The organism is Arthrobacter sp. DNA4 (genome assembly GCF_024362385.1).
Taxonomy (GTDB): domain Bacteria; phylum Actinomycetota; class Actinomycetes; order Actinomycetales; family Micrococcaceae; genus Arthrobacter.
Genome location: NZ_CP101466.1, coordinates 1643609 through 1701279 on the forward strand (window position 1 = coordinate 1643609; position 57671 = coordinate 1701279).

Annotated in this window: 44 protein-coding genes, 3 rRNA genes and 2 pseudogenes (1 of these 49 cut by a window edge); 37 read left to right on the forward strand and 12 right to left on the reverse strand. The window is 66.0% G+C overall.

Annotated features, from left to right (window positions below):
- Positions 1-171: 171 nt before the first annotated feature.
- Positions 172-627 carry a (deoxy)nucleoside triphosphate pyrophosphohydrolase gene (locus tag NMQ03_RS07635; RefSeq protein WP_303695084.1) on the forward strand — a complete coding sequence of 152 codons (456 nt, stop codon included), beginning with the start codon at positions 172-174 and terminating at the stop codon, positions 625-627.
- 43 nt (positions 628-670) lie between these two features.
- Here NMQ03_RS07635 and NMQ03_RS07640 read toward each other — a convergent pair whose 3' ends face one another.
- The 3 genes from NMQ03_RS07640 to NMQ03_RS07650 all read right to left on the reverse strand — a co-directional run bounded on the left by NMQ03_RS07640 (position 671) and on the right by NMQ03_RS07650 (position 3034).
- Positions 671-1819, reverse strand: a complete 1149-nt coding sequence (locus tag NMQ03_RS07640) for an Rv2578c family radical SAM protein (protein WP_255175071.1) — start codon at positions 1817-1819, stop codon at positions 671-673.
- Positions 1820-1925: 106 nt separating this feature from the next.
- Positions 1926-2585 carry an SIMPL domain-containing protein gene (locus NMQ03_RS07645; RefSeq protein ID WP_255175072.1) on the reverse strand — a complete coding sequence of 220 codons (660 nt, stop codon included), beginning with the start codon at positions 2583-2585 and terminating at the stop codon, positions 1926-1928.
- Positions 2582-3034 (reverse strand): hypothetical protein, encoded by a 453-nt coding sequence (locus NMQ03_RS07650; RefSeq protein WP_255175073.1) that lies wholly within the window; start codon positions 3032-3034, stop codon positions 2582-2584. Before NMQ03_RS07650 ends, NMQ03_RS07645 begins: the two co-directional genes overlap by 4 nt.
- Positions 3035-3235: 201 nt before the next feature.
- Here NMQ03_RS07650 and pheS point away from each other — a divergent pair, with 201 nt between their 5' ends.
- Together pheS and pheT are read left to right on the forward strand one after the other, a co-directional pair.
- Positions 3236-4297, forward strand: coding sequence for a phenylalanine--tRNA ligase subunit alpha (gene pheS / locus NMQ03_RS07655; protein WP_255175074.1), 1062 nt, complete (start codon positions 3236-3238; stop codon positions 4295-4297).
- 2 nt (positions 4298-4299) lie between these two features.
- Positions 4300-6843 carry a phenylalanine--tRNA ligase subunit beta gene (pheT, locus tag NMQ03_RS07660; RefSeq protein ID WP_255175075.1) on the forward strand — a complete coding sequence of 848 codons (2544 nt, stop codon included), beginning with the start codon at positions 4300-4302 and terminating at the stop codon, positions 6841-6843.
- A 79-nt stretch (positions 6844-6922) separates the two neighbouring features.
- Here the strand turns inward: pheT and NMQ03_RS07665 are convergent, their stop codons facing one another.
- A complete protein-coding gene (locus NMQ03_RS07665; RefSeq protein ID WP_255175076.1) occupies positions 6923-7888 on the reverse strand; it encodes a quinone oxidoreductase in 966 nt (321 codons plus the stop codon).
- Between the two features lie 155 nt (positions 7889-8043).
- Between NMQ03_RS07665 and argC the strand changes: the two genes are divergently transcribed.
- The 10 genes from argC to NMQ03_RS07715 all read left to right on the forward strand — a co-directional run bounded on the left by argC (position 8044) and on the right by NMQ03_RS07715 (position 18093).
- Positions 8044-9075 carry an N-acetyl-gamma-glutamyl-phosphate reductase gene (gene argC / locus NMQ03_RS07670; RefSeq protein WP_255175077.1) on the forward strand — a complete coding sequence of 344 codons (1032 nt, stop codon included), beginning with the start codon at positions 8044-8046 and terminating at the stop codon, positions 9073-9075.
- Positions 9072-10238 carry a bifunctional glutamate N-acetyltransferase/amino-acid acetyltransferase ArgJ gene (gene argJ / locus NMQ03_RS07675; RefSeq protein ID WP_255175078.1) on the forward strand — a complete coding sequence of 389 codons (1167 nt, stop codon included), beginning with the start codon at positions 9072-9074 and terminating at the stop codon, positions 10236-10238. The genes argC and argJ overlap by 4 nt, the downstream gene beginning before the upstream one ends.
- Positions 10239-10292: 54 nt before the next feature.
- Positions 10293-11252 (forward strand): acetylglutamate kinase, encoded by a 960-nt coding sequence (argB, locus tag NMQ03_RS07680; RefSeq protein WP_255175079.1) that lies wholly within the window; start codon positions 10293-10295, stop codon positions 11250-11252.
- Entirely contained in the window at positions 11249-12502 is a 1254-nt protein-coding gene (locus NMQ03_RS07685; RefSeq protein WP_255175080.1) for an acetylornithine transaminase, read from the forward strand. The genes argB and NMQ03_RS07685 overlap by 4 nt, the downstream gene beginning before the upstream one ends.
- Positions 12499-13500: an ornithine carbamoyltransferase gene (gene argF, locus NMQ03_RS07690; protein WP_255175081.1), complete on the forward strand. Its 1002-nt coding sequence runs from the start codon at positions 12499-12501 to the stop codon at positions 13498-13500. The genes NMQ03_RS07685 and argF overlap by 4 nt, the downstream gene beginning before the upstream one ends.
- Positions 13500-14030: an arginine repressor gene (locus NMQ03_RS07695; protein ID WP_159632296.1), complete on the forward strand. Its 531-nt coding sequence runs from the start codon at positions 13500-13502 to the stop codon at positions 14028-14030. The genes argF and NMQ03_RS07695 overlap by 1 nt, the downstream gene beginning before the upstream one ends.
- A 46-nt stretch (positions 14031-14076) precedes the next feature.
- A complete protein-coding gene (locus tag NMQ03_RS07700; protein ID WP_056338239.1) occupies positions 14077-15282 on the forward strand; it encodes an argininosuccinate synthase in 1206 nt (401 codons plus the stop codon).
- 5 nt (positions 15283-15287) lie between these two features.
- Positions 15288-16715: an argininosuccinate lyase gene (argH, locus tag NMQ03_RS07705; RefSeq protein WP_255175082.1), complete on the forward strand. Its 1428-nt coding sequence runs from the start codon at positions 15288-15290 to the stop codon at positions 16713-16715.
- A gap of 70 nt (positions 16716-16785) precedes the next feature.
- Positions 16786-17334 (forward strand): pyridoxal 5'-phosphate synthase, encoded by a 549-nt coding sequence (locus NMQ03_RS07710; RefSeq protein WP_255175083.1) that lies wholly within the window; start codon positions 16786-16788, stop codon positions 17332-17334.
- Between the two features lie 21 nt (positions 17335-17355).
- Complete coding sequence (locus NMQ03_RS07715) at positions 17356-18093, forward strand: maleylpyruvate isomerase family mycothiol-dependent enzyme (protein WP_255175084.1); 738 nt, start codon at positions 17356-17358, stop codon at positions 18091-18093.
- A gap of 89 nt (positions 18094-18182) precedes the next feature.
- On the opposite strand, the gene NMQ03_RS07720 is transcribed toward NMQ03_RS07715, so the two are convergent.
- Positions 18183-18677 carry a methylated-DNA--[protein]-cysteine S-methyltransferase gene (locus NMQ03_RS07720; RefSeq protein WP_255175085.1) on the reverse strand — a complete coding sequence of 165 codons (495 nt, stop codon included), beginning with the start codon at positions 18675-18677 and terminating at the stop codon, positions 18183-18185.
- Entirely contained in the window at positions 18674-20152 is a 1479-nt protein-coding gene (locus NMQ03_RS07725; RefSeq protein WP_255175086.1) for an AlkA N-terminal domain-containing protein, read from the reverse strand. The genes NMQ03_RS07720 and NMQ03_RS07725 overlap by 4 nt, the downstream gene beginning before the upstream one ends.
- 129 nt (positions 20153-20281) lie before the next feature.
- On the opposite strand from NMQ03_RS07725, the pseudogene NMQ03_RS07730 reads away from it, so the two are divergent.
- The 17 genes and pseudogenes from NMQ03_RS07730 (at position 20282) to NMQ03_RS07810 (ending at position 43279) form a co-directional block, all read left to right on the forward strand.
- A pseudogene (locus NMQ03_RS07730) lies at positions 20282-20970 on the forward strand (DNA-3-methyladenine glycosylase).
- Between the two features lie 51 nt (positions 20971-21021).
- Positions 21022-23247 (forward strand): annotated as a pseudogene (locus NMQ03_RS07735) (AAA family ATPase).
- Between the two features lie 34 nt (positions 23248-23281).
- Positions 23282-24595, forward strand: coding sequence for a tyrosine--tRNA ligase (gene tyrS / locus NMQ03_RS07740; protein WP_255175087.1), 1314 nt, complete (start codon positions 23282-23284; stop codon positions 24593-24595).
- A 503-nt stretch (positions 24596-25098) separates the two neighbouring features.
- Positions 25099-26620 (forward strand): 16S ribosomal RNA (locus tag NMQ03_RS07745).
- A 514-nt stretch (positions 26621-27134) separates the two neighbouring features.
- Positions 27135-30262: ribosomal RNA gene (locus tag NMQ03_RS07750) — 23S ribosomal RNA — on the forward strand.
- 183 nt (positions 30263-30445) lie between these two features.
- Positions 30446-30562, forward strand: a 5S ribosomal RNA gene (gene rrf, locus NMQ03_RS07755).
- Together the 16S, 23S and 5S rRNA genes form the textbook arrangement of a ribosomal RNA operon.
- A 327-nt stretch (positions 30563-30889) precedes the next feature.
- Complete coding sequence (locus NMQ03_RS07760; protein WP_255175088.1) at positions 30890-32827, forward strand: hypothetical protein; 1938 nt, start codon at positions 30890-30892, stop codon at positions 32825-32827.
- A 6-nt stretch (positions 32828-32833) separates the two neighbouring features.
- Entirely contained in the window at positions 32834-33823 is a 990-nt protein-coding gene (locus tag NMQ03_RS07765) for an HAD-IIA family hydrolase (RefSeq protein ID WP_255175089.1), read from the forward strand.
- A 259-nt stretch (positions 33824-34082) separates the two neighbouring features.
- On the forward strand, positions 34083-34898 hold the full coding sequence (locus NMQ03_RS07770) for a TlyA family RNA methyltransferase (RefSeq protein WP_255175090.1): 816 nt from the start codon (positions 34083-34085) through the stop codon (positions 34896-34898).
- A 13-nt stretch (positions 34899-34911) separates the two neighbouring features.
- A complete protein-coding gene (locus NMQ03_RS07775; protein ID WP_255175091.1) occupies positions 34912-35937 on the forward strand; it encodes an NAD kinase in 1026 nt (341 codons plus the stop codon).
- Positions 35938-35941: 4 nt separating this feature from the next.
- A complete protein-coding gene (recN, locus tag NMQ03_RS07780; RefSeq protein ID WP_255175092.1) occupies positions 35942-37681 on the forward strand; it encodes a DNA repair protein RecN in 1740 nt (579 codons plus the stop codon).
- Positions 37682-37815: 134 nt separating this feature from the next.
- A complete protein-coding gene (locus NMQ03_RS07785) occupies positions 37816-39606 on the forward strand; it encodes a CTP synthase (RefSeq protein WP_303695094.1) in 1791 nt (596 codons plus the stop codon).
- A gap of 25 nt (positions 39607-39631) precedes the next feature.
- The gene (locus tag NMQ03_RS07790) at positions 39632-40291 is read left to right on the forward strand and encodes an NUDIX hydrolase (RefSeq protein ID WP_159632281.1); all 660 of its coding nucleotides are present in this window, start codon (positions 39632-39634) and stop codon (positions 40289-40291) included.
- Positions 40291-41343: a site-specific tyrosine recombinase XerD gene (gene xerD / locus NMQ03_RS07795; protein ID WP_255175094.1), complete on the forward strand. Its 1053-nt coding sequence runs from the start codon at positions 40291-40293 to the stop codon at positions 41341-41343. Before NMQ03_RS07790 ends, xerD begins: the two co-directional genes overlap by 1 nt.
- Before the next feature lie 123 nt (positions 41344-41466).
- Positions 41467-41970, forward strand: coding sequence for an RNA polymerase sigma factor (locus NMQ03_RS07800; protein WP_255175095.1), 504 nt, complete (start codon positions 41467-41469; stop codon positions 41968-41970).
- A 2-nt stretch (positions 41971-41972) separates the two neighbouring features.
- Positions 41973-42761 (forward strand): hypothetical protein, encoded by a 789-nt coding sequence (locus tag NMQ03_RS07805; RefSeq protein ID WP_255175096.1) that lies wholly within the window; start codon positions 41973-41975, stop codon positions 42759-42761.
- A gap of 35 nt (positions 42762-42796) precedes the next feature.
- A complete protein-coding gene (locus tag NMQ03_RS07810; protein ID WP_255175097.1) occupies positions 42797-43279 on the forward strand; it encodes an 8-oxo-dGTP diphosphatase in 483 nt (160 codons plus the stop codon).
- A gap of 82 nt (positions 43280-43361) precedes the next feature.
- Here NMQ03_RS07810 and NMQ03_RS07815 read toward each other — a convergent pair whose 3' ends face one another.
- From NMQ03_RS07815 to NMQ03_RS07830, 4 genes are all read right to left on the reverse strand, one after another.
- Positions 43362-44501: a bifunctional 2-methylcitrate synthase/citrate synthase gene (locus NMQ03_RS07815; RefSeq protein ID WP_255175098.1), complete on the reverse strand. Its 1140-nt coding sequence runs from the start codon at positions 44499-44501 to the stop codon at positions 43362-43364.
- Between the two features lie 115 nt (positions 44502-44616).
- On the reverse strand, positions 44617-45519 hold the full coding sequence (gene prpB, locus NMQ03_RS07820; RefSeq protein ID WP_255175099.1) for a methylisocitrate lyase: 903 nt from the start codon (positions 45517-45519) through the stop codon (positions 44617-44619).
- Positions 45519-47039 carry an MmgE/PrpD family protein gene (locus NMQ03_RS07825; RefSeq protein ID WP_255175100.1) on the reverse strand — a complete coding sequence of 507 codons (1521 nt, stop codon included), beginning with the start codon at positions 47037-47039 and terminating at the stop codon, positions 45519-45521. The genes prpB and NMQ03_RS07825 overlap by 1 nt, the downstream gene beginning before the upstream one ends.
- Entirely contained in the window at positions 47032-47688 is a 657-nt protein-coding gene (locus tag NMQ03_RS07830) for a GntR family transcriptional regulator (RefSeq protein ID WP_255175101.1), read from the reverse strand. The genes NMQ03_RS07825 and NMQ03_RS07830 overlap by 8 nt, the downstream gene beginning before the upstream one ends.
- 173 nt (positions 47689-47861) lie before the next feature.
- Between NMQ03_RS07830 and NMQ03_RS07835 the strand changes: the two genes are divergently transcribed.
- Positions 47862-49766: a propionyl-CoA synthetase gene (locus NMQ03_RS07835; RefSeq protein WP_255175560.1), complete on the forward strand. Its 1905-nt coding sequence runs from the start codon at positions 47862-47864 to the stop codon at positions 49764-49766.
- Positions 49767-49827: 61 nt separating this feature from the next.
- Here NMQ03_RS07835 and NMQ03_RS07840 read toward each other — a convergent pair whose 3' ends face one another.
- Both NMQ03_RS07840 and NMQ03_RS07845 read right to left on the reverse strand, forming a co-directional pair.
- Complete coding sequence (locus NMQ03_RS07840; protein WP_255175102.1) at positions 49828-50541, reverse strand: response regulator; 714 nt, start codon at positions 50539-50541, stop codon at positions 49828-49830.
- The gene (locus NMQ03_RS07845) at positions 50538-52172 is read right to left on the reverse strand and encodes a sensor histidine kinase (protein ID WP_255175103.1); all 1635 of its coding nucleotides are present in this window, start codon (positions 52170-52172) and stop codon (positions 50538-50540) included. Before NMQ03_RS07845 ends, NMQ03_RS07840 begins: the two co-directional genes overlap by 4 nt.
- 159 nt (positions 52173-52331) lie before the next feature.
- Here NMQ03_RS07845 and NMQ03_RS07850 point away from each other — a divergent pair, with 159 nt between their 5' ends.
- The 6 genes from NMQ03_RS07850 to NMQ03_RS07875 form a co-directional block, all read left to right on the forward strand.
- Positions 52332-53675: a cation:dicarboxylate symporter family transporter gene (locus NMQ03_RS07850; RefSeq protein ID WP_255175104.1), complete on the forward strand. Its 1344-nt coding sequence runs from the start codon at positions 52332-52334 to the stop codon at positions 53673-53675.
- A gap of 231 nt (positions 53676-53906) precedes the next feature.
- A complete protein-coding gene (locus NMQ03_RS07855; protein WP_255175105.1) occupies positions 53907-54806 on the forward strand; it encodes a ParA family protein in 900 nt (299 codons plus the stop codon).
- A 7-nt stretch (positions 54807-54813) separates the two neighbouring features.
- Positions 54814-55629: a ScpA family protein gene (locus tag NMQ03_RS07860; RefSeq protein ID WP_255175106.1), complete on the forward strand. Its 816-nt coding sequence runs from the start codon at positions 54814-54816 to the stop codon at positions 55627-55629.
- On the forward strand, positions 55626-56312 hold the full coding sequence (locus tag NMQ03_RS07865; protein WP_255175107.1) for an SMC-Scp complex subunit ScpB: 687 nt from the start codon (positions 55626-55628) through the stop codon (positions 56310-56312). The genes NMQ03_RS07860 and NMQ03_RS07865 overlap by 4 nt, the downstream gene beginning before the upstream one ends.
- Before the next feature lie 127 nt (positions 56313-56439).
- A complete protein-coding gene (locus NMQ03_RS07870; protein ID WP_255175108.1) occupies positions 56440-57648 on the forward strand; it encodes a pseudouridine synthase in 1209 nt (402 codons plus the stop codon).
- 3 nt (positions 57649-57651) lie between these two features.
- Positions 57652-57671: the start of a prephenate dehydrogenase gene (locus tag NMQ03_RS07875; RefSeq protein ID WP_255175109.1), read on the forward strand. It continues 1090 nt past the right edge of the window; the window shows 20 of its 1110 coding nt (coding positions 1-20); it begins with the start codon at positions 57652-57654; its stop codon lies beyond the right edge, outside the window.

A 57671-nucleotide genomic window follows, 5' to 3' on the forward strand; every position in this document is an offset into this window, starting at 1 on the left:
CTTCTCGTCAAGTGTGGATCTGGAACGGGGACGGATGCCACGGCAGTGGGGCGGGACGGTCCGGACAGTCTGGCAAACCCCTGGCAGGCAGGAGCTATTCCCGGCGCTTCGGCCGGACGAAGGCAAACTGACGTTCCTGGACCTTCCCATTGTGGCCCATAGAATGGGCCGGTGACTGGACTGATTCAGGTAGTGGGCGGAGCCGTGGTGGACTCGCTGGCCAATCCAACGGCACTGCTGGTGGCGAGGCGGAGCGCTCCGGAGCACCTCGCCGGGCTGTGGGAGTTCCCCGGAGGCAAGGTGGAACACGGCGAGGCTGCCGAAGCGGCGCTGGTACGGGAGCTGGCCGAGGAGTTGGGAATCGGAGTGCGGTTGGGAGCAGAACTGCCGGCGGAAACACCGGCCGTCTGGCCCCTCAACGACCGGGCCAGCATGAGGGTGTGGTTCGCCGAAGTGACCCGTGGCGAACCTGCACCCCTGGAAGACCATGACGAACTGCGCTGGATCCGGCTGCAGGACAGCGAAGCAGTCCTTGGGCTGCCGTGGATTCCGGCCGATTACCCGATTGTCCGTGCCCTCCTGGAGTCAGTGGCGGCACTGGTGCCCGGGTCCCCGGCGCAGGGTTAGACCCGGAGAGAACCACCCAGCGGACGCTTAGACCTGCGAACGGTTAGAAGAGCGATTCCTGCACCGCGGGGCGGGATGCCGAAGAGGACGCTGCCGGGGAGTCGGCTGGGGATGTTCCGGTAACCGCGGTGGGAATGATCCCCGCCGGGTACTCCGCTTCCTCGGCGCGTGGATCATCCACGTCCCGGTTGTCGAGGTCCCTGTTGTTGAGGTCCCGGTGGCTGAAACCGGAGGAATGCGAAAAGCCGTGGCGTGCCTTGAAATAGCGGACCTTGCCCGCAAGCCACGTCCGGTATTCCTTGGACGCGTAGGAGCCGGTCCCGTAGAGCCGCCGGTAGCGGCCGGCCAGTTCGGGATGGTTGGCGGCGATCCACTTCATGAACCATTCCCTGGTGCCCGGCTTCAGGTACAGCGCGCCCGCACTGACTCCGGTCGCGCCGGCAGCCGCCAGGGAACCGAACAGCGCATCCAGGGCTTCGTCGCTGTCGGAGAGCCACGGCAGGATGGGCATCGCCATGACGCCGCAGGGCAGCCCGGCCTCGCGCAGCCGGGACACCAGTTTGAGCCGGGCCCTGGGACCCGGGGTGCCGGGCTCGATGGCCTCGGATAGGGCTTCGTCGGTCATGGCCAGGGAAATCCCAAGCCCTACCGGCACCTGTGCGGCAGCACTCTTGAGCAGCGGGATGTCCCGTGCCAGCAGGGTCCCTTTGGTGAGGATGGACAGGGGAGTGCCGGACTCCGCCAGGGCATTGATGATGCCAGGCATGAGCCGGTACCTGCCCTCGGCCCGCTGGTAGGGGTCGGTGTTGGTGCCCAGCGCCACCTGCTGGCGCGTCCATGAGGCCTTGTTCAGTTCCTTCCGGAGGACTTCCGCGGCGTTGACCTTCACCACCACCTGGCTGTCGAAGTCCATGCCGGCGTCGAAGTCCAGGTAGGTGTGGCTCTTGCGGGCAAAGCAGTAGACGCAGGCGTGGCTGCAGCCGCGGTAGGGATTCACTGTCCACTCGAAAGGCATCTTCGATCCCGCCGGGACCCTGTTGAGCACCGATTTTGCGGTGACCTCGTGAAACGTGATCCCGGCGAACTCGGGGGTGGTGACGGAGCGGACCAGCCCGGCCAGCGGAAGCAGCGCGGGGCCGGGTCCTCCTGCGTTGTCCGGCGTGGGCACCAGTGCTTGCGCTTCCCATCTCATGGGACCATTCGAAAACATGTTCGAATTTAAGTCAAGGCGCCACACAGTCCAATCCAGTCGAAACAGTGCCTCGACGCGGCGGGCACCGCTGCAGGCACCGAAGGGGCTAGGGCCGCAGTTCCCATGTGACGGTGACCGCTGCCTCCACCCGGTTCAGGCCCGGTTCAACTTGTGGACCTTCCGTGGCGGATGCACGCTGCAGCCCGGCAAGCGGCACCGGTCCCGGCGCCGGGCGCTGGTCGGTGACGGACAGGACACTTCCCAGGCCGGCCGAGGCCAATGCCGCATACTGCGCAGCGGAACTGAGCGCGTCCTGCCATGCCGCGTCACGGGCCTGTGCCCGGACCACTGAGTCGTCCGAAAGGACCAGCTGCAGGCTGTTGAGGCGGACATTGTCCCCGTCAGTGTGGACGGCTGCGGAAACGGTGCCGGCCGCGCTGCCGAGGTCCCGCAGCCTGACCGCGAGGCTGCTGGAGGCGATGTAGCCCACAAGCCGCTGGCCCTCACCGTCCCGCCAAGCGAGGTCGGCGCGGACGGCCAGCCCGGCCGAGCGGATATCGTCCGGGGCAACGCCCCGGCTGCGGAGGACCGAGCCAACTGCCGCCAGGTCCTTGCCCGCGGCCGCGTAGGCTTCCCCTACCGATTCGGCGCGGCACTCCACGCCTATGGAGACAAGCATCAGGTCCGGCGCCGCTTCTGCCCATCCAGTCCCCGTGGCGGTGATGGTCCCAGGATCCCGGCGGCCCTGCTGGTCCTGGCCCGTCACGGCTGCCTCGCCGCCCGGAGTGGGTAGCCGCCGGCGGCAAGGCCTGCCCGCCGCTCGAAGATGTTCGCTGTCCCCGGATTGCCGCTGCGCAGCACGGACCAGCCGGCCGCTGCCAGGTACAAGGGGATGAAGGGCAGCCCCAGGCACCACGCGTACTGGCTGCAATGCCGTTCCTCGTGTCCCAGGAGCGCAGGCCGGGACAGCAGGTCCGCAGCCGTGCTGCGGCACAGCACCACGTTGCCCAGGGTGTAGGCGCCCGCGAAAGGCAGCCGCCAGCGGTAGCCGGCCGCAATGATCAGCCCGCGCGGCCCCCGGCTGATCCGGGTCCGGGCGGCCAAGGCGACGGCGAGCCCGGCCAGGGTGCTCCCGTTGAGGAGGTTTGCTGCCCGCCTGAGCCGCTGGGCCGTCGTCGGGCCATTCACCGAACCCGCGTGCTGCCGCAAAGTCATGAGGCCATGGTAACCGGAGGGTTCTACTAGACTGGAGGGCAGTGGCCGCCGGTCCTGCCGGCGAGCCCTGACCTGGTCATTGAATGACACTGACGTTCAGCGCATTCATCCATGACCTGCCAGCGACGGAGGCACCGGGCGGGAAACCGCGCAGGGCTGCCCCGGCCGCAGGCAGCCACGACTCGTAGCTAAGAACAGTAGATGACTGAAACTTTGCCGGGCGCCGCCATCCCGAACCCCACGGATGAGGCCGCCATCAACGCCGCTGTAGACCAGGCCATCACCGCCATCGCCGGTGCGGCCACCCTTGACGAGCTGAAGGCGGTGCGGCTCGCCCACAGCGGCGAGAAATCCCCGCTCAGCTTGGCCAACCGGGAAATCGGCCGCCTGCCCAAGGACCAGAAGGCGCTCGCCGGAAAGCTGATGGGTGCTTCCCGCGGCCGGGTCAACAAGGCGCTCGCCGAGCGGACCGCGGTGCTCGAAGCCGAGAATGACGCCCGGATCCTGGTGGAGGAGACCGTGGACGTCACCGCTGCCCCCCGCCGCCGCCGCGCCGGTGCGCGCCACCCGCTGTCCACCCTGCAGGACCGCGTGGCGGACATCTTCGTGGGAATGGGCTGGGAGATCGCGGAGGGCCCCGAGGTGGAATCCGAGTGGTTCAACTTCGATGCCCTGAACTTCAAGCCGGACCACCCTGCCCGCGAAATGCAGGACACGTTCTTCGTGGAGCCGCCCGAAGCGCATCTGCTGATGCGCACCCACACTTCCCCGGTGCAGGTCCGTTCCATGCTGGAGCGCGAGGTGCCCATTTACGTGCTGTGCCCCGGCAAGGTGTTCCGCACTGATGAGCTGGACGCCACCCACACCCCGGTGTTCCACCAGTTCGAAGGCCTGGCCATCGACAAGGGTCTGTCCATGGCGGACTTGCGCGGCACCCTGGAGCACTTCGCCCGGCAGATGTTCGGCGACGAAGCCCAGATCCGGCTGCGCCCCAACTACTTCCCGTTCACCGAGCCCTCCGCCGAGCTGGACATCTTCCACCCCGGCGCCAAGGGCGGCCCGGCCTGGATCGAGTGGGGCGGCTGCGGCATGGTCAACCCCAATGTCCTGCGCGCTGCGGGCATCGACCCGGACGTCTATTCAGGTTTTGCCTTCGGCATGGGCATCGAGCGCACCCTCATGTTCCGCAACGAGGTTGCCGACATGCGCGACATGATCGAAGGCGATGTACGGTTCAGCGAGCACTTCGGGATGGAGATCTAACAGTGCGTATCCCACTTTCCTGGCTGCGGGAATTCGCAGCAGTACCGGCCGGAGCAACGGCCGAAGACGTTATGGAAGAACTGGTCAAGGTCGGCTTTGAAGAAGAAGCCGTCCACCGTCCCACGGACACCCTCCAGGGCCCCGTGGTGGTGGGCCAGGTCCTGAGCCTGGTCAAGGAACCGCAGACCAACGGCAAGACCATCAACTGGTGCCAGGTCCGCGTTGTCCCCGAAGGCAAGGAACAGACCCTCACCGGAGACGGAATCGACCCGTCCGGCGTCCAGGGCATCATCTGCGGAGCGCACAACTTCGTTGAGGGCGACAAAGTGGTGGTCACGCTTCCGGGCGCCGTGCTGCCCGGCGACTTCCGCATCTCCGCCCGCAAGACGTATGGCCACCTTTCCGCCGGCATGATCGCCTCGGTCCGCGAACTGGGCATCGGCGAGGACCATGACGGCATCCTGGTGCTGTCCCGCATCGGGCTGGACCCCGAGGTGGGCACCGACGCCATGGAGCTCCTGGGCCTGTACGACCAGGCTGCCGAAATCAACGTCACCCCGGACCGCGGCTACGCCTTCTCCATCCGCGGCGTGGCCCGCGAATACGCGCACGCCACCGGGACCGCCTTCACGGATCCCGCATCCAGGGTCCAGGCACCGGCCGAACTTTCCGGCGGCTACGGCGTCAAGCTCAACGACGACGCGCCCATCTACGGCAAGGCCGGCTGCGACCGGTTCGTGGCCCGCACCGTCAGGGGCGTGGACGCCACCCGGCCCACCCCGCCATGGATGGTCTCCCGGCTCCGGCTCGCCGGCATCCGCTCCATCTCGCTGCCGGTGGACATCTCCAACTACGTCATGCTCGAACTGGGCCAGCCCACGCACTGCTATGACCTGGACAAGCTCTCCGGCGACATCGTGGTGCGCCGCGCCTCCGCAGGGGAGAAGATCACCACCCTGGACGGCAAGGAACGCACCCTTGACGCCGAGGACCTGCTCATCACGGACGACTCCGGCGCCATCGGCATCGCAGGTGTCATGGGCGGTGCCGCCACCGAGGTGAGCGACTCGACGTCGAACATCCTGGTTGAGGCGGCGCACTTTGACGACGTGTCCATCGGCCGCTCCCGGCGCAGGCACAAACTGCCGTCCGAGGCGTCCAAGCGCTTCGAGCGGGGCGTGGACTGGCAGGTGGCAGGCGTCGCCGCCCAGCGCGTGGTTGACCTCCTGGTGGAACTGGTAAGCGGCACCGCTGACGAAGCGGGAACCGACGTCGGGACTGCCCCGGACACCGTCACCATCGACTTGCCGGCGGGCTTCGCCGCCGCACGGATCGGCATCGACTTCACCGGGCAGCAGATCGTCACCTCGCTTGAGGACCTCGGGGCCGTGGTGGTAAAGCACGACGCCGGGTGGACGGTTACGCCGCCGAGCTGGCGGAGCGACCTGGAGACCAAGGAAGACCTGACCGAGGAAATCGCCCGCCTGGTGGGCTACGACAAGATCCCCGCCACCCTGCCGGTCGCCCCTCCGGGCCGTGGACTGACGCGCGTCCAGCAGCAGCGCCGCCGCCTGATCCAGGCCCTGGCGGACGCCGGACTCACCGAGGTCCTCTCCTACCCCTTCGTGTCCAAGGCGGCCAACGACACCTTCGGCGTGGCTGATGAAGGAGGGGCGCGGACCGCCCTCAAGCTGGCCAACCCGATCAGCGAGGAGCACGGCTACCTGCGCACGTCCATCCTGCCCGGCCTGATCGAGGTGGCCAAGCGCAACCACTCCCGTGGCTTCCGGGACCTGGCCCTGTTCGAATCCGGCCTGGTGTTCCTGCCCGGGGGGACAGTGGGCACAGCCTCCATCCCGCCGCTGGGCGCCAAGCCTGCCGACGAGGTCCTTGACGCACTGTACGACGGCGTCCCCAACCAGCCATTCCACATCGCGGCAGTCTTCACCGGCCACGATTCCCCGGCCGCCGCGTCCCACACGCCCCGTGCGTGGGACTGGGCCGACGCACTGGACGTGGCCCGGCTTGCCGGCGACGTGCTGGGCGTTGACCTGGTGGTCAGCCAGGGCAGCCACCAGGCGTTCCACCCCGGCCGCACCGCCCGGCTGGCGCTGCGCACGGGGGAGACCGTTGGCTACGCCGGCGAACTGCACCCCAAGCTGCTGGCCGCCTCGGACATGCCCGCCCGTTCGGTGGCACTGGAACTTGACGCCGATGCCCTGTTCGAAGCCGCACCGGACGTGATTGTGGCCCGCCACATTTCCACGTTCCCGGTGGCCACCCAGGACGTGGCGCTCGTGGTCCCCGCCGACGTGCCGGCAGACGAGGTCCTTGCCGCCCTGCGTGAAGGCGCCGGAGAACTGCTGGAAGACGTGGCCCTGTTCGACGTTTACGCCGGCAAAGGCATCGAAGAAGGCAAGAAGTCGCTGGCCTTCGGGCTCCGGTTCCGGGCCGCCGACCGCACCCTGACCGCTGACGAGGCCTCGGCGGCGCGTGAAGCCGCAGTCGCGCTGGCCGCCGAACGCTTCGGAGCTGTCCAGCGCTAGCTGGGCGCTTCCGGAAGCCAAAAGTCCCCGCAACCTGCAATGGTTGCGGGGACTGTCTTTGTTGGCTGGCGACCCTGCATCAGGGAACCAGGAGAACCTTCCCCGTGGTCTTGCGGCCCTCGAGGTCGCGGTGCGCCTGCCCGGCCTGGCCGAGCGGGTAGCGCGCCCCGATCCGGACCTTCAGGCTGCCGTCGGCCGCGGCGGCGAACACCTCGTCCGAGCGCCAGCGCCGCTCAACCGCGTCCCGCAGGTAGTGGCCCATGGTGGGGCGCGTCAGGAACAGGGAGCCGGCGGCGTTGAGGCGCTGCGGGTCAAACGGCGGGACGGGCCCGGAGGCCGCCCCGAACAGCACCAGCATCCCCCTGACACGCAAAGCGGACAACGAGCCGTCGAACGTATCCTTCCCCACGCCGTCGTAGACAACGTCCACGCCGGCTCCGCTGGTGATGTCCCTGACCCGCTCCGCGAAGCCGTCGTAGCGCAGCACGTGGTCCGCGCCGGCGTCGAGCGCAAGCTGTTCCTTTTCGTCGGTGGAGACGGTGGTGATGACTTCCGCGCCCCGTGCCTTGAGCAGCTGGATCAGCAGCAGCCCCACGCCGCCGGCGCCCGCGTGCAGCAGGACCTTGTGGCCGGGCTCCACCTTGAAGGTGGAATTCATCAGGTAGTGGGCGGTGACGCCCTGCAGGGGGAGCGCTGCTGCAGTGAAAACATCCAGGCCTTTCGGTACCGGCAGTGCGGCATCCTCATCCACCAGCGCGTAGTCCGCGTAGCAGCTGATGCCTTCAGCGGTAGCTACCCGGCTGCCCACGGCGAAGCCGGTCACGCCCTCGCCCACTGCCTCCACCGTGCCCGCGGCCTCCGAACCGGGAGTGAAGGGGTAGGAGACTTTGTACGTGCCGCTGCGCTTGTAGGTGTCGATGAAGTTGACGCCGGTCGCCCCGACCTTGACCAGCAGCTGCCCCGGGCCCGGAACGGGGGGCTCCGCCTCCGTGTACTCAAGGACTTCCGGTCCGCCTGCCTGCCGTGCGACGATTGCGTGCGTCATGGCTCTCCTTTCGCGGGTCCCGGCGTCTCCGGCCCCGGCTGCCGAAACCATCCTAGGGACACTCCCGTGCGGCACGACAAGTGCCGTGTTGCCCGGACGCGCTCGAATGCATAATTATCAGTACCAATGCATAACTATTGCTGTATAGTCGGAGCATGACTATTTCTGTTGCGGTTTCGGGAGCCAGCGGCTACGCCGGGGGAGAAGTCCTCCGCCTCCTTGCCGGGCACCCCGGTGTGACCATCGGCGCCATCACAGCCCACAGCAACGCCGGTTCCCGCCTCGGTGAACTGCAGCCCCACCTGCACGGGCTGGCCAGCCGCATCCTCGAGGACACCACGGTGGAAAACCTCTCCGGACACGACGTCGTGTTCCTCGCGCTGCCCCATGGTGCGTCCGCCGGGATCGCCGCCCAGCTGCCGGAAGGGACCGTGGTCATCGACGCCGGAGCCGACCACCGCCTCGAAGATCCCGCCGCCTGGGAAAAGTTCTACGGCTCCGCCCACGCCGACACCTGGCCCTACGGACTTCCCGAGCTCCCCGGCCAGCGCGAGGCCCTCAAGGGAGCCAAGCGCATCGCCGTTCCCGGCTGCTACCCAACGTCCGCCCTGCTGGCCCTGACCCCCGGATTCGCCGCGCACCTGCTGGAGCCCGACGACGTCGTGATCGTTTCCGCGTCCGGCACCTCAGGCGCGGGCAAGGCCGCCAAAGTCAACCTGATCGGTTCGGAGGTCATGGGCTCCATGAGCCCCTACGGCGTAGGCGGCGGCCACCGGCACACCCCTGAAATCGAGCAGGGCCTGTCCAACGCGGCGGGGGAGCAGGTCACCGTATCCTTCACGCCCACCCTTGCGCCGATGAGCCGCGGCATCCTCACCACCGCCACGGCCAAGGTCAAGGCCGGCACGACGGCCGCGGAGCTGCGCCTGGCCTGGGCCGAGGCGTACGAGGATGAGCCGTTCGTCCACCTGCTGCCGGAAGGCCAGTGGCCCACGACCAAATCGGTCCAGAGCTCCAACCATGCCGCCATGCAGCTGGCCTTCGACGCCCACACCGGCCGGGTCATCGTCACCTGCGTCATCGACAACCTCACCAAGGGCACTGCCGGCAGCGCCGTGCAGTCCATGAACATCGCACTCGGCCTGCCGGAAACCGCCGGCCTCAACCTGCAGGGAGTAGCCCCGTGACCATCACCGCACCCCAGGGATTCCGGGCCGCCGGCGTCACTGCCGGACTCAAGGCCTCCGGCAATCCGGACCTCGCCCTGGTCGTCAACGACGGCCCCTCCAAGGCCGCAGCCGCCGTGTTCACCAGCAACAGGGTGGCAGCAGCCCCCGTGCACTGGTCCCGCCAGGTGGTCTCCGACGGCCGGGTGGACGCCGTCATCCTCAACTCCGGCGGCGCCAACGCCTGCACCGGCCCCACCGGGTTCCAGAACACCCACAGCACAGCGGAAAAAGTGGCGAAGGTTCTGGGGATCTCGGCCACCGACGTCTTCGTTTGCTCCACAGGCCTGATCGGCGAGCAGCTGCCCATGGACAAGATCCTGCCGGGGGTGGAGGCTGCCGCGGCGGCGCTGAGCACGGACGGCGGCCCGGCCGCCGGCACCGCCATCATGACCACGGACAGCGTGCCTAAGTCGGCGCTCTTCATCGGCACCGACGCCGACGGCCAGGAGTTCAGCATTGGCGGCATAGCCAAGGGAGCCGGCATGCTGGCCCCGGGCCTGGCCACCATGCTTGTGGTGCTCACCACGGACGCCGACGTGCAGCCCGAAATGCTCGACGTCGTCCTCCGCGATGCCACCCGCGTCACCTTTGACCGCGCCGACTCGGACGGCTGCATGTCCACCAACGACACCGTGGTCCTGCTCGCCTCGGGAGCCTCCGGTGCGGTGCCCACAGCGGAAGCGTTTGGTGCCGGGCTGACGCAGGTCTGCGCCGAGCTGGCACGCAAACTGATCGCTGATGCCGAGGGCGCCAGCCACGACATCGCCATCCGGACCTTCAACGCGGCCAGTGAAGCCGACGCCGAGACGGTCAGCCGCTCCGTGGCCCGCTCCAACCTCTTCAAGGCCGCCATCTTCGGCAAGGACCCGAACTGGGGCCGGGTGCTCTCCGCCGTGGGCACCACCGACGCCGCTTTCGAGCCGGACAAACTCAACGTGGCCATGAACGGCATCCAGATCTGCCGGAACGGCAGCATCGGCGATGACCGCTCCCTGGTGGACCTTGAACCCCGCGAAGTGCTGGTGGAGATCGACCTGCAGGCAGGCGACGCCGAAGCCACCATTTGGACCAACGACCTCACCCACGACTACGTGCACGAAAACAGCGCCTACTCCAGCTAGGAGCCCCGGCCACGGCAAAACCGCCGGGCACAAGCCGCTGTGGAAAGTGACAACATGAACACCCAGACGCGTGAAACCACCAGCATGTCCGCTGCCCAGGACAAGGCAGAAACCCTGATCGAGGCACTGCCCTGGATCCAGCGGTTCGCCGGCACCACCATGGTGATCAAATACGGCGGCAACGCCATGGTCAATGACGAACTCCGGCGTGCCTTCGCCGAGGACATCGTCTTCCTCCACCACGTGGGCATCCACCCCGTGGTGGTGCACGGCGGCGGCCCGCAGATCAACTCCATGCTGGGCCGGCTGGGCATCGAATCCGAATTCAAGGGCGGCCTGCGGGTCACCACCCCTGAGGCGATGGACGTGGTCCGCATGGTCCTCACCGGCCAGGTGGGACGCGAACTGGTGGGCCTGATCAACTCCCACGGCCCGTACGCCGTCGGCATGTCCGGCGAAGACGGCGGGCTCCTCCGCGCCGTCCGCACCGGGACCGTGGTGGACGGCGAAGAAGTGGACCTCGGGCTGGTGGGCGAGGTGGTAGGCGTTGACCCCGCCGGCATCATGGACATCCTCGCCGCGGGCCGCATACCCGTGATTTCCACGGTGGCCCCGGAAATCGTCGACGGCGGTGAGGGCGTGCCGGGGACCGCACGGTTCCAGCCCACCGGCCAGGTCCTGAACGTCAATGCCGACACCGCGGCGGCCGCGGTCGCCTCGGCGCTTGGCGCTTCCAAGCTGGTGATCCTGACCGACGTTGAAGGCCTCTACGCCAACTGGCCGGACAAGTCCTCGCTGATTTCCTCGCTCACAGCGTCGGAGCTGCGGGCCATGCTGCCCCGCCTCGAGTCCGGGATGATCCCCAAGATGGCCGCGTGCCTCAAGGCCGTCGACGAAGGCGTGGAACAGGCACACATCGTGGACGGGCGCCTGCCCCACTCCATGCTTCTTGAAACATTTACGACGGCGGGCATCGGCACCCAGGTAGTCCCGGACGAGGAGATTTACGGATGAACACCGTGGAAAAATCATCAGTGAATGAGTTGGTGGAAACCACCGGCCACGCCGGCTCCGAGTGGCTGTCCCGCTACTCCAGCTCGCTGATGAACGTGTTCGGCACGCCGCAGCGGGTCCTGGTGCGCGGCGCCGGCTGCCTGGTCTGGGACGCCGACGGCAAGGAATACCTGGACCTCCTCGGCGGTATCGCCGTGAACGCCCTGGGCCACGCCCACCCGTTCGTGACGTCGGTGATTGCCAGCCAGCTGGCCACCCTGGGGCACGTCTCCAATTTCTTTACCAGCCCTACCCAGGTGGCGCTGGCTGAGAAACTCCTGGAACTGGCCCACGCGCCCGCCGGCTCCAAGGTGTTCTTCAGCAACTCCGGCACGGAGGCCAACGAGGCAGCGTTCAAGCTGGCGCGCCGCAACACCGGCGACGGACCGGTCAAGCGGACCAGGATCATTGCCCTCGAAGGGGCCTTCCACGGGCGGACCATGGGGGCCCTGGCGCTGACTGCCAAGGAAGCCTACCGTGCACCCTTCGAGCCGCTGCCCGGCGGCGTGGTGCACATCCCGTTCGGTGACATCGCCGCGCTGGAGGCAGCAGTGGACGACACCGTCGCCGCCGTGTTCCTGGAGCCCATCCAGGGCGAGGCAGGCGTCCGTCCGCTGCCGCCCGGATACCTGAAGGCGGCGCGGGAGGCCACCAGCAAAGTGGGCGCCCTGCTCATCCTGGACGAGGTCCAGACCGGCATCGGCCGGACCGGCAAATGGTTCGCCAGCGAGGACGCGGGCATCGTCCCCGACGCCATCACCCTGGCCAAGGGGCTGGGCGGGGGCTTCCCCATCGGCGCCCTGCTCACCTTTGGTGAGCAGACGTCGTCGTTGCTCTCCGCAGGCCAGCACGGCACCACCTTCGGCGGAAATCCCGTGGCGACCGCGGCGGCCCTGGCCACCCTCCACGCCCTGGAAAGCCAGAACGTGCTGGCCAACGCGGCGGCGGTGGGGGAGCACCTGCGCTCCGCGCTGGCGGCCATCCCCGGCGTCACCGAAGTCCGCGGCGAAGGACTGCTGATCGGCTTCGACCTGGACGCCGACGTCGCGCCGGCCGTGGTGCAGGCGGCCCTCGACGCCGGCTTCATCGTCAACAGCCCGGGTCCGCGCACCATCCGCCTGGCCCCGCCGCTGATCCTCACCACGGCACAGGCCGATGCCTTCCTCTCCGCTTTCCCGGCAATCCTCCAAGCAGCTAAGGACGCCCAGTGACAACCGCAACCCGGCACTTCCTCAAGGACACCGACCTCAGCCCCGCCGAGCAGGCGGAGGTGCTGGAACTTGCCGCCCGCATGAAGGCGGCCCCCTACAGCGTGCAGCCCTACGCCGCGGAAGGCAGCGGCCGCAAGACCGTGGCCGTGATTTTCGACAAGACCTCCACCCGGACCCGCGTGTCCTTCGCCACCGGCGTTGCCGACATGGGTGGCAACGCCTTGGTCATCAACCCGGGTGAAGCCCAGATCGGGCACAAGGAATCCGTGGAGGACACCGCCAAGGTCCTCGAACGCATGGTATCCACCATCGTGTGGCGCACCGGCGCGCACGCAGGCCTGGTGGCCATGGCGGAGAACTCCAGGGTCCCGGTCATCAACGCCCTGTGCGACGACTACCACCCGTGCCAGCTCCTTGCGGACCTGCTCGCCGTCAAGGAACACAAGGGCGAACTCAGTGGTCTCACCATGAGCTACTTGGGCGACGCCGCGAACAACATGGCCAACTCCTACCTGCTGGCCGGAGTCACGGCCGGAATGCACGTCCGGATCGCCGGGCCGGAGGGCTACCTGCCCGCGGAGGGCATCGTCGCGGCAGCCCAGGAGCGCGCGGCAGAAACCGGCGGCTCCGTGCTCATCACCACCGACGCCAAGGAAGCGCTGCAGGGCGCAGACGTCGTAGCCACCGACACCTGGGTGTCCATGGGCCAGGAGGCCGAAAAAGAAGCCCGGATGCAGCTGTTCCGGGACTACTCCGTGGACGCGGACGCCATGGCACTCGCCGCGGATGACGCCGTCGTGCTTCACTGCCTGCCCGCCTACCGCGGCTACGAAATTTCCGCCGACGTCATCGACGGCCCGCAGTCCATCGTCTGGGACGAAGCCGAAAACCGGCTGCACGCCCAGAAGGCGCTGATGGCCTGGCTGATGCACCGCTCAGGCCTTGCCTTCGTGGACGGACTTTCCCCCGTCGAGGGCACTGGGGAGAGCACGTTCTAGTGTCAGCCCAGCCGTCCTCCCCGGGCACCAGCCCCGCCACCAAGACCGCCCGGCAGGCGCGCATCACCGCCATCCTCACTGGGCAGTCCGTGCGTTCCCAGGCGGAGCTTGCGGCGCTGCTGGCGGACGACGGCGTCCAGGTCACCCAGGCCACGCTGTCCCGCGACCTCGTGGAACTGGGGGCCGTCCGGGTCCGCGGGAAGGAGGGCGTCCTGGTGTACGCCGTCCCCGGCGAGGGCGGCGAACGGGGCGCCAAGAGCGGTGTCACCCAGGAGATCCTGGATGCCCGGCTCGCCCGGCTGTGCAGCGAACTGCTGGTCACCGCCGAAGCGTCCGCCAACATCGCAGTGCTCCGGACGCCGCCCGGAGCTGCGAACTTCCTGGCCCTGGCCATCGACCACTCGGTGATGCCGTCCATCCTGGGCACCATCGCCGGTGACGATACCGTCCTGCTGGTCTCCCGCGACCCGCTGGGTGGCCCGGACCTCGCCGCCCGCTTCCTGCAACTGGCTGAGGAAGCCGGGCAATAAGCTTGAAGACAACGAATCAACCAACCCCCAACAAGGAGCATTTAAAGTGACTGAACGCATTGTGCTGGCCTACTCCGGCGGCCTGGACACGTCCGTCGCCATCGGCTGGATCGGTGAAGCCACCGGTGCCGAGGTCATCGCCGTGGCGGTCGACGTCGGACAGGGCGGCGAATCGCTGGAAACCATCCGCCAGCGCGCCCTGGGCTGCGGCGCCGTGGAGGCCTACGTGGCCGACGCGTCGGACGAGTTCGCCAACGAATACTGCGTCCCCACGCTGAAGGCCAACGCCCTGTACCAGGGCCACTACCCGTTGGTGTCCGCCATCTCCCGCCCGGTCATCGTCAAGCACCTGGTCAAGGCTGCCCGCGAATTCGGTGCCACCACCGTGGCGCACGGCTGCACCGGCAAGGGCAACGACCAGGTCCGCTTCGAAGTAGGCATCCAGACCCTCGGCCCGGACCTGAAGTGCATCGCACCGGTCCGCGACCTCGCCCTGACCCGCGACAAGGCCATCGCCTTCGCCGAGGAAAAGGGACTGCCGATCGAGACCACCAAGAAGAACCCGTACTCCATCGACCAGAACGTCTGGGGACGCGCCGTCGAAACCGGCTACCTCGAGGACATCTGGAACGCCCCCACCAAGGACATCTACGACTACACCGCCACCCCGGAGTTCCCGCCGGCACCGGATGAAGTCACCATCTCCTTTGAAGCCGGCGTGCCCGTTGCGATCGACGGCGTCAAGGTCACCCCGCTGCAGGCCATCAAGGAACTGAACCGCCGCGCCGGTGCACAGGGCGTCGGCCGCATCGACGTCGTCGAGGACCGCCTGGTGGGCATCAAGTCCCGCGAAATCTACGAAGCCCCCGGCGCCATGGCGCTGATCACCGCCCACAAGCACCTCGAGGACATCACCGTCGAGCGCGAGCAGGCCCGCTTCAAGGCCACCGTTGGCCAGCGCTGGGCCGAGCTGGTCTACGACGGCCAGTGGTTCTCCCCGCTGAAGCGCTCCCTGGATGCCTTCATCGAGGACACCCAGAAGTACGTCTCCGGCGACATCCGCATGACCCTGCACGGCGGCCAGGCCATCGTCAACGGCCGCCGCTCCGACACCTCGCTGTACGACTTCTCGCTGGCCACCTACGACACCGGTGACACCTTCGACCAGTCCCAGGCCAAGGGCTTCATCGAGCTGTGGGGCATGTCCGCCAAGGTTGCCTCCGGCCGCGACATCCGCGTCGCAGGGAAGTAGCCCGCGTGGCTGAGCAAAAAACGGAGGCAACCAACGCAGGTGCCCTGTGGGGCGGCCGGTTCGCCGGCGGCCCCGCGGACGCCCTCGCCGCGCTGAGCAAGTCCACGCATTTTGACTGGCGGCTGGCCCGCTACGACATTGCCGGTTCCAAGGCGCATGCCCGCGTGCTGCACAAAGCCGGCCTGCTGGACGACGCCGAGCTGGAAGGAATGCTCGCGGCCCTGACGCAGCTGGACGAGGACGTGGCGTCCGGCGCCTACCTGCCGGCGGAGTCCGATGAGGACGTGCACGGTTCGCTGGAACGTGGCCTGATCGAGCGCGCCGGTGCCCAGCTGGGTGGCAAGCTCCGTGCCGGCCGGTCCCGCAACGACCAGGTGGCAACCCTGGGCCGGATGTTCCTGCGCGACCACGCCCGGATCATCGCCCGCGGGGTCCTGGCCACCGTGGACGCGCTCGTGGCGCAGGCCAAGGCGCACCACGGTGTCGCCATGCCGGGCCGCACCCATCTGCAGCACGCCCAGCCGGTCCTGCTCAGCCACCACCTCCTGGCCCACGCCTGGGCCCTGCTGCGCGACGTGCAGCGGCTCCAGGACTGGGACAAGCGGGCCGGCGTTTCGCCCTACGGTTCCGGTGCACTGGCCGGCTCCTCGCTGGGCCTGGACCCGGAAGCAGTGGCTGCGGACCTCGGGTTCTTCTCCGCCGTGCACAACTCGATCGACGGCACCGCCTCCCGCGATGTCTTCGCCGAGTTCGCGTGGGTCTGCTCGATGATCGGCGTGGACCTGTCCCGGATCTCCGAGGAAGTCATCTTCTGGGCCACCAAGGAGTTCTCCTTCGTCACGCTGGATGATTCGTACTCCACGGGGTCCTCGATCATGCCGCAGAAGAAGAACCCGGATGTGGCCGAGCTTGCCCGCGGCAAGGCAGGGCGTTTGATCGGCAACCTCACCGGGCTGCTGGCCACGCTCAAGGGCCTGCCGCTGGCGTACAACCGCGACCTGCAGGAGGACAAGGAGCCGGTGTTCGACGCCGCCGACACCCTGGAGCTGCTGCTCCCGGCCGTGTCCGGCATGATCGCCACCCTGACGTTCAACACGGAACGGATGGAATCGCTCGCTCCGCAGGGATTCGCGCTGGCCACGGACATCGCCGAATGGCTGGTCCGCCAGGGCGTGCCGTTCCGCGAGGCCCACGAGCTGTCCGGTGCCGCCGTGAAGCAGGCCGAGTCCCGCGGCGTTGAGCTGTGGGACCTGACGGACGAAGAGTACGCCGCGATCTCGGAGCACCTTACCCCCGAGGTCCGGACCGTGCTGTCCACCGAGGGTTCGCTCAACAGCCGGAACTCCCAGGGCGGAACGGCGCCGGCCGCCGTCGAACGCCAGCTGGCCGCGCTGGAAAGCGAGCTTGCCGGCGTGCGGGAGTACGCCGGGTAGGAAACATTGTTGGCAGGGCCCCGGGGCATGTTCCCCCGGGGCCCTTGGCGTCTGTGGCTAGGCTGGGGCCATGAGCGAAACCTTCCGCAAGTTCCTTCGCACCCTGCCCGACTTCCCGTCCGACCTGCCCGGCTTCGACCCGGCCAACGCGCCGCAGGACCCGGCGTTGCTCTTCAAACAGTGGCTTGACGAGGCACTGGATGCGGGGGAGCAGCAGCCGCACGCCTTCAGCCTGGCCACGGTAGCTGCGGGGGACGGGGACGCCCCGCAGCCTTCTTCGCGGATGCTCATCCTGAAGAACATTGACGACGACGGCTGGCACTTCGCCACGTCCCGCACCTCCCGCAAGGGCCGCGAGCTGTCGGAGTCACCGCGCGCGGCGATGAACTTCTACTGGCCGGGCCTGGGCCGGCAGGTCCGCGTGGTGGGCACCGTGGTTGAGCTTTCCGCCGAAGCCTCCGCCGTCGACTGGCACGAGCGGCCCCGGGCCGACGGCAGCGACAACCCGGACTGGCAGCTCTACGCCCTCCAGCCGGTCGAAATCGAGTTCTGGCAGGCCAGCAACGACCGCCGGCACGTCCGCCACCGTGTCGGGCGGGACGGAAGCCCGCTGGACTGACTGCTCGGCTAGGCTGGCCGCATGACCTCACCTTCCCCTGCCGCCCTCCTCGCTGAACTGCACAAGGCCGCGGACGCGCTGACCGCTGCGGTGGACCGGATTCCAGCCGGCGGCGAAAGGGATCCGTCCACCCTTCCCGGCTGGAGCCGCGGCCATCTCCTGGCCCACATCGCCGGCATCTGCGGCGCGCTGGCCCGCCAGGTGGAATACGGGCGGTCGGGCAGGACGGTGGAGCTGTACGACGGCGGCGTGGACGGCCGCAACCGGGCCATCGAGCTTGCCGCCGGCCACAGCCTGGAGGAGCACCGGGAAGACGTAGCGGCCGCGGTGCAGCGGGCACTGGCGGCCTTCGAAGGGCTGGGGGAGGACGAATGGCAGACGCGCATCGCCTTCCGCGACGGCGTGATCTTCGACGCCGGTTTGGCGCTCTGGCGCGAGCTGGTCATCCACACCGCGGACCTGGACACCGGCGCGGGACCCGAGACCTGGAACAGGGCATTCTGCTCCCACCTCTTCGACTTCCTCGCCGCCCGCGTGCCGGCGGAAAGCCGGCTGGTCCTGCAGCCCGTGGCACTCCCGCCGCTGACCCTCGGAACCGGCGGCAGCACCGTCGTCGTCAGCGGGATGGTGACGGACATCGCCGCGTGGCTTTCAGGCCGGCAGCCGTCGCTGGACAGCCTGCGGGCCACTGCCGCCGGGGACGGCACCGATCTTCCCGGCCTGCTGCCCTGGCCGTCGGCCATGCCCGACCCGAAGTAGCCATTCGTTGCTCCATCACCTTTGGTCCCTAAACCGGGGTTTTAGGGACCACAAGTGATGGAGCAACCCAGGGGCAGGGGAGGGAGTGGTCAGGCGGCCTCGCGGGCCAGCAGGCTCTCCTTGACTCGCAGGCCCCAGCGGAAACCGCCCAATGAGCCGTCGGTCCGGATGACGCGGTGGCACGGCACGAACAGGGCAGCCGCGTTGAACGCGCAGGCACTGGCGGCGGCCCGCACGGCGCGCGGGTTGCCGGTCAGGGCGGCGTACTCCGAGTAGGTGACGGGTGAGCCCGGCTTGACCTGCCGCAGCACATCCCAGGCGTGGGCACGGAACGGTCCGGACTGCTGGCGGACCGGCACCGCCATGGCCGGGGCCGGGTCACCGGCATAGAAGGCCTCCACGGCGGATGAGATCCCGGCAAGATCCGTTACCTCTTCCACGGCGTCGGGCCGCAGCGCTGGATGGACCTGGCCGGTCAGTTCGGCCAGGCCGGCCGTCCAGCCGGACGCAAGGACCACGCCATCCTGGGCAAGGACAGTAAACGGACCGTCCGGCGTGGACAGCTGCAGCAGTTGGGCTTTCATGGCGTCCCTTTCGCGGGAATGGTGTTTCTTGTGGCGGGCCGGGCGGCAGCGCGCCAGAGATGCATGGTGGCGTAGGAGCGCCACGGGCTGGTCTCCCGGAAGTCCGGGCTCAGGTGGTTGGTTCCATTATCGAGGGCGCGGATCCCGTTCCGCACGGCGGCGTCGTTGGCAAGGAAAATGTCCGGGGCGCCCAGGACCCGCATGGCGACGTACCCCACCGTCCAGGGCCCGACGCCGGGGAGCGGCAAAAGTGCCGCGGTGAGGCTTGGGAGGTCGTCGCCGTAGCCGAAGTCCAGGCGGCCGCCGGTCATGGCCTCCGCAGCAAGCAGCAGCGACTCGGTCCGGCGCTTTGGTCCGCGAAGCAAGTGACCTGCAGCTGCGACTTCCGCCGGAGTGGGAAACAGGCGGTCCAGGCCGTCGCCGGGGGCACTGGCGGGACTGCCCGCCGCGGACAGCTGGGTCAAGGCTGTCCTGGCGGCCGCCACCGTGATCTGCTGGCCCACCATGGCCCGGATCAGCAGTTCCTGCGGATCCACCGCGCCCGGCAGGCGCATCCCCGGTGCGGCGGCAACGGAGCCGACAAGCCTGGGATCGGCGGCGAGCGTGCCGTCGATCGCCTCCGGGTCCGCATCCAGGTCGAACAACCGGCGGACGCGGCTGAGCAGCGCCGGAAGGTCGCGAAGGTCCACCGCGCCGATGGTGAGGGTCAACGGCCGTTCCCGGGCCCCGTCGTCGTACTCCACCCTGAAGCGCGCGTCGCCGTGGGGGAGCCGCAGCGTCCGGGCATAGGAAGTGGGTGTGCCGTCCTCGACTCCGGGGATGGCGCGGACCGCCAGGAAGGAGAAGATGCCCGGATCGAAAGGCGGCCGGTAGGGCAGGCCCAGGGTCAGGGCTGTGGCGCCGGTGACGGGCGCAGAATGGCGGACGGTCCTCCTGAGCGCCGTGGGCGTCATATCGAACACCTCGGCGATGGTCTCGTTGAACTGCCTGACGCTGCTGAAGCCTGCCGCAAAGGCGACGTCGGCGAGTTTCATCGATGTTGAAACCAGCAGGGTGCGGGCCGTCTGGGCCCTGGCGGCGCGGGCCAATGACAGGGGACCGGCGCCAAGCTCCTGGCCGAGGATCCGGTTCAGCTGGCGCGGCGAATACCCCAGCCGGGCGGCCAGGCCCGCCACGCCGTCGCGGTTGATCACGCCATCGTTGATCAGGCGCATCGCGCGCCCCGCGATGTCCTGCCGCACGTTCCAGGCCGGGGTGCCTGGGACCGCCTCCGGCAGGCAGCGCTTGCAGGCGCGGTAGCCTGCCTCGTGCGCTGCGGCGGACGTCTCGTAGAACGTGACGTTGGATGCCTTGGGGGTCCGGGCGGGGCAGGAGGGCCGGCAGTAGATCCCGGTGGTGCGGACGGCCGTGAAGAACTGGCCGTCGAACCGGGTATCACGGGCATCGATTGCCCGGTAGCGCTGCCAGAAGTCCATGCCTCCATCCTGCCAGCCGCCGGTCACTGCTTCTAGCGGAAATCGGACATGGCCGTGGTCGCACAGAACCACCCCGAACCCCTTTTCCGGTGGCGGATGAAACCTGCGGGATCTGGGTAAGGTCACGTCATGAACCAAAGCGCTGGGGCAATGGCACTGCTTCGGGAATTCCTGTCCGCGGACGCCCGGGAACTCGCACCAAAGCTGCTCGGTGCCGTGCTGACCCATGAGTCCCGCGACGGTGCCGTCTCCGTCCGGCTCACCGAGTTGGAGGCCTATATGGGCCCCGAGGACTCCCTGCACCCCGACCCCGGCTCCCACACCTGCCGCGGCCCCACGCCCCGCAACGCCCCCATGTTCGGCCCCGCCGGTCACCTCTACGTCTACTTCACTTATGGAATGCACCACTGCACCAACATCGTGTGCGGTCCGGCCGGCGTCGCGTCCGCCCTGCTGCTCCGGGCAGGGGAAGTGGTGGACGGGCTGGAGCTGGCCCGGCTGCGCCGTCCGACGTCCAAAACTCCTGCGGACCTTGCCAGCGGGCCGGCACGCCTTGCCAAAGCGCTGGGATTGACGACGGCGGACAGCGGCCGGGATGCGCTGGCTCCGCCGTTCCGGCTGGAACTTCCGTCCGCTCCCGCCGGCGCGGTCAGTTCCGGTCCCCGGGTGGGGGTGGTAGCGCCGGAGGCACTGACGAATACGCCTGGCGGTACTGGCTCACCGGCGACCCCACCGTGTCCAGATACAAGGCAGCGAAGCCGCGGACCCGGAAGCAGGCAGCGGAACACCGGCCGGATGCAACGTTTCACCTGCGTTAACGGAAATGGTTGTAGAATGGACGGTCTGTCTTTTGCGATAGGGGAACGTTAATGCTTGACGCCGAATTGGCCCACGAACGGGAGTACGTAGCCGGTCTGTACGCCCGGCTGGAGGAACTCCGGGAGGAAAAGCGCCGCCAGCTGGCGCAGGTCCGTCGTGCCGGAGCCGTGGGCACCATGCAGAACGTTTCGGAGCGGGACGCTTTCGCCGCACTGTATGAGGACCGCCTGGCGCAGCTGGACGCCGTGGATGACCGGCTGGTTTTTGGCCGCCTGGACCTGGACTCCGGCGAAGCGCAGTACATCGGCCGCATTGGCCTCACCACCGAGGACCTGCAGCGTCTCATGGTGGACTGGCGCGCCCCCGAGGCCGGGCACTTCTACCAGGCCACGGCCTTTGACCGGCAGGGCGTCCGCCGCCGCCGGCACCTGATCCTGCAGGGACGCGAGGTCAAGGCCATCGAGGACGATGTCCTGGACGCCGGGATGCTCACGGACGACGAGTCGCTCCAGGGCGAAGGTGCCCTGCTGGCTGCCCTGAACTCCAAGCGGACCGGCCGCATGTCGGACATCGTCAGCACCATCCAGTCGGAGCAGGACCGGATCATCCGCTCCTCCATCTCCGGCGCCGTCGTGGTCCAGGGCGGCCCCGGCACGGGCAAGACCGCCGTGGCCCTGCACCGCGCCGCCTACCTGCTCTATACCCACCGTGACCGCCTCAAAAGTGCCGGCGTGCTGCTGGTGGGGCCGTCGTCGTCGTTCATGAAATACATCGAACGCGTGCTGCCCTCGCTGGGCGAGACCGGCGTGGTCATGGCCAGCCTTGGCCGCCTGATGCCCGGCATCCACGCCGTCCCGGAAACAGATGCTGACGTCGCCGCCATCAAGGGGCGCCTGGACATGGCCGCCATAGTGGCCAACGCCGTTTCCAACCGCATGCGCGTCCCCGCCCAGAACCGGATCCTCGAAGTGGACGGCCGCAAGCTCACCCTCACGCCCCGGCAGGTGCGCCGCGCGCGCGAACGTGCCCGCGCCACCGGCAAGCCGTACAACGAGGCCCGCGTGACGTTTGTGAAGATCCTGCTGCGCGAACTGACGGAACAGATGACCGAACTCGTCGAAGCCGGAAACATCGGCAACAACGCGGACCGCTCGTACCTTGCCGAGGACGTCCGGACCGCCCGCGACGTCCGGATCGCCCTGAACCTGTGCTGGATGCCCATGACGCCGGAGAAGCTGATTTCCGACCTCTTCAGCAGGCCGGAGGTGCTGGAATTCTGCACCCCGAACCTGACCCCGGCCGAGCGGGCGCTGCTGCAGCGCCCGGCCGATGCGCCGTGGACCGAGTCCGACGTCCCGCTCCTGGATGAGGCCGCCGAGCTGCTCGGTGAGCTGGACCCGGCGGCAGGCCGCGGATTGGCCCAGCAGGAGCACGACCGTGCCCGGGACCTCGCCAACGCAAAGCAGACCCTGGTCAACATGGAGGCCGCCGGCGTCGATCCATTGATGTCCGCTGAAGAACTGGCGGAGCAGAACCGGGAGCAGGAGGCCCGGCAGACGGCGGCCGAACGCGCAACGAGCGACCGCACGTGGGCCTTCGGGCACATCGTGGTGGATGAGGCCCAGGAACTTTCGCCCATGCAGTGGCGTCTGCTGGTGCGCCGCTGCCCGCTGAAGTCCTTCACCATCGTGGGCGATATTGCCCAGACCAGTTCCGTTGCCGGGGCCAATTCCTGGCAGGGGGCGCTGGCCCCGATGTTCGGCGACCGCTGGCAGCTGGAGGAGCTGACCGTCAACTACCGCACCCCGTCCCAGATCGCCGAGGCTGCCGTCAGGATGGCCAACGCCGCGGGCCTGGTGGTCTCCGCACCCAAGGCTGTCCGGGAGGGCCGCTGGGCCCCCATCATCGACGAAGTGTCCGCGGCGGCATCGTGGACCGGCTGGTGGAGGTCCTTCCGGAGGAGCTTGCGGCGCTCGACGGCGGCCTGCTCGCCGTGATTGCCGACGGTGACCTCCTGCCCCAGGCAACGGCGGCCCTCCGCGCCGTATACGGCCGCAGGATCGGCTCCGGGGCGCAGCTATGAGCAGGACATCGTGGTCATCAGCCCGCGTGAGGCAAAGGGCCTGGAGTTCGACGGCGTCGTGGTCCTGGAACCGTCCGTGATGCTCAACCACGAGCACGGCAAAGTGGGGGACCTCTACGTGGCCATGACCCGCGCCACGCAACGGCTGCGGCTGATTGCGGCGCAACCCGTGCCCGCCGGTATTGCCGGCTGACGGGGCCGTCGGCGTTACTGCTAACTTAGGAAGCGTGCCAGAACTGAACAACCTCGAACCGCAGCGCAACGACCCCACTTTCGCCAACATTTGGCAGGAACTGAAGTGGCGTGGGCTGGTCCATGTCTCCACCGATGAAGCGGAGCTCGAAAAGCTCCTCGCCAACGGGCCGGTCACGTACTATTGCGGCTTCGACCCCACCGCGCCGAGCCTGCACCTGGGCAACCTGGTCCAGCTCCTGGTCATGCGGCGGCTTCAGCTTGCAGGGCACAGGCCGCTCGGCCTGGTGGGTGGGTCCACCGGCATGATCGGGGACCCGCGTCCGACGGCGGAACGCACCTTGAACACCAAGGACACGGTGGCGGAGTGGGTTGGCTACCTCCAGGCTCAGGTGCAGCGCTTCCTCAGCTTCGAGGGGGACAACGCTGCCAGGATGGTGAACAACCTGGACTGGACGGCGCCGCTGAGCGCCATCGACTTCCTGCGCGAAGTGGGCAAGCACTTCCGCGTGGGCACCATGCTGCGCAAGGACGCCGTGGCATCCCGGCTGAACTCGGATGAAGGCATCAGCTACACCGAGTTCAGCTACCAGATCCTGCAGGGCATGGACTACCTGCAGCTTTACCGCGACTACGGCTGCGTCCTGCAGACCGGCGGCTCGGACCAGTGGGGCAACCTCACCAGCGGCACGGAACTGATCCGGAAGGTGGAGGGCAAGAGCGTCCACGCGCTGGGGACCCCGCTCATCACCAACTCTGACGGAACCAAGTTCGGCAAGAGCGAGGGCAACGCCATCTGGCTCGATGCCGGCATGTGCAGCCCGTATGCGTTCTACCAGTTCTGGCTCAACACTGCGGACGCGGACGTGGTGGACCGGCTCAAGGTGTTCACGTTCCTGACCCGCGCCGAGATCGAAGAGATTGCCGTTTCAGTGGCGGAACGTCCGTTCGCGCGGGAGGGGCAGCGGAAGCTTGCCTTTGAAGTGACCTCATTGGTGCACGGCGTTGACGCCACCGAAAAGGTCATCGCAGCTTCGGCGGCGCTCTTTGGCAACGGTGATTTGGCTGCCCTGGATAAGGCAACCCTGCAGGCTGCAACCTCCGAACTTCCTTCCACCACGGTGCAGGTGGATGAGATGGGGATTGTGGACCTGCTGGTGGCGTCCGGTCTTTCCGAAAGCAAGTCCGCCGCGCGCCGGACCGTGGGTGAAGGCGGAGCCTACGTGAACAACGAGAAAGTCTCGGATCCTGAAGCTGTGATCTCCGAGTCGGAGCTCCTGCATGGCCAGTACCTGCTCCTGCGCAGGGGCAAGAAGAACCTTGCCACCGTGGAGGTACTCGTCCCGTAACCCCGGGAGCGCAACCTACCACCTGCACGCCCCTCAGCGGCCGATTTGCGCGGCCGCGGAGGGGCGTGTATTGTTTTCTGAGTCGCCGCCGCTGAGTGGTGACAAACCCCCAACTGATATTGAGAAGCGATTCTCGGCCATGCGGTGCATGGAACGAAGAATGCTTCTCATTCTGCTGGGCGGATTCATTCCCCTGAGTGAATTCCGGGAAAACAACCGGATTTGCAAAAGCGAATATGAATGAAATAAGATAAAAACATCGCAGCGAAGAAATACGGAAAAGAAATCCTCTTTTGAATTTGTTCCGGGAATATTCGAATGTGTCTGTTGTTTGAGAACTCAATAGTGTGCCAAGTTTGTTGATACCGATTATGTATGTAATTGGTTGAATTTGCCGAATCGTGCCGCCCCTGTGGTGTGGTTTGGTGTTTTTAGCTGGTTTCAAATTTTGTGCAGCCTTTGTCGCCGTTATTTCCGGTGGTTTTGGTTGTGTCTGTTTGTTTTCAACGGAGAGTTTGATCCTGGCTCAGGATGAACGCTGGCGGCGTGCTTAACACATGCAAGTCGAACGATGATGCCAGCTTGCTGGTGGATTAGTGGCGAACGGGTGAGTAACACGTGAGTAACCTGCCCTTGACTCTGGGATAAGCCTGGGAAACTGGGTCTAATACCGGATATGACTGATCATCGCATGGTGGTTGGTGGAAAGCTTTTGTGGTTTTGGATGGACTCGCGGCCTATCAGCTTGTTGGTGGGGTAATGGCCTACCAAGGCGACGACGGGTAGCCGGTCTGAGAGGGTGACCGGCCACACTGGGACTGAGACACGGCCCAGACTCCTACGGGAGGCAGCAGTGGGGAATATTGCACAATGGGCGCAAGCCTGATGCAGCGACGCCGCGTGAGGGATGACGGCCTTCGGGTTGTAAACCTCTTTCAGTAGGGAAGAAGCGAAAGTGACGGTACCTGCAGAAGAAGCGCTTACTAACTACGTGCCAGCAGCCGCGGTAATACGTAGGGCGCAAGCGTTATCCGGAATTATTGGGCGTAAAGAGCTCGTAGGCGGTTTGTCGCGTCTGCCGTGAAAGTCCGGGGCTCAACTCCGGATCTGCGGTGGGTACGGGCAGACTAGAGTGATGTAGGGGAGACTGGAATTCCTGGTGTAGCGGTGAAATGCGCAGATATCAGGAGGAACACCGATGGCGAAGGCAGGTCTCTGGGCATTAACTGACGCTGAGGAGCGAAAGCATGGGGAGCGAACAGGATTAGATACCCTGGTAGTCCATGCCGTAAACGTTGGGCACTAGGTGTGGGGGACATTCCACGTTTTCCGCGCCGTAGCTAACGCATTAAGTGCCCCGCCTGGGGAGTACGGCCGCAAGGCTAAAACTCAAAGGAATTGACGGGGGCCCGCACAAGCGGCGGAGCATGCGGATTAATTCGATGCAACGCGAAGAACCTTACCAAGGCTTGACATGAACCGGAAAGACCTGGAAACAGGTCCCCCACTTGTGGTCGGTTTACAGGTGGTGCATGGTTGTCGTCAGCTCGTGTCGTGAGATGTTGGGTTAAGTCCCGCAACGAGCGCAACCCTCGTTCTATGTTGCCAGCACGTGATGGTGGGGACTCATAGGAGACTGCCGGGGTCAACTCGGAGGAAGGTGGGGACGACGTCAAATCATCATGCCCCTTATGTCTTGGGCTTCACGCATGCTACAATGGCCGGTACAAAGGGTTGCGATACTGTGAGGTGGAGCTAATCCCAAAAAGCCGGTCTCAGTTCGGATTGGGGTCTGCAACTCGACCCCATGAAGTCGGAGTCGCTAGTAATCGCAGATCAGCAACGCTGCGGTGAATACGTTCCCGGGCCTTGTACACACCGCCCGTCAAGTCACGAAAGTTGGTAACACCCGAAGCCGGTGGCCTAACCCCTTGTGGGAGGGAGCTGTCGAAGGTGGGACTGGCGATTGGGACTAAGTCGTAACAAGGTAGCCGTACCGGAAGGTGCGGCTGGATCACCTCCTTTCTAAGGAGCGCCTACAGCTACCGGCCTGGATGTATGTCCGGGTGTGGGGGTTGTCAGGAAGCAAGCCCGTTGCGCAGGCGATTGTCCTGCGGCGGGTGCTCATGGGTGGAATATCAACAAATAGCGGCCGTTGTGTTGTCGTGTCCTTCTCTAGTACGAATCCCACCTGGTGGTGGTTCTGGAACGGTGGGCGTGGTGATGTGGTGGTTTTCGTGTTTGGCACACTGTTGGGTCCTGAGGCAACAGGACCACGGGTTCGCTGTCTTCGCCTTTCGGGGTGTGGGTGGTGTTCTGGTGGGAGTGTTTGTTTCTGGTTTCCCTGCCATGACGGTCCACGCACGTGTGTGTGGGGTGTGTGGTGTGGGGTTGTTGTTTGAGAACTACATAGTGGACGCGAGCATCTTGTATAAGAAGCAATTTCCAAGATAAATGAACCTGGATCTGGTTCGTGTGCCTTTGGGTGCGCGGGACAGTTTTCGTGGTTCTCTCGAGTGAGCTTGTTTTTGATCTTTGTGGTCAAGTTTTTAAGAGCACACGGTGGATGCCTTGGCATTAGGAGCCGAAGAAGGACGTAGGAATCTGCGATAAGCCTGGGGGAGTCGATAACCGGACTGTGATCCCAGGGTGTCCGAATGGGGAAACCCCGCCAAGCGCGCGAGTGACTTGGTGACCCGTACCTGAACACATAGGGTGCGTGGGGGGAACGCGGGGAAGTGAAACATCTCAGTACCCGCAGGAAGAGAAAACAATAGTGATTCCGTTAGTAGTGGCGAGCGAACGCGGATCAGGCTAAACCGTTCCATGTGTGATAGTAAGCGGGCGTTGCATGGTCGGGGTTGTGGGACTTTCCATACCAGTTCTGCCGGGCTGGTGGGGTGTGATGTGCGCGCATAGGTGAACGGTTTTGAAAGGCTTACCAGAGAGGGTGTTAGTCCCGTAACCGTAATGTGTTTGTACCGCCTGTGAGAGTATCCCAAGTAGTACGGGGCCCGAGAAATCCCGTGCGAATCTGTCAGGACCACCTGATAAGCCTAAATACTCCCTAATGACCGATAGCGGACCAGTACCGTGAGGGAAAGGTGAAAAGTACCCCGGGAGGGGAGTGAAACAGTACCTGAAACCGTGTGCTTACAATCCGTCGGAGCCAGTCTGATTCTGGTGACGGCGTGCCTTTTGAAGAATGAGCCTGCGAGTTAGTGTTACGTCGCGAGGTTAACCCGTGTGGGGCAGCCGTAGCGAAAGCGAGTCTGAATAGGGCGTGTGAGTGGCGTGATCTAGACCCGAAGCGAAGTGATCTACCCATGGCCAGGTTGAAGCGACGGTAAGACGTCGTGGAGGACCGAACCCACTTCAGTTGAAAATGGAGGGGATGAGCTGTGGGTAGGGGTGAAAGGCCAATCAAACTTCGTGATAGCTGGTTCTCCCCGAAATGCATTTAGGTGCAGCGTTGCGTGTTTCTTGCTGGAGGTAGAGCTACTGGATGGCTAATGGGCCCTACAAGGTTACTGACGTCAGCCAAACTCCGAATGCCGGTAAGTGAGAGCGCAGCAGTGAGACTGTGGGGGATAAGCTTCATAGTCGAGAGGGAAACAGCCCAGACCACCAACTAAGGCCCCTAAGCGTGTGCTAAGTGGGAAAGGATGTGGAGTTGCCCAGACAACCAGGAGGTTGGCTTAGAAGCAGCCACCCTTAAAAGAGTGCGTAATAGCTCACTGGTCAAGTGATTCCGCGCCGACAATGTAGCGGGGCTCAAGTACACCGCCGAAGTTGTGGCATTCAGATATTTAGCTAAGCCCTTGTGGTTCAGGCGTCTGGATGGGTAGGGGAGCGTCGTGTGGGCGGTGAAGTCGCGGTGTAAACCAGCGGTGGAGCCTACACGAGTGAGAATGCAGGCATGAGTAGCGAAAGACGGGTGAGAAACCCGTCCGCCGAATGATCAAGGGTTCCAGGGTCAAGCTAATCTGCCCTGGGTAAGTCGGGACCTAAGGCGAGGCCGACAGGCGTAGTCGATGGACAACGGGTTGATATTCCCGTACCGGCGAAAAACCGTCCATGTTGAACAGGGGATACTAACCGCCCGAGACCTGCCCGATCACCCTTGTGGTGTGAGGGTTTTGGTGGAGCGCGGGACCTGATCCTGGGAGGCAAGCGTATTAACAGGTGTGACGCAGGAAGGTAGCCGAGCCGGGCGATGGTTGTCCCGGTCTAAGGATGTAGGGCGAGTGGTAGGCAAATCCGCCACTCATTGTGCCTGAGATCTGATGGGACCCCCGTTTGGGGGGATTTGGTGATCCTATGCTGCCGAGAAAAGCATCGACGCGAGGTTTTAGCCGCCCGTACCCCAAACCGACACAGGTGATCAGGTAGAGAATACTAAGGCGATCGAGAGAATTATGGTTAAGGAACTCGGCAAAATGCCCCCGTAACTTCGGGAGAAGGGGGCCCCAACCTTGATCGGACTTCGCGTCCGGGAGGGGATCGGGGCCGCAGAGACCAGGGGGAAGCGACTGTTTACTAAAAACACAGGTCCGTGCGAAGTCGCAAGACGATGTATACGGACTGACTCCTGCCCGGTGCTGGAAGGTTAAGAGGACCGGTTAGCCTCACGGCGAAGCTGAGAATTTAAGCCCCAGTAAACGGCGGTGGTAACTATAACCATCCTAAGGTAGCGAAATTCCTTGTCGGGTAAGTTCCGACCTGCACGAATGGAGTAACGACTTCCCCGCTGTCTCAACCATAAACTCGGCGAAATTGCAGTACGAGTAAAGATGCTCGTTACGCGCAGCAGGACGGAAAGACCCCGAGACCTTTACTATAGTTTGGTATTGGTGTTCGGAGTGGCTTGTGTAGGATAGGTGGGAGACGTTGAAGCCCGGACGCCAGTTCGGGTGGAGTCATCGTTGAAATACCACTCTGGTCACTTTGGACATCTAACTTCGGCCCGTAATCCGGGTCAGGGACAGTGCCTGATGGGTAGTTTAACTGGGGCGGTTGCCTCCTAAAAAGTAACGGAGGCGCCCAAAGGTTCCCTCAGCCTGGTTGGCAATCAGGTGTCGAGTGTAAGTGCACAAGGGAGCTTGACTGTGAGAGAGACATCTCGAGCAGGGACGAAAGTCGGGACTAGTGATCCGGCGGTACATTGTGGAATGGCCGTCGCTCAACGGATAAAAGGTACCTCGGGGATAACAGGCTGATCTTGCCCAAGAGTCCATATCGACGGCATGGTTTGGCACCTCGATGTCGGCTCGTCGCATCCTGGGGCTGGAGTAGGTCCCAAGGGTTGGGCTGTTCGCCCATTAAAGCGGTACGCGAGCTGGGTTTAGAACGTCGTGAGACAGTTCGGTCCCTATCCGCTGCGCGCGCAGGAAATTTGAGAAGGGCTGTCCTTAGTACGAGAGGACCGGGACGGACGAACCTCTGGTGTGTCAGTTGTACTGCCAAGTGCACCGCTGATTAGCTACGTTCGGATGGGATAACCGCTGAAAGCATCTAAGCGGGAAGCTCGCTTCAAGATGAGATTTCCATACACATTATGTGTGAGAGGCCCCCAGCCAGACCACTGGGTTGATAGGCCGGATGTGGAAGCGAGGACTAACGACTCGTGAAGCTGACCGGTACTAATAGGCCAATAACTTACACCACACAGATACATACAAAATTCTGCTTGCGTCCACTATGTGGTTCCCAACCAACAACCCCCCAACACGGGCACGGTAGGAACCAACACAACTACATACAACACCACAACGCTGTCCCTGGACAGCGAGTTGTAACCACAGATTTCCCACACCACCCCCCACACGGGTTGGTGACGGGTAGAAGGGTTACGGCGGTCATAGCGTGGGGGAAACGCCCGGTCCCATTCCGAACCCGGAAGCTAAGACCCACAGCGCCGATGGTACTGCACCCGGGAGGGTGTGGGAGAGTAGGTCACCGCCGGAACATCATTCATGGTCGAGGCCCCAACCACACACGGTTGGGGCCTCCCACATTTAACAAACAAAACACCGCGCGCTGCCGGCGGTGTCTGGCGGCGAAGCTCATGCCTGCGGCTCGGTTGCAGCGCGCAGCGGCTACGGCAGGCTGTCCCCGTTGTGAAGATGGCCACGATACCGGTCCCAGGGCCCGCACTGTCCCGGGGGATTTGGTTGCTCCACTAGAATTGATGAAGATGTACGGACTTCGAAGCGCTTGATTTCGGGTTGCGTAGGAAACGAAACGAGCGGCTGCAGTTGTGCCAGTGGTCGGCTCACAACAGGAGGAATCCACATGGCCGAGCATAACGGTGGCAACCGCGGCAACGACCGGGGCGCGTTCCGCGGCAACAACAACTCCGGCGGTGAGCCCCGCGGATTCCGGTCCCGGTCCGACCGCGATGGCAACAACTTCTCCCGCGGTGGCTCTGCCGGCGGTGGCGAGCGTAAGCCGTTTGGTGATCGTGAGCGCAAGCCGTTTGGTGACCGTCCCCGCCGCGATGGCGAGGGCGACCGCCGCGGTTTTAGCGGCTCTGCTGGCGGTGGCGAGCGTAAGCCGTTCGGTGACCGTGACCGTAAGCCGTTCGGTGACCGTGACCGTAAGCCGTTTGGCGACCGTCCGCGCCGCGACGGTGAAGGCGACCGTAGCCAGTTTGGTGATCGTGACCGTAAGCCTTTCGGTGACCGTCCCCGTCGCGAGGGTGAGGGTGACCGCCGTGGTTTTGCGGGCGGTGACCGTGACCGTAAGCCCTTTGGCGACCGTCCCCGTCGCGAGGGTGAGGGTGACCGCCGTGGTTTTGCGGGCGGTGACCGTGACCGTAAGCCCTTTGGCGACCGTCCCCGTCGCGAGGGTGAGGGTGACCGCCGTGGTTTTGCAGGCGGTGACCGCGACCGCAAGCCGTTTAATGACCGTCCGCGCCGCGACGGCGAAGGCGAGCGTCGCCAGTTCGGTGACCGTGACCGCAAGCCGTTTAATGACCGTCCGCGCCGCGACGGCGAAGGTGACCGCCGTGGTTTTGGTGGCGGCGATAACCGCAAGCCGTTCGGGGACCGGCAGGACCGGGCACCCCGCAGCTTCGACCGCGGTGACTCCCGCGCCGAGTCCGCCCGTGGCGCCGGCCCCCGCAGCTTTGGCCGCGACCGCCAGGAAGACCGTCCTGTCCGCGTGCCCAACGCCGCTGACCTCCGCAGCGCCAACCGCCCGGACCGGGAACGCTCACCCGAAATCGATGAAGACGTTACGGGTAAAGAACTGGACCGCGCCACCCAGCACCAAATCAAGACCCTCGAAGCCAAGAGCTCGGAATGGGTGGCCCGCCACCTGGTGATGGTAAGCCGCCTCATCGATGACGAGCCGGAGCTTGCCTTCCAGCACGCCCTGGCAGCCAGCCGCCGCGGCGGCCGGCTCGCCGCTGTCCGTGAAGCCGTTGGCCTGACTGCCTACGCCGCCGGGCACTACGGTGAGGCGCTGCGCGAGTTCCGCACCTTCCGCCGTATCAGTGGTTCCAACGTCCACCTCCCCATCATGGCGGACTGCGAGCGTGGCCTGGGACGCCCCGACCGCGCCCTGGATGTGGCCCGCTCGGAGGAAGCCCAGGACCTGGATGCCCCCGGCAAGGTGGAACTGGCAATCGTCGCGGCCGGTGCACGCACCGACCTGGGCCAGCTGGACGCGGCAGTAGCCGAACTTGAAATCCCGCAGCTGGACATGAACCGCGCGTTCTCATACAGCCCGCGCCTCTTCCGCGCCTACGCCGACGCGCTGGCTGCGGTGGGACGCGAAGACGAGTCGCAGAAGTGGAGCCGTCAGGCCGTCGTGGCAGAAAATGCCCTGGGCCTGGGCGCCGACGAGGAACCCGAAATCATCGACCTCGGCTGGGACGAGGAAGAGGAAGCCCGGGAAGAGGCAGAACGCCGCCGGATGCTGGACCGCGCCTCCACGGGCGCTGGGGCCGAAACGCCCGCAGCAGGTCCCACGGAGGCAACTGCCGGGAGCGCCCGCGCAGCCGAGGCGAAGTCCTCGCAGGACAGCAGCATCGACGACCAGGATGCCGACTACTTCGTTTCCGACGACGCAGAATCGGACCAGGACTCGGTGGAACACGACGAGCTCGACTCCGTGGCCGCCGACGACGCCGATGCTGACGACTCCGTGGCCGCCGACGACGCGGACGTTGCCGCTGCCCGGGACAACGCAGGCATCGAGCACGACGAAGACCGCCGGGAAGACTGAACACAGATGAGCGATGTTTCCCTGGTTTCCCGCTTCGACGCACTCCTCGCCGACCTGGACGGCGTGGTCTACGCCGGGCCCCACGCCATTCCCGGAGCTGTTGAGTCGCTGAAGCAGCTTTCCGGGCTGGGCATTGGCCTGGGCTATGTCACCAACAACGCCTCCCGATCACCGGCGGAAGTGGCAGCGCATCTCCGTGAGCTTGGAGCGCCGGCGGAGGACAACCAGGTGGTCAGTTCGTCCCAGGCGGCGGCCGAGCTGCTCGCCTCGATGCTGGCGCCGGGGTCAAGGATCCTCATCACCGGCAGCCCGGCCCTCGCCCGCGAAATTGAGCTGGCAGGCCTGGTGCCGGTGGCCGGCCAGGACGAGGATCCGGTCGCCGTGGTCCAGGGTTTCAGCCCGGCCATTGGCTGGAAGGACCTGGCGGAAGCCACCTACGTGGTGAACGCCGGTGCTCTCTGGGTAGCTACAAACACAGACATGTCCATTCCCCAGGCGCGCGGCATCGCCCCCGGAAACGGCACCCTGGTGGCTGCAGTGGCTGCGGCCACCGGGCAGCAGCCGAAAGTCGCGGGTAAGCCGGAAGCGCCGCTTTTCCATTCGGCCGCCAAGCGGCTTGGCGCCGGGCGCCCCCTGGTGGTGGGCGACCGGCTGGATACGGACATCCTGGGCGGCAATAATGCCGGCTTCGCCACCGTGGCTGTCCTGACCGGCGTCGACACGCGCGAGACCATCCTGGCGGCCCGCGCCCCGGAACGTCCCGCTTACATCATCGAAAACCTTACGGACCTGCACCGGCCGTACCCGGAGATAATGCACGACGACGGCACCTACACGTGCGGGCGGTCGACAGCGCGCGTGGCGAACGGAGCAGTGGGCATCATCGGCAGCCAGGACGACCTCAACTCCTGGCGCGCGGCATGCGCGGCATGGTGGGCCATGACGCCTGACGCCTCAGCCCCGCAGGCGCCCAAGCTGGTGTGGCTGGATCACTAGACTGGTTCAATGACCGAGCTGACCGAACCGGACCATCCGACAGCCCAGCCGGCCCCGGAGTGGCCGCAGGCCCCCGGGCAGGACATCAGGGATCCGCAGGTGGCACAGGCCATCGCCAGGCTTTTCGACCTGCCCGGGCTGCCGGCAGCGGAGCACGAAACCGTGTACAACATGCTGCACGATGAACTGCTGGCGGCCCTCAACAGCGAACCGACAGACAGCGAACCCACAAGCAGCGAAAAAGCCGCGGGGCCGCCTGATGCCGGTCCGCCTCGACCAGGCATTGGTGGCCCGCGGACTGGCCAGGTCGCGGACGCACGCAGCCTCGCTGATCGCCGAGGGCAAGGTCACTTCCGGCGGCCAAGTCCTTTCCAAGGCCTCCCTGCAGGTTGATGACAGCCGGGACCTGGCGGTCGAACACGATGACCGGGACACCTACGCCAGCCGTGCGGGGCACAAGCTGGCCGGCGCTCTGGACGCGTTCCCGGACGTATCGGCCCAAGGCAAAAGGTGCCTCGACGCCGGTGCCTCCACCGGCGGGTTCACGGACGTCCTGCTGAGGCGGGGGGCCGCACAGGTGGTGGCGGTCGACGTCGGGCACGGCCAACTGGTGCCGCACCTCCGGGACGACCCCCGCGTGGAGGTCCACGAGGGCATGAACGTCCGGTACATGGCGCCCGCGGACATCGGCGGCCCGGCCGCCCTGACCGTCGCGGACCTCTCCTTCATCTCCCTCACCCTCGTGGTGCAGCCGCTGGCTGACTGCACCGAGCCCGGCGGCGACCTGGTGCTGATGGTCAAGCCACAGTTCGAGATCGGCAAGGACCGCCTGGGCCGCACCGGCGTCGTCACGTCGGAGCGCGAGCGGCGGATGGCGGTGGAGAAGGTGGCCAGGGCAGCGCTCGACGCCGGCCTGGACCTGTGCAGCCTGGCGGCCAGTCCGCTGCCCGGACAGGACGGAAACGTCGAATACTTCCTGTGGATAAAACGCAGGATCACCCAAGAGTTGCCTAAGATCGAAGAGCGTGAGGCAGCAGCTGCTGCTTTGCTCGGACAAATCTGGCCGAACCACTAGAGAGCGGAACCTGATGAGCAGGCGTGTACTGGTCCTTGCCCACACCGGCCGCGAGGAGTCACTGAAGGCCGCCTGGGAAGCCTGCGCCCTGCTGCATGCTTCAGGCATGGTCCCCGTGATGCAGGAGTCCGAACTGGGCGACATGGAACGCTTCTTCGGGCACCTGGCCCAGCCGGTGGAGGTGCTCCACGACCATGTCCAGCTGCCCGATGTGGAACTGGTCATGGTCCTTGGCGGCGACGGAACCATCCTCCGGGCCGCTGAGCTGGTCCGCGAGGTGGACGTGCCGCTGCTGGGCGTCAACCTGGGCCATGTGGGCTTCCTGGCAGAGAGCGAGCGGGCAGACCTTGCCCAGACGGTGGAGTGGATCGCCAGCCGTGAGTACATCGTTGAAGAGCGGATGACCATCGATGTCCAGGTCTGGGTCCGCGGCCAGAAGATTTGGCACACCTGGGCTTTAAACGAGGCCGCCATCGAGAAAGCCAACCGCGAACGGATGCTGGAAGTCGTGACCGAGGTGGACGAGCGCCCGCTGACGTCCTTCGGCTCCGACGGCATCGTGCTGGCCACCCCCACGGGCTCCACGGCCTACGCATTCTCCGCCGGTGGCCCCGTGGTGTGGCCGGAGGTGGAGGCGCTGGTGATCGTGCCCATCAGCGCGCATGCGCTCTTCGCCAAGCCCCTGGTCGTATCGCCCCGGTCCAGGCTCGCTGTTGAGGTGCTGGGGCGGACCGACGCCCAGGGGGTCCTGTGGTGCGATGGCCGGCGCTCGGTGGACCTGCCGCCCGGCGCCCGCGTGGAAGTCACCAAATCGGCCACCCCGGTCCGCCTGGCCCGCACCCATCAGACCCCCTTCTCGGCCCGCCTGGTCCGCAAGTTCGAGCTGCCCATCCACGGCTGGCGCGGCCCGGTGCCCAAGTCCGATGCCGTGCACACCGGTCCCATCCCCATCGTGCGGACGCCACGGCCCATGCCGCCGCTGCCGGTACCGCATGCGGAGAATCCTGGCAGCGATCCCGATCCGTCGACTGCGAAGTGAAGCCATGCTTGAAGAACTGAGAATCCGCGATCTGGGCGTCATCACCGACGCAACGCTGCCGCTCGGCCCTGGACTGAGCGTGGTAACCGGTGAAACCGGTGCGGGCAAGACCATGGTGGTCACCGCCGTCGGACTGCTGCTGGGAGCGCGTTCGGATGCCGGTGCAGTCCGTAGCGGGGCGAAAAGTGCCACCGCGGAAGCGGTGCTCAAGCTTGACGCCGGACATCCGGCCATCGCCCGTGCGCTTGATGCCGGTGCCGAAGCCGAGGAGTTCGACGGCGGCGCTGAGCTCATCCTGGCCCGCCGCCTGGGTGCGGACGGCCGCAGCCGTGCGTTCCTCGGTGGGCGCGCTGCGCCGGTGGGCGTCCTGGCCGAGATCGGCGAGTCGCTGGTGGTGGTGCACGGCCAGTCGGACCAGATCAGGCTCAAAAGCGCCACGGCCCAGCGGGAAGCCCTGGACAAGTTCGCCGGGGACAGCCTGGCCGGACCGCTGTCCGCGTACCAGGAGCTGTACAACAGGTGGAAGGCCAGCCAGGCAGAACTGGACAGCCTGCAGAGCGCCGCACGGGACCGGCTCCGCGAAGCCGAATCCCTGGAGGCGGCCCTGGCCGAAATCGACGAGGTGGATCCGCAGCCGGGGGAGGACGAGCTTTTGAAGGCCGAGGCCGTCAAGCTCGCCAACGTGGAGGAACTGCGGATTGCCGCCAGCACGGCACACCAGGCCCTCATCGCCGAGGACTTCGGCGAGACCGGTGACGCCACCACCCTGGTGGATTCCGCCAAACGCACCCTGGAGCATGTGGCCGAGCACGACGCCGAACTCGGTTCCGCCGCCGCGCGGCTGGCGGAAGTGGGCTTCCTGCTCAATGACATCGCCACCGAACTGGCCAGTTACCAGGCCGGCCTGGACTCGGAGGGCCCGGAACGGCTCGCCGAGATCGAGGACCGGCGGGCAGCTCTGGCCAAGCTGGTCCGCAAATACGCCCCAACCATCGACGAAGTGCTGGAGTGGGCCGAAAAGGCCCGCGCCCGGTACGACGAGCTGCAGGACGACTCCTCCCGCATCGAAGCCCTCGACGCGGAGGTGGTCCGCGCCGAAGCAGAACTGACCAAGCAGTCGGCGGCCATCAGCAAGATCCGGGCCAAGGCCGCCAAGGACCTCTCTGCCCGGGTAAGCGCCGAACTGAAGGCCCTGGCCATGGCCGACGCCACCTTGGTGATCAACCTCGAGCCCTCCGTGCAACTGGGCCTCCACGGCGCGGACGAAATCACCTTCCTGCTGCAGCCGCACTCCGGTGCCCCGGCCCGGCCCCTGGGCAAGGGCGCGTCCGGTGGTGAATTGTCCCGGGTGATGCTTGCCATCGAGGTGGTGCTCGCCGCCGTCGACCCTGTTCCCACGTTTGTGTTCGACGAGGTCGACGCCGGTGTGGGCGGACGTGCCGCCGTCGAGATCGGCCGCCGGCTGGCCATGCTGGCACGCCACGTCCAGGTGCTCGTAGTCACGCACCTTCCCCAGGTGGCCGCCTTTGCCGACCAGCACATCACCGTGACCAAAACGTCCGTCAGGGGAGCCGACGGCGGCACGGCCACCGGCTTCACCTCCAGTGACGTCCGCCTCCTTGACGGGCCGGAACGCGTGCGTGAGCTCGCCCGCATGCTGGCCGGTCAGGAGGACTCCGAGTCCGCCCAGGCCCACGCCCAGGAACTGCTGGACGACGCCAAACTCCTGCCACAGCGGGCCTGACGCGGCAAAAAGCGGGGGAGCGGGCGGGCTGGCTTTGGACTATCCGGATGGACGCCTCTTGATTCAGTGGCCCCATCCCAGCAGACTGGAACGCTTGGGTGCAGGTTCGGCCCGATCCGTGGAAGGCTCAATTGATGATAGGCTCGAATTCCGTGGTGCAGCGATCAAATTCCCGTGTAAATTCCCGGTTCCCGGGCTCCTCCAAGATGACCAAGCACATCTTCGTCACCGGCGGTGTGGCGTCCTCACTCGGTAAGGGACTGACGGCCTCCAGCCTCGGTCACCTGCTCCGGGCACGCGGCCTGTCCGTCACGATGCAGAAGCTCGATCCTTACCTGAACGTGGATCCGGGCACGATGAACCCCTTCCAGCACGGTGAGGTCTTCGTCACCGACGACGGCGCCGAAACAGACCTGGACATCGGGCACTACGAGCGCTTCCTCGACGAGAACCTTGAAGGTTCCGCGAACGTGACCACCGGCCAGGTGTACTCCACCGTGATCGCCAAGGAACGGCGTGGCGAATACCTGGGTGACACCGTCCAGGTCATCCCGCACATCACGGACGAGATCAAGCGCCGCATGCGGCTGCCTGCCGAAGGCAAGAACGCCCCCGACGTCATCATCACCGAAATCGGCGGCACGGTTGGCGACATCGAATCCCAGCCGTTCCTCGAATCGGCCCGCCAGGTCCGCCAGGACGTGGGCCGCGGCAACGTCTTCTTCGTCCACGTGTCACTGGTCCCGTACATCGGACCCTCTCAGGAACTGAAAACCAAGCCCACCCAGCACTCGGTAGCGGCCCTGCGCTCCATCGGTATCCAGCCCGAAGCCATCGTCATCCGCTCCGACCGCGAGATCCCCGAAGCCATGCGCGCCAAGATCGGCCGCATGTGCGACGTCGACCTCGAAGCCGTCATCGGCTGCCCGGACGCCCCCAGCATTTACGACATCCCCAAGACCCTGCACGCCCAGGGCCTGGACTCCTACATCGTCCGTGCCCTGGACCTGCCGTTCAAGGACGTGGACTGGACCAGCTGGGACCGTCTCCTGGAAGCCGTCCACAACCCCAAGCACCAGGTCGAAATCGCATTGGTGGGCAAGTACATCGACCTTCCGGACGCCTACCTCTCGGTGACCGAAGCCCTGCGTGCCGGCGGCTTCGCCAACGAGGCCAAGGTCAAGATCCGTTGGGTCCCCTCGGACGAGTGCGAGACCCGTGAGGGTGCCATGAAGGCGCTCGACGGCGTGGACGCCATCTGCGTGCCGGGCGGGTTCGGTATCCGTGGCCTCGAAGGCAAGCTGGGCGCCCTCAAGTTCGCCCGCGAGACCAAGCTGCCAGTGCTGGGCCTGTGCCTTGGCCTCCAGTGCATGGTCATCGAATACGCCCGCAACGTGGTTGGCCTGGAAGGTGCCTCCTCCAGCGAGTTCGAGCCGGATTCCAAGTACCCTGTCATCGCCACCATGGAGGAGCAGCTGGAGTTCGTTGAAGGCCGCGGCGACCTGGGCGGCACCATGCGCCTTGGCCTCTACGAAGCCAAGCTGGACGAGGGCTCGGTCATCGCCGGTACCTACGGCAAGACCACGGTCAGCGAACGCCACCGGCACCGCTACGAGGTCAACAACAAGTACCGCCAGCAGATTGCCGAAAAGGGCCTGGTCTTCTCCGGCACCTCCCCGGACGGCAAGCTCGTCGAATTCGTTGAGCTGCCGGTCGATGTCCACCCGTACTACGTGGCGACGCAGGCGCACCCCGAACTGAGCTCGCGGCCCACCCGCCCGCACCCGCTGTTCGCCGGACTGGTCAAGGCTGCCCTTGACCACCAGGGTGCAGGCCACCAGGGTGCTTACCATGAGGGCGCTGCCGACACGGCTGCGGCCGCGGCGGGGGAGCCTGCAGCATCAGGTACCCTTACCGCTAAGTAGTCAATAGAACAAAAAGGACGGCGCGATGCCTGGTACACCTGAAGCCACCCCTGCCAAACAGGTTTCGGATGCACCAAGCCCGCGCCGTCTTTTGTCTACGGAGAAGGTCTACCAGGGCCGGATCTGGGACGTTGTCAGTGACACCTTCCAGCTCTCCGAGTCCGGGGACGCCCTCACCCGCGACTACATCGACCACCCGGGCGCTGTCGCCGTCCTGCCCATGAATGGCGAAGGGCAGATCCTGCTGCTGAAGCAGTACCGGCACCCCGTGGGCATGGACCTTTGGGAAGTCCCCGCGGGCCTGCTGGACGTCGAAGGCGAAGACTTCGTGGTGGGGGCGGCGCGGGAACTCGCTGAGGAAGCGGACCTGGCAGCCGGGACATGGAATGTCCTGGCCGATGTCTTCAATTCCCCCGGATCCTCCAGCGAGGCCATCCGGATCTATCTGGCCCGTGACCTCACCGAGGTGCCTCACCACGAGCGCCACGAGCGGACGGACGAGGAAGCGGAGATCGAGTTCCACTGGATCAGCCTGGACGATGCCGTGGCCTCTGTCCTGGCAGGCCGCCTGCACAACCCGTCCGCCGTCGTCGGGATCCTTGCCGCCGCTGCGGCCCGGGCCGGCAACTATGAAGGACTTCGTCCAGCCGACGCCCCCTGGCCCGCACACCCCAGCCAGCGCTGATGGTTCCGGGTCCCTCGGCTGAAGCGGCTCCGGAGGTCGAACCGGCTCCGAACCCCGGCACTGCAAACGGTGGAGCGGCCGGAGCTGCCTTGGCCGGCGCTGTCCCGGCCGGAATACCGGCCGCGATCGACCGCGGAATCACTGACTATCTCCAGCACGTGGGCGTGGAACGGGGCCTTGCCGTGAACACGCTGGCAGCCTACCGGCGGGACCTCGCCCGCTACGCCCGGTACCTCGCCGCCGCCGGCTGTACCAGTCCCGGCGATGTCACCCGGCATCACGTGACGGGATACGTCCGTGCCCTCTCGGACGGATCCGACGGCGGCTCCACCCTGGGCGTGCGCTCCGCGGCGCGGACGGTGGTGGCCGTCCGGGGCCTGCACAAGTTCTGGGCCCTGGAGGGGTACACGCCCACGGATCCCGCCAGCGAAGTGCACCCGCCGATGGTAAGCAAGAGGCTGCCCAAAGCCATCAGCGTTGACGAGGTGACCCGCATCCTCGAAGCCGCGGGAACTGACACCGCCACGGGACTGCGGGACCGCGCCCTGCTGGAATTCCTCTATTCCACCGGCGCCAGGATCAGCGAAGCGGTGGGCCTGGACGTTGACGACATCTCCCTGGCCGCGCCGGAATCCGGGCCCGCCATTGTCCGCCTGTTCGGCAAGGGGTCCAAGGAACGGCTGGTGCCGCTGGGCTCGTACGGGGCCCGGGCTTTGGATGCCTACCTGGTCCGCGGGCGTCCGTTGCTGGCCGCCAAGGGAAAGGGAACGCCGGCGCTGTTCCTCAATGCCCGGGGCGGCAGGATCAGCAGGCAGAGTGCCTGGACCATCCTGAAGGCGGCGGCGGAGAAGGCCAACATCACCCGCGATGTTTCGCCGCACACGCTGCGGCATTCATTCGCCACGCACCTGCTCGAAGGCGGCGCCGACGTCCGCGTGGTGCAGGAGCTGCTGGGCCATGCGTCGGTGACCACCACCCAGGTGTACACGCTGGTCACTGCCGACACACTCCGCGAGATCTACGCCGCGGCACATCCACGGGCGCTCGGCTAGCCGGGTCCTGCCCTGACGGTCGCAGCGATCCGCACAACGAATTTTCCCGCTGCTGTAAGAACCAGCCCCGCCCGGGACACTTAGTCTTCAAGAAGAAGTCACCAGTGTCCGGGGGGAAATACTATGTTGGCAGCGGAAGAGCAGGCATTCATCGATCTGCATTCCCAGCATTCGGGGCGGGTCTACCGGTACATCGCGTGCCGCATCAGCGACTCGGGCCGGGCCGAGGAGTTGGCGGCCGACGTGTTCCGCATTGCCTGGCAGAAACAACTTCCGGAGCCGCCCGGCATCGGCTGGCTGCTCGCCACGGCCCGGCATGTGCTCGGTAATGAATACAGGGGCCGTCGCCGCCGCCAGGAACTTCTTGACCGGCTGCAGGACGAGGCACGCGGCAACGTCCTGCAGGAGGAAACCGGGGAACAGGCCGCGGTAGCGGAGGTCCTTGGCCGCCTTCGGGAACGGGACCGCGAGATCCTCATGCTCAGCTACTGGGATGACCTGACCCTCCCCGAACTCGGCCAGGCCCTTGAATGTTCTCCCTCAACTGCTGCCGTACGGCTGCACCGTGCACGCCGGGCTTTCGCCAAGGCGGCACCGGCACATCTCATGACCGAACGGAAGGACTAGCCATGGACCGCATTGAGCAGTTGATGAAGGCCGCCAAACCCCGGCCGTCGGCACCGAATAAGGTGGCCGCAGGCGATGCGGCCCAGGCCTTGGCGGCTTTTGGGGAAACCGAAGTCATCCGTCCGGCGCGGGCACCGGAACGCGGCAACCGGCGGGGACGGACAGCCGTCCGGACGACTGCTGCGACCGTGCTGGCAGCCGCAGCGGTGGCCGGCGCGGTGTACGTGGGCGGGGCCATGACACAGCGGCCCATGCCCGGGCCCGGCCTGGCACCCCCGGAGGCAACCGGGAACCCTGCACCGGCCAGCCCGTCAGCCACACCGTCTGCCAGTGAACAACCCACTGCCACCGCGTCATCCTCCGCGGCTCCATCAGGGAGCCCTGCGGCCGGTGGCTTGAGCACCGGCGGTGTGCCCTGCACCATGGACAACGTGGACCTGCAGCGAAGCGACCAGCAGCGCATCATCTTTCCGATTCCCGCAGACCAACAGCATCTCTACTCCGTCCTGGGTTGTGCCGGCGGTTGGCTGGCCTTCTCCATCTCGGATGAGGGAGCCAAGGCCCTTCAGCTCGATGGCGGCAACGCCTGGTACCAGATCGCGAAGCTGCAGGACGGCCGGTTCCTATGCGAGTTCCGCCAGCAGACTGCCAGCGTCCTGAACTGGGAGTTCCAGGCACTGAACAATCAAGGCCTCACGCCCCAGGAAGCGATGGACCGCGACTTTGCCTCCAAAGGGCTTCCGGTGGAACTCCGGCAGCAACTGGTTGGCGACGGCCCGGCCGCCGGATAGCTTCAGGGTCCGCCGGCAGCTATAGGGTTGTGCACATGGAATCCTCCCAGGTCACCCTCTGTTTCCTGCTCCGTGACGGGGACAACGGGGACGAAGTCCTCCTGGGACTCAAGCAGACCGGGTTCGGCAAAGGCAAAATCGTTGGCGTCGGCGGCCATGTGGAACCGGGAGAGACCGACGCGGAGGCCGTGATCAGGGAAGTCCTTGAGGAGACCGGGGTGGTGCTGCAGGTGGAGGACCTGGCAGATGCCGGATCGGTCCACTTCCTTTTTCCCGCCCGCCCGGAATGGAACATGAAGACCACGCTGTTCACCGCCCGTACCTGGGAGGGCGAACCGGAACCCAGCGACGAAATCCTGCCCGAGTGGTTCCGGGTGGACACCCTGCCGGTGGACCGCATGTGGCAGGACGCGGACCACTGGCTGCCCGTGGTGCTGGAGGGCCGCAGGGTGAACGTGGTGGTCACCATGCACACCGACAACGAGACCGTCGCGTCATCCCATAGCCTCCTGGGCTGATGAGGCAGACTCCTGGTTGTTAAGAACCGACGGCGGGTCAGGCACCGAAGTGCCCCCCGCCGTCGCACGTTCCTGCCAAACGCTAGGGCAGGTGCCGTTCCTCCACCCCGTTGTATTCGCTCAGGGGCCGGATCAGCGAGTTGGCGTCCAGCTGCTCCATGATGTGCGCGGTCCAACCAGTGATCCGGCTGGCCACGAACAGGGGCGTGAACGTGGGCGTATCGAAGCCCATCAGGTGGTACGTGGGCCCGGCAGGGTAGTCCAGGTTCGGCTTGATGGCCTTCGCCTCGTCCATCGCCGTTTCCAGGCCGTTGTAGAGTCCCAGCAGCTCGGGACGGCCGTAGTGGGCGATCATCTTGTCCAGGGCCGCCTTCATGGTGGGAACCCGGGAATCGCCGTGCTTGTAGACGCGGTGGCCGAACCCCATGACCTTCTTCTTCTGCGCCAGGGCGTCCTCCATCCAGGCCTTCGCCCGTGCCGCTGCTTCCTCGAGGGACTCTTCCTGCCGGATGCCGATCTCGTCGAAGGTGTGCATCACGGCTTCGTTCGCGCCGCCATGCAATGGACCCTTGAGTGCCCCAATCGCTCCGGTCACTGCCGAATGCAGGTCAGACAGCGTCGAGGTGATCACCCGGGCCGTGAAGGTGGACGCGTTGAAGGAGTGCTCGGCATAGAGGATCATCGAGACGTTGAAGGCCTCCACCACCTCGGGCACCTGTTCCTCCCCGAAGGCCATCCACAGGAAGTTCGCCGAATAGCCCAGGTCATCGCGCGGCTCCACGAGCTCCTGGCCGTGGCGGCGGCGCTGGTCGTAGGCCACGACGGCCGGCATGGCGGCGAACAGGTCCACGGCTTTGGCCATGTTGGCCTCCCGCGAGGAGTCCTCGGCCAACGGGTGCCGGGCACCCATCACCGAGGCCGCGGTCCGGCAGACATCCATCGGGTGCGAGGTCACCGGCAAGGCATCAATGACCTGCTTGACCACCGGGTCAAGGGCGCGTCCGGCGCGTTCCCGCGCGGTGAACTCCGCCAGCTGCTCTTTGGTGGGCAGTTCGCCGTTCCATAGCAGGTAGGCCACTTCCTCAAAGCTGCACCGGGCGGCCAGTTCCTGGACGGGGTAGCCGCGGTAGAGCAGGGAGTTGGTGTCAGGGTTGACCTTGGAGACGGCGGTGTAGTCCACCACGACGCCGGCGAGGCCCTTTTTGATCTCATTTTCAGCCATGCTGAAACTCCTTTGTTCCTAAAGCCTGTGTTCCTGAAGCCGGTATTCCCAAGGCCTTGCTCCAACGGCCTTGTCCGGCAGATGCCGGCGTCCGGCGTGGTGTGCGGGCGGGATGTCAGCTTCCGGGGATCCGGAAATTGAACACCCCGGTGTCAAAGTGGTTGTAGGCCTCATAGTCAACGAGGTCGTAAAGCCGGGCACGGGTCAGCATGCTTGGAACCTGTGCCTCCTGGGTGCCGTCGGATTTGATCGATTCCAGAGTACGCTCAGCAGCGCCCATGGCACTACGGAGCAGCGTCACCGGGTAGATGACCATGTTGACGCCCACGCCCGCAAGTTCATCCACGGTGAAGAGTGCGCTCTTGCCGAACTCGGTCATGTTGGCCAGGATCGGCACGTCCACCGCGTCCCGGATGGCCTTGAACTCGCCCAGGTCCTTCATGGCCTCGGGGAAGATTGCATCCGCGCCGGCTTCAACCAGGGCTTTGGCTCGCTGCTGCGCCGCCTCCAGCCCATCGGTGGCCCGGATGTCGGTGCGGGCCATGATGAGGAAGTTTGGGTCGCGGCGGGCGTCGGCGGCGGCCCTGATCCGCTTGGTGGCGGTGTCCAGGTCCACCACGTTCTTGCCGTCCAGATGGCCGCAGCGCTTGGGGTTGAACTGGTCTTCGATGTGGCATCCGGCCAGGCCGGCGTTCTCCAGCTCCTGCACGGTGCGGGCCACGTTCATCGGTTCACCGAAGCCGGTGTCGGCGTCGACGATCGAGGGCAGGTCCGTCATGCGGGCGATCTGCCCCGCCCGGGTGGCCACCTCGGTCAGCGTGGTCAGGCCGATGTCCGGCAGGCCCAGGTCGTTGGCCAGGACGGCGCCGGAGATGTAGACGCCGGCGAAGCCCTTCTCCTCGATCAGCCGGGCGGACAGCGGGTTGAATGCGCCCGGGAACTGCTGGATGGTCCCGGAGGACAGCAGCTCCCGGAACCGGATCCGCTTCTGCTCCGGGGTGGTCTTCGAATACAGCATCAGAAGAGTCCCTTCGGTGCCGCCGCCAGGTCGATGACGCCGGGGGCGGCGGTGATGTTGAGCTGGTCCAGCTCACCGGCGGCGAGCTCGGGGAGGCGTTCGACGGCGGCCAGGAACCTTTCGATCTCGGCTTCCTCCACCAGCCCCGCGGCGAGGGTGCGGAACTTGTTGACGTACTGCTCGCGGGCGAACGGGCGGGCGCCGAGGGGGTGGGCGTCGGCGACGGCGATCTGGTCGGTGATGACGGTGCCGTCCTTGAGCGTGATTTCCACGGAGCCGCCGAAGGCTTTCTCGGCAATGTCGAGGGAGTGGTAGCGGCGGGTCCATTCCGGATCCTCCACCGTGGTGACCTTGTGCCACAGCTCCACGGTGTCCGGGCGTGCGGCGCGGGCCGGGGCGTAGGAGTCCACGTGGTGCCAGGCGCCGTCCTGCAGGGCGACCGTGAAGATGTAGGGGATGGAGTGGTCCAGGGTTTCCCGGCTGGCGGTGGGGCTGTACTTTTGGGGGTCGTTGGCGCCGGAGCCGATCACGTAGTGGGTGTGGTGGCTGGTCTTGATCAGCACGGATTCGACGTTGGCCGGGTCGGTCACCTCGGGGTGTTCCCGGTGGAGCTTGCGGGCCAGGTCGATCCAGGCCTGCGCCTGGTATTCGGCGGAGTGTTCCTTGGTGTATGTGTCCAGGATGGCACGCTTGGCTTCGCCCGGAGTGGGGAGCGGGACCATGTAGGACGCGTCCGGACCGTCAAGCATCCAGGCGATGACGCCGTCTTCGCCTTCGTAGATCGGCACGGGTGAAGTCTGGCCGCGCATGGCCCGGTCCGCGGACTCGATGGCCATCTTGCCGGCAAACGCCGGGGCATGGGCCTTCCAGGTGGAGATCTCGCCCTTGCGGGACTGCCGGGTTGCGGTGGTGGTGTGCAGTGCCTGCCCGACCGACTGGAAAATGGTCTCGACGTCGAGGCCCAGCAGGGTGCCGATGCCGGCGGCGGCCGAGGGACCCAAGTGGGCTACGTGGTCGATCTTGTGCTTGTGCAGGCAGATGGCCTTGACCAGGTTGACCTGGATCTCATAGCCGGTGGCGATGCCGCGGATGAGGGCGTGCCCGCTGGCCCCAACGTGCTGGGCCACGGCGAGGATCGGGGGAATGTTGTCACCGGGGTGGGAGTAGTCGGCGGCGAGGAACGTGTCGTGGTAGTCGAGTTCCCGTACAGCCACGCCGTTGGCCCAGGCAGCCCATTCCGGTGCAACCCGTTCCTCGATGCCGAAGACCTTGGAGCCCTTGCCGCCGGTGCTGGGACCATGGGTGAGCGCCTGGGCCCGGGCTGCGACGATCGGGGCGCGGTTAAGGGAAGCAATGGCCACCGAGGCGTTGTCGATGACGCGGTTGATGACCATGTCAGTGACTTCGTCGGAGACGGCCACGGGATCGGCGGCGACCTGGGCGATCTTGTAGGCGAGCTGGTCCTCGCGGGGCAGGTTCTCTTCGCTCTTGTAGACGCGGACGTGGTGTTCCTTAACCATGGTGCTCCTTCGGATGGGATGCGTGGATTGCTTTGACGTGGGAGAGGCTTCGGTGCAGGTGGACGATCGTCGCCGCCTCGGCGAGCTTCGGGTTGCCTGCCGCGATGGCCTCGGCGATGGCGGCGTGTTCGGCTGCTGCGGCGGTGAGGCGGCGGGCGTCGTCCGCTGCGAGCCGTCGGATCCGGACCAGGTGCACGCGCAGGCTTCGCATGGCCTGGGCCAGGTAGGAGTTGGAGATGGCGGCGTCGATGGCTGTGTCCAGCCTGCCCACCAGTTCGTAATAGTCATGCAGGGCGGGGTCCCCGCCGCTGATCAGCGCGGGGGCATTGAGCAGTTCGCGCTGCAGGTGCTCGAACGTGGCAGCGTCACCGCGCCGGGCGGCCAGGGCGGCGGCCTTGCCCTCAAGGGTTTCGCGCAGTTCGAACAGTTCGTCGATGTCCTCGAGGGAGATGTCGGTGACCACGACGCCGCGGCCGCCCGCCGTCGTCAGCCCTTCCGCCGTCAGGCGGCCAAGTGCTTCGCGGAGGGGCGTGCGCGACACACCAAGGCGTTCGGACTGTTCCACCTCGGCCAGGACGGTACCGGGAGCGAGGCGCCATTCGATGATGTCGTCCCGCAGGGCCGCGTAGGCCTTGTCGCTGGCGCGCATGCTGCTCTCCTTCCTCAGTGACAGCATCAGTGTATACACAAGCGGGAGTAGATAACAGCAAAACGCGCAAACCTTTAGACTTCAGCAAAAGTTTGTATACACAGCCCTTGTGGCTGGCACACTCTGCCCGCTACCATGAGCTGCATCACAACGTCGTGGACGGGATACCCCTCATGGTCACCAAAAGCTACCGGGACAGCTACCAGCGCAGCCTCGAACAGCCCGAAGATTTTTGGCTGGAGGCAGCGCAGAAGATTTCCTGGACCTCTCCACCGGGGCGGGCCCTGGACTCCAGCCGGGCACCGCTTTACAGCTGGTTCCCCGACGGCGCCCTGAATACCTGCTATAACGCGCTGGACCGGCACGTCGCCGAGGGCCGCGGAGGGCAGGATGCCCTCATCCATGACTCCGCCATGCTGGGTACACAGCAGCGCTACACCTACGCGGAACTGACGGACCTCGTGGCCCGCTTTGCCGGCGTGCTGCGGCGCCACGGCGTTGGCAAGGGCGACCGCGTGGTGATCTACATGCCCATGATCCCGGAAGCCGCCATCGCCATGCTGGCCACTGCCCGGCTGGGTGCGGTCCACTCGGTGGTCTTTGGCGGCTTCGCGCCCAAGGAGCTCGCCGCGCGCATCCGCGATGCCGCCCCCGCCGCCGTGGTCACAGCCTCCGGCGGGATCGAGCCGGCCCGGCGCATCGAATACCTGCCGGCGGTCGCGGAGGCCCTCGGGCTGGCCGGCGCGCCCGGCATTCCCGTGGTGTTCAAGGCGCGCGACGGCTTCGCGTCGGCGGCCGGGGACCATGCTGGGTGGCTGGACTGGGATTCGGCCATGGCTTCGGCCGACCCCGTGGCCCCTGTCGCCGTGCAGGCCACGGACCCGCTGTATATCCTCTACACCTCCGGAACAACGGGCGCGCCCAAGGGCGTGGTGCGGGACAACGGAGGGCACGCCGTCGCCCTGCGCTGGACGCTGGAAAACATTTACGGCATCGGCCCCGGCGACGTGATGTGGACGGCGTCCGACGTTGGCTGGGTGGTGGGGCACTCATACATCGTTTATGGTCCGTTGCTGGCCGGAGCCACCACCGTGATGTACGAGGGCAAGCCGGTGGGCACTCCCGACGCCGGGGCGTTCTGGCGCGTGGTCCAGGACCATAAGGTCAACGTGCTGTTCACCGCTCCCACGGCACTGCGGGCCATCCGCAAGGCCGATCCGGAGGCATCGTTGCTGCAAAACTACGACGTCTCCAGCCTGCAGACGCTGTTCGCCGCCGGCGAGCGGCTGGACACGGACACGTTCCATTGGGCATCCCGGGTTTTGGGCGTGCCCGTGGTGGACCACTGGTGGCAGACCGAGACAGGTTGGGCCATTTGCGCCAATCCGCGTGGACTGGAGCCATTGCCCATCAAAGCCGGCTCCCCGAGCGTTCCGATGCCCGGGTTCCGGCTGCGGATCCTCGACGGCGCGGGCGGGGAAGTGGAGCCCGGCACCGAAGGCAACATCGTCCTGGAGCTGCCGTTACCGCCGGGCACCCTCACCACCCTGTGGGGAAACGATGAACGCTTCATCTCGTCCTACCTGCAAGCCTTCGAGGGGTGCTACGCAACGGGCGATTCGGGCTACCGCGACGAGGACGGGTACCTGTTCGTCATGGGCCGCACCGACGACATCATCAATGTTGCCGGACACCGGCTGTCCACCGGCGCCATGGAGCAGGTGATCGGCCAGCACCCGGCGGTTGCCGAGTGCGCCGTGATCGGCCTCGCCGACCCCCTCAAGGGCCAGCGCCCCAGCGGCTACGTGGTGCTCAAATCCGGCGTCGACATCCCCGAAGACGTCCTGGCCAAGGATCTTGTGGCACTGGTCCGGCGGGACATTGGTGCGGTTGCGGACTTCAAGCATGTGACGGTGGTGGACGCGCTGCCCAAGACCCGGTCGGGGAAGATCCTCCGCAAGACCATGCGCCAGATCGCAGACGGCGAGGAGTACACGGTGCCCTCCACCATTGAGGATCCCGGGGTCATTGACCAGCTGATCGGCGCCCTTCGGGTGGGCGGGGCAGAAGCGCGCTGACGGTCAAGGCGGGGCGTCCAGCCTTCGCACGTACAACCCCCGCACGTTTAATCCCGGCGCGTCAGCGCGCGTTCCAGCGGTACTCGTTCTCCGGCCTCCCCGGGGTGCCGTAGCGGGCGGTCCGGGAAACGGTGCCGGCGTCGGCAAGGTATTCCAGATAGCGCCGCGCAGTTACCCGGGACATGCCCAGGGCATCCATGACCTCGGTGGCGGACACTGCCTCGGGCTGCCGGCGCAGGAACTCCTGGACCGAGCCGAGCGTCGAGGTGGACAGGCCCTTGGGAAGCGGAAGTTCGGACGGCGCACGGAGGCTCGCAAAAGCCTGGTCCACCTCGCTTTGTGAGGCACCCCCCTTGCCCGGACCGCCGTGGGAACCCGCCAGCTGCTGCCGGAACTGGCGGTAGTTTTCCAGCTTGTCCGAGAACGTAGCGAACGTGAAGGGCTTGATCAGGTACTGGACCACGCCGATGGCGACGGCGCTGCGGACGATTGCCAGCTCGCGCACGGCGGTGATGGCGATGATGTCCGCGAGGATCCCGGCGGAGCGCATGCGCCGGGCGATGTCCAGGCCATGCAGGTCGGGCAGGTTCATATCCAGCAGGACCAGTTCCACCGGCTCTCCCGCAGCCACGAATTCATTGAGGAGCCGCAGGGCGGACTGGCCATCGGGTGCAGTCCCCGCGAGCTCAAACCCTTCCAGCCGCCCCACGTACGCGGCATGGGCCGCGGAAGCGATGGCCTCGTCTTCGACGACGAGGACCCGGATGTTGCTCACTGTCTGTGCTCCTTATCCGCGGACAACGCCGCAGGCAGGAATACTTCGAACTTGGCGCCGCGCCGGCCGTTAATGGCCAGCGTACCGCCCAAACGCTGCACAGCCTGCCGGACCAGCGCCAGTCCAATGCCCCGGCCCCCCATCCCCGCGGGCTTGGTGCTGAATCCATGCCGGAAGATCTTTTCCGAGTCCGCAGGGTCGATGGCCGCCCCGGAATCGTTGACGGCCATGTCCAGTCCTTCCTCGTCCGCCTCCAGCGTCAGCACCACCCGCCGCGGAGGGGGTGCGTCGGCAGCAGCATCAATCGCGTTGTCCAGCAGGTTGCCCAGGATAGTCACCAAGTCCTGGACGGCCACCCCGGGTGCGGCGCCGGATCCGAGGGTGGAAACATCCAGTTGGACGCCGCGCTCGTGGGCCTCGGCCACCTTGCCCATGACCAGCGCGCCCACCACCGGTTCATCAATCGAGCTCACCATGTCGTCCGTCAGTTGCTGGCTCATGGCCAGGTCCTGGGTGGCGAAATCGAGGGCTTCGCCTGTCCGGCCAAGCTCCAGGAGCGAGACCATGGTGTGGAGCCGGTTGGCGTGTTCGTGGGTCTGGGCCCGCAGCGCGTCCGAAAGGGTCCGCATGGTCTGCAATTCGTTGCCCAGTGCCTCGATTTCCGTCCGGTCCCTGAGCGTGGCCACTGTTCCGTACACGGGGACCTTCCCTCGCGACCCGGGGGACTCGGGGCCCCGGGCCGGCCCCTGGTTGACCACCAGCACGCGGGAGCCGGTCAGCACCATCTCGTCCTTGGTGGTGCGTCCCGAATCGAACAGGCTGCGCAGCTCGCTGTCCAGGGGGAGGTCTGCCAGGGATGGGGGCCGCGTGGGATCGTTGCTGCCTGTTTCGGCCAGGCCCAGCAGCTCGGCAGCCTGGTCGTTGTACATCACCACGCGCTTTTTGGCATCGATGAGGATCAGCCCTTCGCGCACCGAGTGCAGGACTGATTCGTAGTAAGTGAACAACTGCGCCAGCTGTTCGGGCCCCCAGCCGCGCGTCACCCGTCGCAGATACCTGCCAAGCAGCCACGACGCAAGGGATCCGCCCACCAGCAGGGCGATGCCGACGGCGAGCAGGACCGGCAGGCGGCCGGTGAAGGCCACGTCCACGCTGCGGACGGTTACACCCGCCGCCACCAGCGCCTTCACGGTCCCTTGGGCGTCCTTGACAGGAACGATGGTCCGGACCGAGGGGCCCAGGGTGCCGGCGGTGACTTCGGTGAAGGCCCGGCCCTGCAATGCAGCGTCGATGGAGCCGATGTACGGGCGGCCCAGTTCCTCGTCCCGCGGATGCGTCCAACGGGTCCGGTCAGGAGCCATGATGGTGATGAAATCGATGTGGGCAGCGCTGGTGACGTCCTTGGCGTAAGGCTGCAGCAGGGCGGACGGGTCCGGCGTGGCAGCGGCCTGGAGCACCAGGGGATTGGCGGCGATGGAGGCAGCCACTCCTTCCATGCGGCGCCCCGCTTCGTCATACGTACGGTCCCGGGCGTCCACGTAGGCCGCAGTCCCCACAATGGCGATGAAGGATACGACGATCAGCAGGTTCGCCAGGAAGAGCCGGCGGGCGATACTCCAGCGGTGGATCATGCCTGCCTCCTTCAGAACCCCGGGGGTGCCGCGACCAATATGAACGCAACGGTGAGCTGGATCACGGGGTGCCCAATGATGGATATCACATTGCACGGACGTGTTGAGCCCAGAGACTGCGCCGCAGCGTCTATCAGAATATCCACAAGGAGACACATCATGGCTTCTCAACGAGGAGAGTCGCTCGAGACCGCGACGCCGCGGCGCAAGGGACTGGACAAGTCCCACTACCTTTACATTGCCGTTATCGCCGCCGTCGTCCTCGGCGCGGTGGTTGGCCTGCTCTTCCCGGAGGTGGGCAAGTCCCTCAAGCCCCTGGGAGACGGGTTCGTCAAGCTCATCAAGATGATGATCGCACCGGTCATCTTCTGCACCATCGTCCTGGGCATTGGATCCATCGCCAAGGCAGCCACCGTCGGCAAGGTGGGCGGCCTCGCGCTGGGCTACTTCATCATCATGTCCACCTTCGCGCTGGCCATCGGCCTGGTAGTGGGCAACATCATCCACCCCGGCGAAGGCCTGAAGCTGACGCCCTACGACCCCAACAAGAAGGCCGCCACTGACAGCACCGTGGACTTCCTGATGGGCATCATCCCGGGTGACATCCCTGTCCTGCCCACCCTGCTGGCCGCCATCCTGGTGGGCTTCGCCCTGCAGAAGATGGGCACGCAGGGGACCCCCATCCTCAAGGCCATCGGCCACGCCCAGGGCCTCGTCTTCCGCATCCTCATCATGATCATGTGGCTCGCTCCGATTGGTGCCTTCGGCGCCATCGCCGCCGTCGTCGGTGCAACCGGCGTCCAGGCCATCGTGAGCATGTTCACCCTGATGATCGCCTTCTACATCACCTGCGCACTGTTCATCGTGGTCATCCTGGGCGGCCTCCTCCAGGTCGTTGCCGGCGTGAACATCTTCAAGCTGATGAAGTACCTGGCCCGCGAGTACCTCATCATCTTCTCCACCTCCTCCTCGGAAGCGGCACTGCCCCGCCTGATCGCCAAGATGGAACACCTCGGCGTTTCCAAGCCGGTTGTGGGCGTCACCGTTCCCACGGGCTACTCCTTCAACCTGGACGGAACGGCCATCTACCTGACCATGGCGTCCCTCTTCGTGGCCAACGCCATGGGGACCCCGCTTGACCTCGGCGCCCAGATCTCCCTGCTGGTCTTCATGATCATCGCCTCCAAGGGTGCCGCCGGCGTGACCGGCGCCGGCCTGGCAACCCTCGCAGCAGGCCTGCAGGCACACCGTCCCGAGCTGCTGGGCGGCGTGGGCATGATTGTGGGAATCGACCGGTTCATGTCCGAGGCCCGCGCCCTGACCAACTTCACTGGCAACGCCGTGGCCACGGTCCTGGTGGGCACCTGGGTCAAGGAGATCGACGGCGGCCAGGTTGCCCGCGTCCTCTCCGGCGAAGTCCCCTTCGACGAGCAGACCATGATCGCGGGCCACGGCGAGATGGCACCGAAGGAAGAAGGCGCACGCGAGGCCGCCAAGGCCTAGCTTCTGTCCCAAAGGATACGTAAAACCGCCCCTGCAGCCCTGCTGCGGGGGCGGTTTTGCGTTGCCCTGCAGCTCAACCTTCGACCTCAGCTAGAGGGTCAAGGCTCAACATTCGCGGAAAGTCAAGTTCCGTCGAATACCGTGTCGGGCGCTGTAACCTAGGGAGCAGAACGAACGGCGCTGGTCAGCCAGCGGCAGGAAATCACCGTCATCGAAAGTGTGGACAGATACGTGAGCAGCGAACAGGGTTCAGCAACTCTGGAGGGCACGGAATTCGACCTGGAAAACGCGGTGATGGGCCCCACGGGTCGCCCATACCGCGAGTTCCCGGAACCCGCGCCGCTGTCCTCCCACGGTCCGGCCCGCGTCATCGCCATGGTCAACCAGAAGGGCGGCGTCGGGAAGACCACCTCCACCATTAACCTGGCTGCGGCACTCGCCGAATACGGCCGGCGTGTCCTGCTGGTGGACTTCGACCCCCAGGGTGCGCTGTCGGCGGGCCTGGGCGTGAACCCGCACGAACTCGACCTCACCGTGTACAACGTCCTGATGGACCGCAAGGTGGACATCCGCGACGCCATCCACCAGACCGGCGTCGAGAACGTCGACCTGCTGCTTACCAACATCGACCTCTCCGCGGCGGAAGTGCAGCTGGTGAACGAGGTGGCGCGCGAACAGGTCCTGGACCGTGCGCTGAAGAAGGTCGAAGACGACTACGACGTCGTCCTCATCGACTGCCAGCCGTCCCTGGGCCTCCTGACCGTCAACGCCCTCACCGCGGCCCATGGCGTCATCATCCCGCTCATCTGCGAGTTCTTCGCGCTCCGCGCCGTGGCCCTCCTCGTTGAAACCATCGACAAGGTCCAGGACAGGCTGAACCCGCGGCTGCAGGTGGACGGCGTGCTGGCCACCATGTACGACGCACGCACGCTGCACAGCCGCGAAGTGATCACCCGGCTGGTGGAGGCGTTCGGGGACAAGGTCTTTGAAACCGTGATCAAGCGCTCCATCAAGTTCGCGGATGCCACCGTGGCTGCGGAGCCCATCACCAGCTACGCCGGAAACCATGTGGGTGCTGACGCCTACCGCCGGCTCGCCAAGGAGCTGATCTCCCGCGGCGGCGCACCCTAACCACGCCGTGGCCGAATCCAAACCCGGCTTCGAGGTGCGGCTGGCCAACTTCACGGGTCCGTTCGACCTCCTCCTGGGACTGATCGCCAAGCACCAGCTGGACATCACCGAAGTTGCCATCGCCACGGTCACTGATGAGTTCATCAAGTACATCCGCAGGCTGCAGGAGCTCGGTGAAGAATGGGCCCTGGACGAGGCCAGCGAGTTCCTGGTGATTGCCGCCACCCTGCTTGACCTCAAGGCAGCGCGGCTCCTCCCGGCCGGTGAAGTCGAGGACGACGAGGACATCGCCCTGCTGGAGGCGCGGGACCTCCTGTTTGCCCGGCTGCTACAGTACAAGGCCTTCAAGCAGGTGGCAGGCATCATGGGTGAAACCCTCCACCAGGAGGGCCGCCGCTTTCCACGGCAGGTGGCGCTCGAGGAACATTTCGCAGCCATGCTTCCCGAGCTCGTCTGGAAACATACGCCCCGGCAGTTCGCTGCACTGGCAGAAGCCGCGCTTCGGCCGAAGGTGCCGGCGCAGCCACCGCAGGTTGCCCTCGGCCACCTGCACGGCGGCAATGTCAGCGTCAAGGAGCAGGCCGAAGTGCTGGGCCTCAGGCTCCAGCAGGAGTCACCGCTGACCTTCCGTTCACTGATTGCCGACGCGGAGTCCACGCTGGTGGTGGTGGCCCGGTTCCTGGCCCTGCTGGAGTTGTTCCGGGACCGCGCTGTCTCGTTCGACCAGCTCTCCCCGCTGGCGGACCTTGCCGTCCACTGGACGGCCGACCGCCGGGACTGGTCGGCGGAAAACCTAAGCGAAGAATTCGAGGAGCAACTGTGAACCCGTCGCAGGAAACGCATCAACAGCAGGCCCAACGGGAGGACGTCGCCGAGCACGGTTCCGAATTCGCAGACCTTCCCGGTGGCGCCAAGGCTGCCCTGGAAGCCGTCCTCATGGTCTTGGACGAGCCGGCAACGGAAGAAGAGCTGGCGGCAGGGGTGGGGCTGACGGTGGACTCGGTCCGCGCCCTGCTGGCAGAACTGCAGCGCGATTATAACGGCTATACTGTTAAAGCCCCGGAGGTGGAGAGTGCCAGCAGCGCTGGCATCGGTTCCAGTCCCCGGGGTTTTGAATTGCGGAACATCGCCGGTGGCTGGCGCATCTACTCCCGCACGGAATTTGCCGACATTGTGGGCAAATACGTGCTTGAGGGGCAGACTGCCAGGCTTACCCAGGCGGCGTTGGAAACACTGGCGGTCATCGCGTACCGCCAGCCCGTTTCCCGGGCGCGCGTGTCTGCAATTCGCGGGGTCAATGTTGACTCTGTCGTACGGACGCTGGCCCAGCGCGGGCTGATCGAGGACGCGGGAACAGATCCCGAGTCCGGCGCAATCCTTTACCGGACTACCTCGTATTTCCTCGAACGGATGGGAATCAGTTCAGTGGAGGACCTGCCCCAACTGTCGCCGCACCTTCCGGGGCTCGACGGGATCGCAGAGTTCTACGACGCCGGGACGATGTAGGCAGGACACCCCTGCCCGCAACAGTCCATCCAGCACGGTTATTAATCAGGGCAGACGAAGTCTGCGCGGCTGGCTAAGGTTGTCCTTGGACATCTCAGCTTACCAAAACACATTTGAAGGACGGGTCATGACACAGGCGGGACGCCAGGGTTCACCACGTAACGGTTCGGGACGCGGCGGGAACGAACGCAACAGTTCACAGCGCAACCCGGCACAGGGCGGCAGCTTCAGCGGGGGCTCCCGCGGGGGAGCAGGCAAGCGTGCCTCGGGATTCGGCGGGGACCGCCCGCACCGTGCCCCCAAGCCGCGCGAAGAGCGCTTCATTGACCCCGATCTCGCAGGGGACCAGCAGGGACGCGGAGCCGAGGCCGCCAGGGGTGCCAAGCCGTCGTCGCGCAAGCCCGCGGCCCGCAAGCCCGGTGCCGGGAAAGCTCCCGGAACTCCCGGTGCGCTCAAGCCAAAGCCGCGTACGGGCGCTCCCGGAGCAGCCGCTTCCCGTGCTTTTGGCAGCGAACGCTTTGGCCAGAACCTGGGGCCGGTCCGCAAGCCCGCACGGAAGAAGGGTCCCCGGGGCAACGTTCCCCAGTCCGAACTCCACGATGCCGACGGCGTGCGCCTCCAGAAGGTGATGGCCTCCGCAGGAGTCGCCTCCCGGCGCGTCTGCGAAGAGATGATCGCCGAGGGCCGCGTCGAAGTTGACGGCCAGGTAGTCACCGAACTGGGTGTCCGCGTAGACCCCAAGACTGCCGTGATCCACGTTGACGGGCTGCGGATCCAGCTGGACGAAAACCTGGTCTACATGGTGTTCAACAAGCCCAAGGGCGTGGTGTCCACCATGGAGGACCCCGAGGGCCGGCCCTGCATCAGCGACTTCCTGAAGAACAACAAGAACACCGGGGAACGCCTCTTCCACGTTGGTAAGCTCGACGTCGCCACCGAAGGCCTGCTGCTGCTGACCAACGACGGCGAACTCGCCAACCGGCTCACCCACCCGTCCTACGAGGTTCCCAAGACCTACCTGGTGCAGGTGCGCGGACCGTTCCCGCAGGGCGTCGGCGCCCAGTTGAAGGCCGGCGTCGAGCTGGAGGACGGCTTCGCTTCCGTTGACTCCTTCCGCCTGGTGGACTCCACCCCGGGCCACGTGCTGATTGAGGTTGTGCTCCACTCCGGCAAGAACCGGATTGTCCGGCGCCTCTTCGACGCTGTTGGCTTCCCGGTCCAGCGGCTGGTCCGCGTCAAGGTGGGCCCCATCGGGCTCGGCGACCAGCGCCAGGGCAGTATCCGCAACCTGGGCAAGCAGGAAGTCGGCCACCTGCTGGCATCCGTAGGGCTCTGAGGCATGTCCGCGTTCAAAAGCCA

Bases quoted from the DNA above. Each gene is read 5' to 3' on its own strand.
- NMQ03_RS07640 (WP_255175071.1), bottom strand. From the start codon at position 1,819: ATGAGATGGGAAGCGCAAGCACTGGTGCCCACGCCGGACAACGCAGGA.
- NMQ03_RS07650 (WP_255175073.1), bottom strand. From the start codon at position 3,034: ATGACTTTGCGGCAGCACGCGGGTTCGGTGAATGGCCCGACGACGGCC.
- pheS (WP_255175074.1), top strand. From the start codon at position 3,236: ATGACTGAAACTTTGCCGGGCGCCGCCATCCCGAACCCCACGGATGAG.
- NMQ03_RS07665 (WP_255175076.1), bottom strand. From the start codon at position 7,888: ATGACGCACGCAATCGTCGCACGGCAGGCAGGCGGACCGGAAGTCCTT.
- argC (WP_255175077.1), top strand. From the start codon at position 8,044: ATGACTATTTCTGTTGCGGTTTCGGGAGCCAGCGGCTACGCCGGGGGA.
- argB (WP_255175079.1), top strand. From the start codon at position 10,293: ATGAACACCCAGACGCGTGAAACCACCAGCATGTCCGCTGCCCAGGAC.
- NMQ03_RS07685 (WP_255175080.1), top strand. From the start codon at position 11,249: ATGAACACCGTGGAAAAATCATCAGTGAATGAGTTGGTGGAAACCACC.
- NMQ03_RS07710 (WP_255175083.1), top strand. From the start codon at position 16,786: ATGAGCGAAACCTTCCGCAAGTTCCTTCGCACCCTGCCCGACTTCCCG.
- NMQ03_RS07715 (WP_255175084.1), top strand. From the start codon at position 17,356: ATGACCTCACCTTCCCCTGCCGCCCTCCTCGCTGAACTGCACAAGGCC.
- NMQ03_RS07720 (WP_255175085.1), bottom strand. From the start codon at position 18,677: ATGAAAGCCCAACTGCTGCAGCTGTCCACGCCGGACGGTCCGTTTACT.
- NMQ03_RS07725 (WP_255175086.1), bottom strand. From the start codon at position 20,152: ATGGACTTCTGGCAGCGCTACCGGGCAATCGATGCCCGTGATACCCGG.
- NMQ03_RS07760 (WP_255175088.1), top strand. From the start codon at position 30,890: ATGGCCGAGCATAACGGTGGCAACCGCGGCAACGACCGGGGCGCGTTC.
- NMQ03_RS07765 (WP_255175089.1), top strand. From the start codon at position 32,834: ATGAGCGATGTTTCCCTGGTTTCCCGCTTCGACGCACTCCTCGCCGAC.
- NMQ03_RS07770 (WP_255175090.1), top strand. From the start codon at position 34,083: ATGCCGGTCCGCCTCGACCAGGCATTGGTGGCCCGCGGACTGGCCAGG.
- NMQ03_RS07775 (WP_255175091.1), top strand. From the start codon at position 34,912: ATGAGCAGGCGTGTACTGGTCCTTGCCCACACCGGCCGCGAGGAGTCA.
- recN (WP_255175092.1), top strand. From the start codon at position 35,942: ATGCTTGAAGAACTGAGAATCCGCGATCTGGGCGTCATCACCGACGCA.
- NMQ03_RS07785 (WP_303695094.1), top strand. From the start codon at position 37,816: ATGATAGGCTCGAATTCCGTGGTGCAGCGATCAAATTCCCGTGTAAAT.
- NMQ03_RS07790 (WP_159632281.1), top strand. From the start codon at position 39,632: ATGCCTGGTACACCTGAAGCCACCCCTGCCAAACAGGTTTCGGATGCA.
- xerD (WP_255175094.1), top strand. From the start codon at position 40,291: ATGGTTCCGGGTCCCTCGGCTGAAGCGGCTCCGGAGGTCGAACCGGCT.
- NMQ03_RS07800 (WP_255175095.1), top strand. From the start codon at position 41,467: ATGTTGGCAGCGGAAGAGCAGGCATTCATCGATCTGCATTCCCAGCAT.
- NMQ03_RS07805 (WP_255175096.1), top strand. From the start codon at position 41,973: ATGGACCGCATTGAGCAGTTGATGAAGGCCGCCAAACCCCGGCCGTCG.
- NMQ03_RS07810 (WP_255175097.1), top strand. From the start codon at position 42,797: ATGGAATCCTCCCAGGTCACCCTCTGTTTCCTGCTCCGTGACGGGGAC.
- NMQ03_RS07815 (WP_255175098.1), bottom strand. From the start codon at position 44,501: ATGGCTGAAAATGAGATCAAAAAGGGCCTCGCCGGCGTCGTGGTGGAC.
- prpB (WP_255175099.1), bottom strand. From the start codon at position 45,519: ATGCTGTATTCGAAGACCACCCCGGAGCAGAAGCGGATCCGGTTCCGG.
- NMQ03_RS07825 (WP_255175100.1), bottom strand. From the start codon at position 47,039: ATGGTTAAGGAACACCACGTCCGCGTCTACAAGAGCGAAGAGAACCTG.
- NMQ03_RS07830 (WP_255175101.1), bottom strand. From the start codon at position 47,688: ATGCGCGCCAGCGACAAGGCCTACGCGGCCCTGCGGGACGACATCATC.
- NMQ03_RS07835 (WP_255175560.1), top strand. From the start codon at position 47,862: ATGGTCACCAAAAGCTACCGGGACAGCTACCAGCGCAGCCTCGAACAG.
- NMQ03_RS07845 (WP_255175103.1), bottom strand. From the start codon at position 52,172: ATGATCCACCGCTGGAGTATCGCCCGCCGGCTCTTCCTGGCGAACCTG.
- NMQ03_RS07850 (WP_255175104.1), top strand. From the start codon at position 52,332: ATGGCTTCTCAACGAGGAGAGTCGCTCGAGACCGCGACGCCGCGGCGC.
- NMQ03_RS07870 (WP_255175108.1), top strand. From the start codon at position 56,440: ATGACACAGGCGGGACGCCAGGGTTCACCACGTAACGGTTCGGGACGC.